49 protein-coding genes and 1 pseudogene (1 of these 50 running past the window's edge) are annotated in these 57,671 nt (G+C 71.3%); 24 read left to right on the top strand and 26 right to left on the bottom strand.

The features are described from left to right. Positions 1-79: 79 nt before the first annotated feature. Positions 80-1,462, top strand: coding sequence for an APC family permease (locus tag AB0F88_RS29455; protein ID WP_362691068.1), 1,383 nt, complete (start codon positions 80-82; stop codon positions 1,460-1,462). 92 nt (positions 1,463-1,554) lie between these two features. On the opposite strand, the gene fdhA is transcribed toward AB0F88_RS29455, so the two are convergent. The 4 genes from fdhA to AB0F88_RS29435 all read right to left on the bottom strand — a co-directional run bounded on the left by fdhA (position 1,555) and on the right by AB0F88_RS29435 (position 5,654). Beyond that, complete coding sequence (fdhA, locus tag AB0F88_RS29450) at positions 1,555-2,778, bottom strand: formaldehyde dehydrogenase, glutathione-independent (protein ID WP_362691065.1); 1,224 nt, start codon at positions 2,776-2,778, stop codon at positions 1,555-1,557. 220 nt (positions 2,779-2,998) lie between these two features. Next, entirely contained in the window at positions 2,999-4,930 is a 1,932-nt protein-coding gene (locus tag AB0F88_RS29445; RefSeq protein WP_362691062.1) for a SelB C-terminal domain-containing protein, read from the bottom strand. Beyond that, positions 4,930-5,052 (bottom strand): hypothetical protein, encoded by a 123-nt coding sequence (locus tag AB0F88_RS29440; RefSeq protein WP_362691059.1) that lies wholly within the window; start codon positions 5,050-5,052, stop codon positions 4,930-4,932. The genes AB0F88_RS29445 and AB0F88_RS29440 overlap by 1 nt, the downstream gene beginning before the upstream one ends. A 167-nt stretch (positions 5,053-5,219) precedes the next feature. Beyond that, positions 5,220-5,654, bottom strand: coding sequence for a DUF5980 family protein (locus tag AB0F88_RS29435; RefSeq protein WP_362691056.1), 435 nt, complete (start codon positions 5,652-5,654; stop codon positions 5,220-5,222). A gap of 164 nt (positions 5,655-5,818) precedes the next feature. On the opposite strand from AB0F88_RS29435, the pseudogene AB0F88_RS29430 reads away from it, so the two are divergent. Next, positions 5,819-5,926: pseudogene (locus AB0F88_RS29430) on the top strand (selenide, water dikinase SelD); the annotation flags it as partial. A 159-nt stretch (positions 5,927-6,085) separates the two neighbouring features. On the opposite strand, the gene AB0F88_RS29425 reads toward AB0F88_RS29430, so the two are convergent. From AB0F88_RS29425 to AB0F88_RS29390, 8 genes are all read right to left on the bottom strand, one after another. Beyond that, positions 6,086-6,721 (bottom strand): maleylpyruvate isomerase family mycothiol-dependent enzyme, encoded by a 636-nt coding sequence (locus AB0F88_RS29425; protein WP_362691053.1) that lies wholly within the window; start codon positions 6,719-6,721, stop codon positions 6,086-6,088. A 156-nt stretch (positions 6,722-6,877) separates the two neighbouring features. Next, positions 6,878-8,116, bottom strand: coding sequence for an RNA polymerase sigma factor (locus AB0F88_RS29420; RefSeq protein ID WP_362691051.1), 1,239 nt, complete (start codon positions 8,114-8,116; stop codon positions 6,878-6,880). Positions 8,117-8,157: 41 nt separating this feature from the next. After that, positions 8,158-8,472 carry a YciI family protein gene (locus AB0F88_RS29415; protein WP_362691217.1) on the bottom strand — a complete coding sequence of 105 codons (315 nt, stop codon included), beginning with the start codon at positions 8,470-8,472 and terminating at the stop codon, positions 8,158-8,160. Between the two features lie 101 nt (positions 8,473-8,573). Next, on the bottom strand, positions 8,574-9,719 hold the full coding sequence (gene nrfD / locus AB0F88_RS29410) for an NrfD/PsrC family molybdoenzyme membrane anchor subunit (RefSeq protein WP_362691048.1): 1,146 nt from the start codon (positions 9,717-9,719) through the stop codon (positions 8,574-8,576). 118 nt (positions 9,720-9,837) lie between these two features. Next, positions 9,838-10,620: a 4Fe-4S dicluster domain-containing protein gene (locus tag AB0F88_RS29405; protein WP_362691045.1), complete on the bottom strand. Its 783-nt coding sequence runs from the start codon at positions 10,618-10,620 to the stop codon at positions 9,838-9,840. Next, the gene (fdh, locus tag AB0F88_RS29400) at positions 10,613-13,777 is read right to left on the bottom strand and encodes a formate dehydrogenase (RefSeq protein WP_362691214.1); all 3,165 of its coding nucleotides are present in this window, start codon (positions 13,775-13,777) and stop codon (positions 10,613-10,615) included. The genes AB0F88_RS29405 and fdh overlap by 8 nt, the downstream gene beginning before the upstream one ends. 81 nt (positions 13,778-13,858) lie before the next feature. Then, entirely contained in the window at positions 13,859-14,359 is a 501-nt protein-coding gene (locus tag AB0F88_RS29395) for a flavin reductase family protein (RefSeq protein WP_362691042.1), read from the bottom strand. Positions 14,360-14,368: 9 nt separating this feature from the next. Then, the gene (locus AB0F88_RS29390; protein ID WP_362691039.1) at positions 14,369-15,592 is read right to left on the bottom strand and encodes a styrene monooxygenase/indole monooxygenase family protein; all 1,224 of its coding nucleotides are present in this window, start codon (positions 15,590-15,592) and stop codon (positions 14,369-14,371) included. 193 nt (positions 15,593-15,785) lie between these two features. Between AB0F88_RS29390 and AB0F88_RS29385 the strand changes: the two genes are divergently transcribed. The 5 genes from AB0F88_RS29385 to AB0F88_RS29365 all read left to right on the top strand — a co-directional run bounded on the left by AB0F88_RS29385 (position 15,786) and on the right by AB0F88_RS29365 (position 19,859). Next, positions 15,786-16,061, top strand: a complete 276-nt coding sequence (locus AB0F88_RS29385) for a hypothetical protein (RefSeq protein WP_362691036.1) — start codon at positions 15,786-15,788, stop codon at positions 16,059-16,061. 4 nt (positions 16,062-16,065) lie between these two features. Further along, the gene (locus tag AB0F88_RS29380) at positions 16,066-16,605 is read left to right on the top strand and encodes a S1 RNA-binding domain-containing protein (protein ID WP_362691033.1); all 540 of its coding nucleotides are present in this window, start codon (positions 16,066-16,068) and stop codon (positions 16,603-16,605) included. Between the two features lie 1,081 nt (positions 16,606-17,686). Continuing rightward, complete coding sequence (locus AB0F88_RS29375; RefSeq protein WP_362691031.1) at positions 17,687-18,184, top strand: NUDIX hydrolase; 498 nt, start codon at positions 17,687-17,689, stop codon at positions 18,182-18,184. Between the two features lie 22 nt (positions 18,185-18,206). Next, positions 18,207-19,115 (top strand): hypothetical protein, encoded by a 909-nt coding sequence (locus AB0F88_RS29370; RefSeq protein WP_362691028.1) that lies wholly within the window; start codon positions 18,207-18,209, stop codon positions 19,113-19,115. An 81-nt stretch (positions 19,116-19,196) separates the two neighbouring features. Further along, positions 19,197-19,859: a class I SAM-dependent methyltransferase gene (locus AB0F88_RS29365; protein ID WP_362691025.1), complete on the top strand. Its 663-nt coding sequence runs from the start codon at positions 19,197-19,199 to the stop codon at positions 19,857-19,859. Between the two features lie 294 nt (positions 19,860-20,153). Here AB0F88_RS29365 and AB0F88_RS29360 read toward each other — a convergent pair whose 3' ends face one another. Beyond that, positions 20,154-20,837, bottom strand: a complete 684-nt coding sequence (locus tag AB0F88_RS29360) for a transposase family protein (RefSeq protein ID WP_362691022.1) — start codon at positions 20,835-20,837, stop codon at positions 20,154-20,156. Positions 20,838-21,136: 299 nt separating this feature from the next. Between AB0F88_RS29360 and AB0F88_RS29355 the strand changes: the two genes are divergently transcribed. The 3 genes from AB0F88_RS29355 (at position 21,137) to AB0F88_RS29345 (ending at position 23,158) form a co-directional block, all read left to right on the top strand. Continuing rightward, a complete protein-coding gene (locus AB0F88_RS29355; RefSeq protein ID WP_362691019.1) occupies positions 21,137-21,637 on the top strand; it encodes a hypothetical protein in 501 nt (166 codons plus the stop codon). A 157-nt stretch (positions 21,638-21,794) separates the two neighbouring features. After that, a complete protein-coding gene (locus tag AB0F88_RS29350) occupies positions 21,795-22,124 on the top strand; it encodes a hypothetical protein (protein WP_362691016.1) in 330 nt (109 codons plus the stop codon). Positions 22,125-22,576: 452 nt separating this feature from the next. Next, on the top strand, positions 22,577-23,158 hold the full coding sequence (locus AB0F88_RS29345) for a LysE family translocator (RefSeq protein ID WP_362691013.1): 582 nt from the start codon (positions 22,577-22,579) through the stop codon (positions 23,156-23,158). A gap of 96 nt (positions 23,159-23,254) precedes the next feature. On the opposite strand, the gene AB0F88_RS29340 is transcribed toward AB0F88_RS29345, so the two are convergent. Beyond that, positions 23,255-24,220 carry a YafY family protein gene (locus AB0F88_RS29340; RefSeq protein WP_362691010.1) on the bottom strand — a complete coding sequence of 322 codons (966 nt, stop codon included), beginning with the start codon at positions 24,218-24,220 and terminating at the stop codon, positions 23,255-23,257. 295 nt (positions 24,221-24,515) lie between these two features. Here AB0F88_RS29340 and AB0F88_RS29335 point away from each other — a divergent pair, with 295 nt between their 5' ends. The 4 genes from AB0F88_RS29335 (at position 24,516) to AB0F88_RS29320 (ending at position 27,810) form a co-directional block, all read left to right on the top strand. After that, a complete protein-coding gene (locus tag AB0F88_RS29335) occupies positions 24,516-25,637 on the top strand; it encodes an epoxide hydrolase family protein (protein ID WP_362691007.1) in 1,122 nt (373 codons plus the stop codon). A 98-nt stretch (positions 25,638-25,735) separates the two neighbouring features. Next, a complete protein-coding gene (locus AB0F88_RS29330; protein WP_362691004.1) occupies positions 25,736-26,161 on the top strand; it encodes a hypothetical protein in 426 nt (141 codons plus the stop codon). Then, complete coding sequence (locus tag AB0F88_RS29325) at positions 26,161-26,760, top strand: TetR family transcriptional regulator (protein WP_362691002.1); 600 nt, start codon at positions 26,161-26,163, stop codon at positions 26,758-26,760. Before AB0F88_RS29330 ends, AB0F88_RS29325 begins: the two co-directional genes overlap by 1 nt. A gap of 114 nt (positions 26,761-26,874) precedes the next feature. Further along, positions 26,875-27,810, top strand: coding sequence for an NADP-dependent oxidoreductase (locus AB0F88_RS29320; RefSeq protein WP_362690999.1), 936 nt, complete (start codon positions 26,875-26,877; stop codon positions 27,808-27,810). 70 nt (positions 27,811-27,880) lie between these two features. Here AB0F88_RS29320 and AB0F88_RS29315 read toward each other — a convergent pair whose 3' ends face one another. Next, entirely contained in the window at positions 27,881-28,363 is a 483-nt protein-coding gene (locus AB0F88_RS29315; RefSeq protein ID WP_362690996.1) for a hypothetical protein, read from the bottom strand. A 168-nt stretch (positions 28,364-28,531) separates the two neighbouring features. Between AB0F88_RS29315 and AB0F88_RS29310 the strand changes: the two genes are divergently transcribed. After that, positions 28,532-31,690, top strand: coding sequence for a BTAD domain-containing putative transcriptional regulator (locus AB0F88_RS29310; RefSeq protein ID WP_362690993.1), 3,159 nt, complete (start codon positions 28,532-28,534; stop codon positions 31,688-31,690). A gap of 223 nt (positions 31,691-31,913) precedes the next feature. On the opposite strand, the gene AB0F88_RS29305 is transcribed toward AB0F88_RS29310, so the two are convergent. The 3 genes from AB0F88_RS29305 to AB0F88_RS29295 are packed head-to-tail and all read right to left on the bottom strand — an operon-like array spanning position 31,914 to position 33,522. Then, positions 31,914-32,867: an NAD(P)-dependent alcohol dehydrogenase gene (locus tag AB0F88_RS29305; RefSeq protein WP_362690990.1), complete on the bottom strand. Its 954-nt coding sequence runs from the start codon at positions 32,865-32,867 to the stop codon at positions 31,914-31,916. Continuing rightward, positions 32,864-33,067, bottom strand: coding sequence for a helix-turn-helix transcriptional regulator (locus AB0F88_RS29300; RefSeq protein WP_281048031.1), 204 nt, complete (start codon positions 33,065-33,067; stop codon positions 32,864-32,866). Before AB0F88_RS29300 ends, AB0F88_RS29305 begins: the two co-directional genes overlap by 4 nt. A gap of 23 nt (positions 33,068-33,090) precedes the next feature. Next, complete coding sequence (locus AB0F88_RS29295) at positions 33,091-33,522, bottom strand: hypothetical protein (protein WP_362690987.1); 432 nt, start codon at positions 33,520-33,522, stop codon at positions 33,091-33,093. Between the two features lie 196 nt (positions 33,523-33,718). On the opposite strand from AB0F88_RS29295, the gene AB0F88_RS29290 reads away from it, so the two are divergent. After that, the gene (locus tag AB0F88_RS29290; protein ID WP_362690984.1) at positions 33,719-34,513 is read left to right on the top strand and encodes a hypothetical protein; all 795 of its coding nucleotides are present in this window, start codon (positions 33,719-33,721) and stop codon (positions 34,511-34,513) included. A gap of 115 nt (positions 34,514-34,628) precedes the next feature. Here the strand turns inward: AB0F88_RS29290 and AB0F88_RS29285 are convergent, their stop codons facing one another. The 3 genes from AB0F88_RS29285 to AB0F88_RS29275 all read right to left on the bottom strand — a co-directional run bounded on the left by AB0F88_RS29285 (position 34,629) and on the right by AB0F88_RS29275 (position 37,199). Further along, positions 34,629-36,110 (bottom strand): cryptochrome/photolyase family protein, encoded by a 1,482-nt coding sequence (locus AB0F88_RS29285; protein WP_362690981.1) that lies wholly within the window; start codon positions 36,108-36,110, stop codon positions 34,629-34,631. 77 nt (positions 36,111-36,187) lie between these two features. Continuing rightward, the gene (locus AB0F88_RS29280; RefSeq protein WP_362690978.1) at positions 36,188-36,730 is read right to left on the bottom strand and encodes an anthrone oxygenase family protein; all 543 of its coding nucleotides are present in this window, start codon (positions 36,728-36,730) and stop codon (positions 36,188-36,190) included. Positions 36,731-36,800: 70 nt separating this feature from the next. Then, positions 36,801-37,199: a VOC family protein gene (locus AB0F88_RS29275; RefSeq protein WP_362690975.1), complete on the bottom strand. Its 399-nt coding sequence runs from the start codon at positions 37,197-37,199 to the stop codon at positions 36,801-36,803. A 345-nt stretch (positions 37,200-37,544) separates the two neighbouring features. On the opposite strand from AB0F88_RS29275, the gene AB0F88_RS29270 reads away from it, so the two are divergent. Next, entirely contained in the window at positions 37,545-38,198 is a 654-nt protein-coding gene (locus tag AB0F88_RS29270) for a TetR/AcrR family transcriptional regulator (protein WP_362690972.1), read from the top strand. 160 nt (positions 38,199-38,358) lie between these two features. On the opposite strand, the gene AB0F88_RS29265 is transcribed toward AB0F88_RS29270, so the two are convergent. From AB0F88_RS29265 to AB0F88_RS29250, 4 genes are all read right to left on the bottom strand, one after another. Continuing rightward, complete coding sequence (locus tag AB0F88_RS29265) at positions 38,359-39,348, bottom strand: AraC family transcriptional regulator (RefSeq protein ID WP_362690969.1); 990 nt, start codon at positions 39,346-39,348, stop codon at positions 38,359-38,361. 298 nt (positions 39,349-39,646) lie between these two features. Continuing rightward, positions 39,647-43,879 carry a caspase family protein gene (locus AB0F88_RS29260; protein WP_362690966.1) on the bottom strand — a complete coding sequence of 1,411 codons (4,233 nt, stop codon included), beginning with the start codon at positions 43,877-43,879 and terminating at the stop codon, positions 39,647-39,649. Then, positions 43,872-44,240, bottom strand: a complete 369-nt coding sequence (locus tag AB0F88_RS29255) for a hypothetical protein (RefSeq protein WP_362690963.1) — start codon at positions 44,238-44,240, stop codon at positions 43,872-43,874. The genes AB0F88_RS29260 and AB0F88_RS29255 overlap by 8 nt, the downstream gene beginning before the upstream one ends. A gap of 3 nt (positions 44,241-44,243) precedes the next feature. After that, a complete protein-coding gene (locus AB0F88_RS29250) occupies positions 44,244-47,807 on the bottom strand; it encodes a hypothetical protein (RefSeq protein WP_362691211.1) in 3,564 nt (1,187 codons plus the stop codon). A 357-nt stretch (positions 47,808-48,164) separates the two neighbouring features. Between AB0F88_RS29250 and AB0F88_RS29245 the strand changes: the two genes are divergently transcribed. Further along, complete coding sequence (locus AB0F88_RS29245) at positions 48,165-49,115, top strand: dienelactone hydrolase family protein (protein WP_362690960.1); 951 nt, start codon at positions 48,165-48,167, stop codon at positions 49,113-49,115. A gap of 187 nt (positions 49,116-49,302) precedes the next feature. Here AB0F88_RS29245 and AB0F88_RS29240 read toward each other — a convergent pair whose 3' ends face one another. Continuing rightward, complete coding sequence (locus AB0F88_RS29240; RefSeq protein ID WP_362690957.1) at positions 49,303-51,495, bottom strand: glycogen debranching N-terminal domain-containing protein; 2,193 nt, start codon at positions 51,493-51,495, stop codon at positions 49,303-49,305. 187 nt (positions 51,496-51,682) lie between these two features. On the opposite strand from AB0F88_RS29240, the gene AB0F88_RS29235 reads away from it, so the two are divergent. The 6 genes from AB0F88_RS29235 to AB0F88_RS29210 form a co-directional block, all read left to right on the top strand. After that, on the top strand, positions 51,683-52,894 hold the full coding sequence (locus AB0F88_RS29235; protein WP_362690954.1) for a LacI family DNA-binding transcriptional regulator: 1,212 nt from the start codon (positions 51,683-51,685) through the stop codon (positions 52,892-52,894). A gap of 56 nt (positions 52,895-52,950) precedes the next feature. Then, a complete protein-coding gene (locus tag AB0F88_RS29230; RefSeq protein WP_362690951.1) occupies positions 52,951-54,222 on the top strand; it encodes an extracellular solute-binding protein in 1,272 nt (423 codons plus the stop codon). 66 nt (positions 54,223-54,288) lie between these two features. Beyond that, positions 54,289-55,422: a sugar ABC transporter permease gene (locus AB0F88_RS29225; protein ID WP_362690948.1), complete on the top strand. Its 1,134-nt coding sequence runs from the start codon at positions 54,289-54,291 to the stop codon at positions 55,420-55,422. Beyond that, a complete protein-coding gene (locus AB0F88_RS29220; RefSeq protein WP_362690945.1) occupies positions 55,422-56,309 on the top strand; it encodes a carbohydrate ABC transporter permease in 888 nt (295 codons plus the stop codon). Before AB0F88_RS29225 ends, AB0F88_RS29220 begins: the two co-directional genes overlap by 1 nt. A gap of 44 nt (positions 56,310-56,353) precedes the next feature. Beyond that, positions 56,354-56,584, top strand: a complete 231-nt coding sequence (locus AB0F88_RS29215; RefSeq protein ID WP_362690942.1) for a zinc-ribbon domain-containing protein — start codon at positions 56,354-56,356, stop codon at positions 56,582-56,584. A gap of 166 nt (positions 56,585-56,750) precedes the next feature. Further along, a protein-coding gene (locus AB0F88_RS29210; protein ID WP_362690939.1) for an N-acetylmuramoyl-L-alanine amidase crosses the window boundary here: on the top strand, positions 56,751-57,671 show its 5' portion. 609 nt of this gene lie beyond the right edge of the window; the window shows 921 of its 1,530 coding nt (coding positions 1-921); it begins with the start codon at positions 56,751-56,753; its stop codon lies off the right edge, out of view.

Here is a 57,671-nt window from a genome sequence, read left to right as displayed (position 1 = left end):
ACCCCCCCATCTACCGGGGACGGATCGATCCCTCCCGCCGGACTCCGGCGGGAGGCCGACTCATCGGGAAGACCTCGCGATGCCATCCAAAGGACCGGTTCTGTGGCGTGCTCTGACACTCGGCGAGGTCGTGCTGTTCGGCCTGGCCTACATGACGCCGCTGATCGTCCTGGGCATCTTCGGCATCGTGTCCGAGACCACCGGCGGCGCGACCGCCGCCGCGTACGCGCTCGCGCTGGTGGCCATGCTGTTCACGGCCTTCGGCTACGGCAAGATGGCCGCGGTCCACCCGATCGCCGGGTCCGCCTACACCTACGTGCGGCGGACCATCGACGCGCGGGCGGGTTTCCTGGTGGGCTGGGCGGTGCTGCTCGACTACTTCTTCCTGCCCATGGTCATCTGGCTGATCGGCGCCGCCTACCTGTCGGCGCAGTTCCCCGAGGTCGCCTCGTGGGTGTGGATCGGCCTGTTCATCATCGTGACGACCGTGCTCAACGCGATGGGCATCAAGATCGCGGCCCGGGTGAATCTCCTGCTGATGACCGTCCAGATCGCGGTCCTGTTCTTCTTCGTGCTGTTGTCGATCGGCTACGTGGCCGGCTCGTCGGGGCCCGCCGCGCTGTTCGACCTGGCGCCGTTCGACAACCGGGCCACCACGGTCTCCGGCGTCGCGGCGGGGGCCGCCATCGCCGCCTACGCCCTCCTCGGCTTCGACGCCGTCACCACCCTCGCGGAGGAGACCGTCGAGCCGGAGCGGACGATCCCCCGGGCGATCATGCTCACCGCGCTCGCCGGTGGCGTGATCTTCATCGTGGTCGCGTACTTCGCACAGCTCGTGCACCCCGGCGGCCTCTTCGAGGACTCCTCCTCGGCGGCCTTCGAGATCGCCGGACTGATCGGCAGCAGCCTGTTCGGCGCGGTCTTCCTGACCGGTCTGGTCGTCGCCCAGTTCGCCTCCGGCCTCGCCGCGCAGGCCGGCACCTCGCGGCTGCTGTACGCGATGGGGCGCGACGGGGTGCTGCCCCGCAGGGTGTTCGCCTACCTCCACCCCAGATCCCGCACGCCCGTGTTCGGCCTGGTGATCACCGGTGCCGCGGGCCTGATCGCGCTGTGGCTGGACATGGCCACCTCCACGTCGTTCATCAACTTCGGCGCCTTCACCACCTTCACCTTCGTCAACTTCAGCGTCATCGCCCACTACGTCAGGGAACGCCGCGCGGGCCGGGCGCCGGGGGTGGTGCCCTACGTCCTGGTCCCGGCGATCGGGGCGGGGGTCAACCTGTGGCTGCTCAGCCGCCTCGACGCGCACGCCGTCACCCTCGGCCTGATCTGGCTCGGCCTGGGCGTGATCTATCTCGCCTACCTCACCCGCATGTTCCGGCGGCCGCCGCCTGAGATGGAGTTCGTCGAGGAGGCGCCCGTCACCGCGGGCGCCGCCGACGACCCGCGCCTGCTCTGGTAGCGCTCTGCGGCACGGCTCCCCCTCCGCCCCTCCACGCGCCCTCCGGCACGGGCTCCGGGTCAGTCCACGGGCCCTCGGGTACGGGCTCCGGGTCAGCCTGCCGTGCCGAGCACGCCGTTCGGGTCGAGCACGAACTTGGACGCGGCGCCCTGGTCGAAGTCCGCGTACCCCTGGGGCGCCTGCTCCAGCGGGATCGTCACGGCGTTGACCGCCTTGGCGATCTGCACCCTGTCGTTCAGGATCGCCTGCATCAGGTAGCGGTTGTAGCGCATCACGGGGCACTGGCCCGTGCCGAAGGCCAGCGACTTGGCCCAGCCGAGGCCGAGCCGGATGGACAGCGCCCCCCGCTGCGCCGCCTCGTCGTGGGCGCCGGGGTCGCCGGTCACGTACAGGCCGGGGATGCCGAGCGCGCCGCCCGCGCGGGTGACCTCCATGAGCGAGTTGAGCACGGTGGCGGGCTGTTCCCTGCCGGAGTCGCCACCGTGGCCGCGGGCCTCGAAGCCCACGGCGTCGACGCCGCAGTCGACCTCGGGCTCTCCGAGGATCTGCTCGATCTGGTCCCTCGGCTCGCCCCGCGACACGTCGACGGTCTCGCAGCCGAAGCTGCGGGCCTGCTCCAGGCGCTCCTTGTTCAGGTCGCCGACGATGACCACGGCCGCCCCGAGGAGGAACGCCGAGACGCCCGCGGCGAGCCCGACCGGTCCCGCGCCGGCGATGTAGACGGTCGATCCGGGCCTCACCCCGGCGGTGACGCAGCCGTGGAAGCCGGTCGGGAAGATGTCGGTGAGCATGGCCAGGTCGAGGATCTTCTCCATCGCCTGGTCCCTGTCGGGGAACTTCAGCAGGTTCCAGTCGGCGTAGGGCACCAGGACGTACTGCGCCTGCCCGCCGACCCAGCCGCCCATGTCGACGTAGCCGTACGCCCCGCCCGGCCGCTCGGGGTTGACGTTCTCGCAGATGCCGGTCTTGCCCTCCTTGCAGTTGCGGCAGCGGCCGCAGGCGATGTTGAAGGGCACCGAGACGAGGTCGCCCACCTTCGTGAACTCCACGTCCGGGCCGGTCTCGACGACCTCGCCGGTGATCTCGTGGCCGAGGACGAGCCCGAGGGGCGCGGTGGTGCGGCCACGGACCATGTGCTGGTCGCTGCCGCAGATGTTCGTCGCGACGGTCTTGACGATCGCGCCGTGCGCCACCTTGCGGCCCACGTTGGCCGGGGGCACCCCCGGCCCCTCCCTGAGCTCGAACCCGGGATAGTCGGTCTCCTGGACCTCCACCCTGCCCGGCCCCTGGTACGTGACGACCTTGTTGCTCGGCATGACGTCCTCCTGTCTCCTCGTGGTGCCCTTCCGCGCGACGCCGGCGGAGCGGGCGGTCATCGTTCGCGAGGGGACGTGAGGGGGGAGTGTGACCACCGAGTCCAAATCAAAGGCGATTTCTCACCCTTTTAACCATATACCTGCTGGTTACAGCGGTATCGGGGTGCCATACCTCTCCGGGACGCCCCGGCGAACCGGGTGATCGGCGTGGCGCCGGGGATCACCGTCCGGCACGGGCCGGGCAGTAGCGGTGGACCTCGTCGGCCCGCTCGGTGAGCCCCCTGCGGTCGAGGTGTTCCAGGAGCGGCACCGCGACCCTGCGGCTGGTGCCGAGGGCCTGCCTGGCCTGGCTGACCGTGAACGGCTGCGGCAACCGGGCGAGCAGCCGTCCCGCCAGGACGTCCGTACCGGGCAGCAGCACGACCCCGTCGGCCACCCGCAGCAGCGCCCCCGCCCGTACGGCCGCCGCCAGCTCGCGGGGCCCCAGCCCCAGCTCGGCCAGCCGGCCCGCCTCCGGCGCCAGGAAAGGGCGCGCGGACAGCTCGGCGCCGAGCCGCTCGACGGCCCGGACGACCGGCGCGGGCAGCGCCGCGGGGCCGGCGGGGCCGGCAGGGCCGGCAGGGCCGGCGGGGCCGCTCACGATCCGCCCCGCGTCGAGGGCGAGCGGCGGGCGTACGAGCGCCTCGACCAGCCGCCGCTCGGGCAGGGCGAGCTCGTGACGGGCCGCCTCCACCGGCATGCCGGGCTCCAGCGGACGCGCCGAGGCGTGGCGCCGCACCACCTCGGGTAGACGCTCCGCCAGCCTCGACCAGTGCGCCGGATCGGCGTGCCAGTCGCCGCACACCGGCCTTCCCGGGACACACCCCATGGCCGCCAGGTCGCCGGTGCGCAGCAGGAGGTGGGCCCGCAGCAGGGAGGCCGCGTCCGGCGTGGCCTCCGCCAGCTCGGCCGCCCGCTCCCGTGCCGCGCCCCGGCGGCGCAGCCCCGGCGGGCGCGGGTCGAGCACGCTCGCCCGCGCGAGGACCCGCACCTCGCCCCGGCCTCGCCCGGGATCGCGCAGCAGCAGCACGTCGCCCGCGTGCAGGGGAAGCCGTCCGGCCAGGCGCAGCCGGGCGATCCGCCCGCCGAGCGGCCGCACGGCGCACACCACCGCCGCGGAGCCGATGTGAGCGGTCAGCCGTCCCGGCAGGTCAGCGGCGTCCCAGCCCCCGGCGGGCGGTGGAAGGCCCCGCTCCCGCGATCCCCCCGCCCTGGCACGCCCGCCCGGCCGCCACGGGCCACCGCCCCCGGAATCGTCCACCCCGGCGCCGCTGGGCCGCCACGGACCCCCGCCGCCGGATCCGGCCGGGCTCAGGCGCACGTCGACCAGGTCGGTGTACGTCCACCCGCCCGGGGTGACCAGGGCCAGGCCACGCCCGGCGGCGCCCTGGCCGCGCAGGTTGAGCGCGACCCTGGCCACGCCGGTCACCGAGGTCACCGGCTCCTTCAGGCGCTCCAGCGCCCGCACCCGCGCGGGCACGCCGTCGAGGTCCAGCTCGTCCCCGGCGGTGACCGTGCCCGCGGGCAGGGTCCCGGTCACCACCGTCCCGCTGCCGCGTACGGTGAACGCCCGGTCGATCCACAGCCGCACCGGCGCCCCGGGATCGGGTACGGGCAGCGCGGCCACCAGCCGGTCCAGCGCCCGCCGCAGCTCGCCGAGGCCCTGCCCGGTGCGCCCGCTCACCGCCAGCGCCTCGGCCCCGCCCAGGCCGCCCGCCGCCAGGCGGGCCCGGGCCCGCTCGGCGGCCGGGGCGGGGTCGGCGAGATCGGCGCGGGTCACCACGAGCAGGCCGTGCCGCACCCCGAGGGCCTCCAGCGCCACCAGGTGCTCCTCCGACTGCGGCATCCACCCCCCGTCGGCCGCCACCACGAACATGACGGCGGGCGCGGGACCGACCCCGGCCAGCATGGTGGCGAGAAAGCGCTCGTGACCGGGTACGTCGACGAAGGCCAGCCGCTCCCCCGACGGCAGCCGCGTCCAGGCGTAGCCGAGCTCGATCGTCAGCCCCCGGCGCCGCTCCTCGGCCAGCCGGTCGGGCTCCATCCCGGTGAGCGCCCGCACCAGGGTGGACTTGCCGTGGTCGACATGGCCCGCCGTGGCCACGACGTGCATCAGCCGCCCGCCCGCACCACGGCGTCCTTGACGACCGCCCGCCCGAGCCGCCCGGCCGCCGCGACCAGCCGCGGGTCGGCGAGGACGGCGTCGGTGCGCGGCACCAGCCTGCGTGGATCCACTCTCCGAACATAAGCCGATGCGGACGGGAATCGAACCCGCCGGGCCGAGGACCTGGGCTTCAACGGCTCCGAACGCGCCACCGCCACGACGGGCACCCCGTCCGCCGAAACGCCGCGCGACGCCGGTCGGTGCGGTGGCGTCTCGCCGGCCCGCCGCTCGCCGACCGCTAGTAGCAGCTCTGCTTCACGTTGATGGTGACGGGGTAGGACTGGGTCTCCGTACCGTCCGAGGCCGTCACCAGCGGGGTGTACACCCCGACCGGAAGCGGCGGGATCGATATATGGACGAAGCCGTTCACCGTCGTCGAGCCGTCGTCGGGGTCGGGATAGTTGGATCCGGGGGCGATCGGTGTGCCGCCCATGCTGGTCGCACCGGGGGGCAGGTTCTGCAGTGCGATCTGGACGGTCGTCGACCAGGTTCCGACGACCGCGGCTATGAAGTACGTACCGGGGTGGCCGCCGCTCGACGTCACGCAGATCTGCTGCCGGAAGTCGCGCAGTTCCCATGTCGCGGCCGAGGCCGGTGTGGTGCCGGCCGGCGCGAGCGCCAGCCAGGCCGTCGCGCCGAGTGCCAGTCTGGCGGCACGGTGGATCGTTTTCACGGCTGCCTCCTTGGTACTTGTACTTCGGACGCTTACTTACACCGTCAATTATTGACAGTTAAAAAATCTATGGCAAGTTTCTGTTCGCTCTCGAAATTTTCGCTCTTCCAGGAGCGCATCCGCGTCGAAGCGGAAAAGGAGCAGTGGCCGGCGGACGCGGGCTCACCCCCGTGGTGGACGACGCCTGCGACCGGGGACGGGTCGCGGCGGCCGACGCCCTGTCGGACGTGTACGCGGTGGGCGGCGAGCCGCCGGTGGCGGTCAACCTGCTCGGCCGGCCCCGGGACGTGTCGCCGATGGAACCGGCCGGGGAGGTGCCGCGCGGCGGCCTGGAGGTGGCGCGGGCGGCGGGTGCGCTCCGGCCTGCCCCGGGCCGGCTCGGTCCAGGCCGAACCGGACCCGGGCCGGCCGGACCCGGTGGCGATCCGCCCCTACGCCACGAACCGGTGACTCGGCTCGCCGCGCAGCCGCCCCTCCGGCAGCTTCCGCCCGCACAGGACCAGGATGAGATCCTGCGCGGCCCCGTACATCGGCGTCCCCTCCCCGATGGACCAGTCGACGTCGTCGGCGCGCAGCTCGATCCCCCGGATGTCGACCCCGAAGAACTTCAGGCTCTTCTCCGCCTCGAAGCCTCCCAGGACGATGCGCAGCCGATCCTCGGGGACGTGCCGGTCCAGGCCCAGGGGCAGGGTGAAGTCCAGGCCGTGGATCACCTCGTGGGTCAGCGCGCCCTCGAATCCGCCCCCCGGCGGCTTCCACGCGAAGTCCGCGTTGTCCCTGATCAGCGCGGTGAGCTCGCCGGACGACAGGGCGGCCGCGTCGCGCCGGGCGCACCGGTCGGCCATCCTGGCGAAGTTGCCCCGGGACCTGAGCATCTCGATCACGAAGCGCGCGGTCGAGTAGTGGAACGGCATCGTCATGTGGGCCACGACCTCCCGTACCCGCCACCCGGCGCACAGGGTCGGCTCGTCCCACCTGCGCTCCGGCAGGCCGGCGAGCACGTCCGCCAGGTCGCGGCGTTCGGCGGCGATCGCCTTCCTGACCTCGCCCTCCGTGGCCCCCGTCATCGCCGCTCCCCCGGTCGCGTGCTCCCGGCCGCGTCGCACGACCTCGCCGCATCCATTGGTATGTCCATCGGTGTCCTCTTCTCCAGATTCCCGGGAGTTCCGGGAAGGTGCTCGCCCTACCGACGAACGGGCCCGGCGCCGACGGACACCCCGGCGCTACGAATCGGCGACCTCGGCGAGCCGGCGGCCGAGGTAGCGGCGTTCGGTGTCGGTCGCGGCCAGCTCCAGCGCCTCGCGGTAGGCGGCCGCGGCCTCGGCGGCACGGCCCAGGCGGCGCAGCAGATCGGCCCGGGTCGCCGGCAGCAGGTGGTACCCGGCCAGCGCCCCCGACTCCCGCAGCGCCTCCACCAGTTCCAGTCCCGCGGCCGGCCCCGCGGCCATCCCCACCGCCACCGCCCGGTTCAGCTCCACCACCGCGGACGGCGTGAACCGCGCGAGCTGCCCGTACAGCGCGGCGATCTGGGCCCAGTCGGTGCCGGCCGCGTCGATCGCGGTGGCGTGGCAGGCGGCGATGGCGGCCTGCACCTGGTACGGGCCCGGGTGGCCGCGCCGCAGGGCGCGGCCGAGCAGTTCCTCCCCCTCGCCGATCGCGGCGGTGTCCCACAGGGCGCGGTCCTGCTCCTCCAGGGTGACCAGGTCACCGGCCGCGTCGAGCCGGGTGGCGCTGCGGGCGTCGTGCAGCAGCATCAGCGCCAGCAGCCCCACCGCCTCGGGTTCGTCGGGCATCAGCCCCGTCAGGACGCGGGCCAGCCGGATCGCCTCGGCGCTGAGGTCGCGCCGCAGCAGGTCGGCGCCCGCCGTGGCCGAGTACCCCTCGCTGAACAGCAGGTACAGCACCCCCAGCACGGCGGGCACGCGCTCCGGCAGCAGGTGCGCGGGCGGCACCCGGTACGGGATCCCGGCGTGCCGGATCTTCTGCTTGGCCCGCAGCAGCCGCTTGGACATCGTCTGCTCACCGACCAGGAACGCCCTGGCGATCTCCGCGGTGCTCAGCCCGGCCAGGGTGCGCAGGGTGAGCGCGACCCGGGCCTCCAGGGCCAGCGCCGGATGGCAGCAGGTGAAGATCAGCCGCAGCCGGTCGTCCGGCACGCCGTCGTCCTCCCACGCCGGTTCGGGTTCGTACGACATGGCGGCCACCTCTCGCAGTTTGGCGGCGCCGACCGCCTCGCGGCGCAACCTGTCGACGGCCCGGTTGCGCGCGACCGTGGTGAGCCACGCGCCGGGCCTGCGCGGAACCCCGTCCTCGGGCCAGCGCCGCAGGGCCAGCGCGAAGGCGTCCTGCGCGCACTCCTCGGCGAGGTCCCAGTCGCCGGTGACCCGGATCAGGGTCGCCACGACCTGACCCCACTCGTCCCGGAACGCCTGGGCGACCGCCGCCTCGACCTCCGCCGTCACGCCGGCCCCCGTCGCTCCGGCCCCCGTCACTCCGCGCCCGGTCACGACGGCAGGAGCGGCCGGATCTCGATCGAGCCGTAGCCGGAGGCCGGGTGCTTCGAGGCGATCTCGATGGCCTCGTCGAGATCGGCGCACTCGATCATGCAGAATCCGCCCATCTGCTCCCTGGTCTCGGCGAACGGGCCGTCGGAGAGCAGGACCGCGTCGTCGCGCACCCGCACGGTCGTGGCGTCGGCCGGTGGCCGCAGCCCGGCGCCGCCCCGCAACACCCCGCGGCGTTCCATCTCCTCCGACCATCCGCCGCAACCGTCCATGGCGTGGGCCGCCGCGGACTCGTCACCGCAGATCAACAGCATGTACTTCACGCGTCCTCCTTCTCGGGCCCCTCGCGGGGCCGCCCCCATGGTGCCTCTTCACCGACCCGACGAACGGGAACACCGGGAAAGGACGCCGTCGCTCAGGATTTCTCGCCCGCCGGGACCCGGGCGGCCCTGCCCGCCTCCAGGCGTTCCCGCTGGGGCACCACCGTGTACTTCGGGTCGGCGGCCGAGGCCTTGCCCGCGGCCAGGACGCCGAAGCGGGTGCAGACGGCACCGGCGGTGAGGGCGAGGCCGGACAGCGCGGTGAGGGCGCCGAGGGCGCTGCCGCGCCCGGCGACCGTGGCGAGCAGGGCGCCGCCCACCGTGAGGGCGCGGGCCGCCCGCATCAGGCGGCCCGATCTGCCCAGACGGTACGGCTCGCCGACCAGGCCGAGCCGGTGCTCCATCACCGCGCCCGCGACCGTCTCGACGGCGGCGCCCAGTATCGCGGCGACGCGGGCCGGGCCCGCCTCGCGGCGCGGGGTGGCCAGCATGCCCACGGCGCCCGCCCCGGCCAGCGCGCTCCCGGCGAACAGGAACGGCAGCTCGCGGTGGGCCTCGTGCCAGGCGGGCACCGCGGTGTCGGCGACGAGCACGGCGGTGTACGTCGACATCAGCGGCCCGGTCACCACCGCCGCCAGGGCCGCCGCGTCACCGAGGGCGGCCAGAGCGCGGGCACCCCTCACCGGAAGGACGGGGATCCGCGGGCCGGAGCGGTCGGGGATCCGTGGCGAGGACCGGGCGAGGAGCCGCGGGCCGGACCCGGCGGGGAGCCGCGGGAAGGACCGGAGGGGAATCCGCGGGCCGGAGCGGTCGGGGAGCCGCGGGAAGGACCCGGCGGGGATCTGCGGGCCGGGCCGGGCGGCGGCGAGCGCGGAGGCGGCCGCGAGGGCCGTCAGGCCGCTGTGGGCGGCCAGGAGCCAGGAGCCGACGCTCATCGGCGAGGTGGGCTTGAACACGCGCAGCATGTTGAGGAACCGCTCCGGCCTGCCGAGCTCGGCGACCAGGAAACCGGCACCGGCCGCGGCACCGGCGGCCGCGGTGACCCTGGCGGTGAGCGCGAGCCGGTCATGCCCGGTGACCGTCGCCACGGCGGAGATCACCGACGCGGCACCGGACGTCCCGCCCAGGTAGAGGTAGAGCGGCATGTGGGGTTCGTGCCAGATCGGGGCCTTGATGATCGGCTGCCCGTAGTAGGAGCGGAACTCGGCCTCGGGCACCATCGCCTCCTCGCCGCGCCTCACCGCGACCACCCCCGCCCCTGTTCCCGTCCCCCCGCGCGGCCGTCGAACGGACGCGTCACCGGTATCTCCCCGCCCCCAGCGAGAAGAACCCGGCCGGGAGGGATCCCGTACCCGCGCATCACCGGCCCTTTCCCGCGCCCAGGAAGGACACCGCCACCACTCCGGCCATGGAGAGCGCCGCCCCCGCCGCCCAGCGCCACATGGCCGGCAGATCCCTGGTGGTGACCACCGGGTCGGGCGGCAGGCCGTACACCTCGGGCTCGTCGAGCAGCAGGAAGAAGGCCCCGTCCCCGCCCACGCCGTCGTCGGGGCTCGCCCCGTACAAGCGGGCCTGCGGCCTGCCCTCGCCGTGCAGCCGTTCCACCCGTTCCCCGGCGCGGGCCCGCAGCTCGTCCAGCGGCCCGAACTGGATGGAGTCGGTGGGACAGGCCTTGGCGCAGGCCGGTTCCAGCCCGCCGAGCTGGCGGTCGTAGCACATCGTGCACTTGAACGCCCGGCCGTCGCGCTCCCTGCGGTCGATCACGCCGTACGGGCAGGCGGGCACGCAGTAGCCGCAGCCGTTGCAGACGTCGGCCTGCACCACCACCGTGCCGAACTCGGTGCGGAACAGCGCCCCGGTCGGGCAGACGTCCAGGCAGGCGGCGTGCGTGCAGTGCTTGCACACGTCCGACGACATCAGCCACCCCTCGACGCCCTCCCGGCCGTCCCCGCCGCCCGGCTGCTCGATGAAGGCCACGTGACGCCAGGTGTCGGCCCCGAGGCCGCCCGTGTTGTCGTAGGAGGTGGCGCGGAAGACGAACCCGTCGTCGGGGACGTCGTTCCACTCCTTGCAGGCGACCTCGCAGGCCTTGCACCCGATGCAGATGCTCGTGTCGGTGAAGAACCCCATCCGCTCAGCCATCGCGGTACTCCTCGATCAGGTCGAGCAGCGCCCTGCCCGTGGGGCGCCTGCCGGGCCGCAGGTCGCAGGTCATGGCCTTGCTCTCCTGGATGTAGACGTTCGGGTCGAGCACGAGGGGCATCAGGTCGTTGACGGCGTCGCCGGTCACCAGGCCGCCGCTGCCCCAGCCCCAGTGGTAGGGGAGGCCGATCTGGTGGATCGTCCTGCCCTGCAGGCGCAGCGGGCGGACGCGCCCGGTCACCAGGACACGGGCCTCGATCGCGGAACGGGACGTCACGATCGTCGCCCAGCCCCCGTTGACGAGCCCCAGCTCGGCGGCGAGCTCCGTCGACACCTCGCAGAACAGCGCCGGCTGCAGCTCGGCGAGATAGGCCAGCGGCCGGCTCATGCTCCCGGCGGTGTGGTGCTCGGTGAGCCGGTAGGTCGTGAGCACGTACGGGAAGCGCGGCGAGCCCGGCGGGTTGTAGGGACTCTCGGGACGCCGGTAGGTCCGGCGCGCCGGGTTGGCCCGCTGCCCGTACAGCGTGTTGCGCACCGGCGACTCGTGCGGCTCGTAGTGGGCGGGCAGCGGCCCGTCCGCCAGGCCCGCCGGGGCGAACAGCCAGCCCTTGCCGTCGGGCTGCATGATGAACGGGTCGGTCCCGGCCAGCGCGGCCTCGGCCAGGGCGCCCTCGGGCGGCAGGTAGCCGGGCGGCTTGTCCCTCTCGAAGTCCGGCACGTCGAGACCGGTCCACTCCCCCTTCTCCCCCTTGTCGGGGTCCCACCACACGTAGGCCTTGCGCTCGCTCCACGGGCGGCCCTCGGGGTCGGCGGAGGCCCGGTTGTACAGGAGGCGCCGGTTCGCGGGCCAGGCCCAGCCCCATTCGGGCGCGACCCTGCTCTGCTCGCCCCCCGGCCTGCGCCGGGCCGCCTGGTTGACCTCGTCGGCGTGCACCCCGCAGTAGATCCAGCAGCCGCACCGGGTGGAGCCGTCGGGCCTGAGCTCGGTGTAGGCCGACAGGGCCCGCCCGTCGGGGCCGGTGCCGTTGATCTCGCGCAGCACGGCCCGCGCCGACGGTTCCGCGTGCTCGCCCTCCTCGGGGTAGTCCCAGGTCAGCTCGCGTACCGGCCGGTCGATCTCGTCGTCGGTCATCCGCCGCCTGATCCGCTTGCCCAGGTGGTAGTAGAACGACAGGTCGCTGCGGCAGTCGCCCGGCGGCTCCAGCGCCTTCTCCCGCCACTGCAGCAGCCGCTGGGTGTTGGTGAAGGTGCCGTCCTTCTCCACGTGGCTCGCGGCGGGCAGGAAGAACACCTCGGTGGCGATGTCCTCGGTGCGCGTCTCGCCGGTCTCCAGTTCGGGGCCGTCCTTCCAGAACGTGGCCGTCTCCACCAGGGTCAGGTCCCGCACCACCAGCCAGTCGAGGTTGGCCAGGCCCAGGCGCTGGGCCCGGCCGCCCGAGGAGCCGACCGCCGGGTTCTCCCCCACCACGAAGTAGCCCTTCACGGTGCCGTCGATCTGTCCCATCACCGTGGTGAAGTGGCCGTGGTCGCCGGTCAGGCGCGGCAGGTGGTCGAAGCGGAAGTCGTTCTCCTCGGTGGCGGCGTCGCCCCACCACGCCTTGAGCAGGCTCACCATGTAGCAGCGCTTCCTGCCCCAGAAGCCGGTGTCGGCGCCGGCCTTGGCCAGGTAGTCGTCGAGCCCCTCGTGCCGGTGGGCGTGCGGCATCGGCAGGTATCCCGGCAGCAGGTTGAACAGGGTGGGGATGTCGGTGGAGCCCTGGATACTGGCGTGGCCGCGCAGCGCCATGATGCCGCCGCCGGGGCGGCCGATGTTGCCCAGCAGCAGCTGCAGGATCGAGGCCGTGCGGATGTACTGCGCGCCCACGGTGTGCTGGGTCCAGCCGACCGCGTACGCCCAGGCGGTGGTGCGCTCCCTGCCCGAGTTCGCGGTGATCGCCTCGGCCAGCTCGGCGAAGCCCTCCCGGGAGATGCCGCACAGCTCCGCCACCGTCTCCGGGGTGTAGCGGGCGAAGTGCCGCCGCAGGATCTGGTAGACGCAGCGCGGGTGGCGCAGCGTCGGGTCCGTGGGCGGCCTCGACGGCGCGGCGGCGCCGCCGGAGCCGTACTGCTCGGCGCCCGCCACCTCGGCGTGCCGCGCTCCGCCCTCCAGGTGCTCACCGTGCTCGCCGCCGGCGCCGGCCGCCTCCTCCCTGCCCTCGCCGCCCGCGTACGCCCAGCTCGACGGGTCGTACGCGCGCCTCTCGGGGTCGAAGCCGGAGAACAGCCCGTCCAGGTCCTCGGTGTCCCCGAAGTCCTCGGAGATGATCGCCGAGGCGTTGGTGTAGGCCAGCACGTACTCGCGGAAGTCCAGCTCGTTGGCGAGCACGTGGTTGATCAGCGCGCCGAGCAGCACGATGTCGCTTCCCGCGCGGATCGGCAGGTGGCGGTCGGCGATCGCGCTGGTGCGGGTGAAGCGCGGGTCGATGTGGAACACCTTCGCCCCGCGCGCCCTCGCCTCGACCACCCACTGGAACCCCACCGGATGGCATTCGGCCATGTTGGAGCCCTGGATGACGATGCAGTCGGACTCGGCCAGATCCTGCTGGAAGCCCGTGGCACCGCCACGCCCGAAGCTGGCCCCCAGACCGGGGACGGTGGAGGAGTGTCAAATACGGGCCTGGTTCTCCACCTGGATCGCGCCGAGGGCGGTGTAGAGCTTCTTCATCAGGTAGTTCTCTTCGTTGTCCAGCGTCGCCCCGCCCAGGCTCGCGATGCCCATGGTGCGCCGGACCGTCCTGCCCTCGAACTCCTGCTGCCAGGTCTCCCTGCGGGTCCGCACCACCCGGTCGGCGATCATGTCCATCGCCGTCTCGAGGTCGAGCGGCTCCCAGTCGGTGCCGTGCGGCCGCCGGTAGAGGACGCGCGTCTGCCGGCCGGGATGGGTGACCAGCTGCTTGCTCGCCGACCCCTTGGGGCACAGGCGCCCGCGCGAGATGGGCGAGTCCGGGTCGCCCTCGATCTGGGTGACCCGGCCGTCCTTGACGTAGACCAGCTGGCCGCAGCCGACCGCGCAGTACGGGCAGATCGACCGCGCGACGCTGTCGGCCTCCTCGGTGCGGGGCCGCAGCGCGTCGGTGCGCGCCGAGCGCGCGGCGCCGCCCCTGGCGTCCTCTCCCATGAGCTGGCGGATGACCGGCCAGCGGAAGAGTCCTCTCCCCCGTGTCACTTTCGGGGCCTTACCCCTTCCCACCTGCTCTAATCACCTGGCGGGTTCGCAGAGCGCCATCTCGCGGTCCGGCGCGGAGAAGGCCCGGTAGTTCCCCGAGTGGAAGACCAGCGGCTCGCCCTCCTCCCGCCGGAAGTGCTCGACCTCCCCGACGAAGATCAGATGGTCGCCCCCGTCGTACGTGGCCACCGCGCGGCAGGCGAAGTGGGCGACGGTCCCGGCGAGCACCGGCACCCCGCCCGGGGCGAGACGGGTCTCCACCCCGGCGAACTTGTCGGGCAGCGGCGTGGCGAACCGCCGCGACAGGTGCTCCTGGCCCGCGGCCAGGACGTTGACCGCGAACCGCCCGGCCTCGGCGAAGGCCGGCGCGCTGGGGGCCCGCCGGGACAGGCACCACAGGACCAGCGGCGGGTCGAGCGAGACGGAGGTGAAGGAGTTGACGGTCACGCCCAGCCGGTCACCCCGCGGGGTGGCGGCGGTGACCACCGCCACCCCGGTGGCGAACTGCCCGAGGGCGTCGCGCAGGGATCTCATGACGGCCCCTCACTTCCCGGCCCGGGCCAGGTACTCGGCCGCGCCGGCCGGGTCCAGGAACCAGCCGGCGTAGTCGGACGGGTCGTCGAAGCCGTTGACGAAGCGGGAGGCCACCTCGGGCAGCCCGCCCGCGGCGCCGAGGATCTCCAGCACGTGCGGCGGCGGGGGCGCGAGGAGCGCGTTCGTCCAGGTGGTGACGTGCCGGGCGTCCAGCCAGTAGCGCTCGAAGACCCGCTCCATCCACGCCGCGTCGTACGGCCGCTCGCCGCGCTCGAGGATGTCGGACAGGTAGGAGGCCGCGCACTTGGCGGCGTTGTTGGAGCCCTGCCCGGTGATCGGGTCGTTGAGCACGACCACGTCCGCCACGCCCAGGACCTGTGCGCCCGACGGGAGCGTCGCCACCGGCCTGCGCACGACCGGGGTGAAGCGGCCGGACAGCACGCCGCCCTCGTCGGTGAGCTCGACGCCCGCGGCTCGCTCGGCCTCCCACGGCAGGAAGGTCTCCAGGATCCGCCTGCTCATGGCCAGGTGCTCGGCGGGGGTGCGGGCATCCGCCCAGCAGTCCATCGGCCCGCCGGGGACGCCCTCGAACACCATGATCTCGCAGGGGCCGGTGACGGTGAGCGCGGGGAACACGAAGTACTCGCCGACCCCGGGGATCACGTTGAAGCACACCGCGGAGTAGTCGGGCCGCGGCGCGAGGCCGTTGACGTAGGTGAGGGCGAGGGCCCGCTGCGGGGCGCGGTACGGCGAGCGCGGCGCGTCCCGCTCGAAGAGCGAGGCGATCGACCCCTTGCCCGCCGCGACCAGGACCAGGTCGTACTGGGCGGCGTAGTCCTCCAGGTCCTCCACGGTGGCGTCGTGGATGACGATCTTCCCGCCGAGCCGCTCCACCTCGGCCATCCAGGCGGGCATCTTCAACCGCTGGTCGACCGAGCGGGCGGGGGCGTCGAGCCGGGCGGCCCAGCGGATCGCCGGGTCGCCGTCGGGCCCGGCCACCGCGAACTGGATCCCGTCGATCGGCGGGCAGCCGTCCGCCCACAGGTCCAGGCCGAGGTCACGCTCGTGGCCGAGGGCGGTGCCGAACATGGCCTGGCTGGACATGACCCGGCCGCCACGGATGTCCTCCGGGGTCCGGTTGGAGACGACGGTGACGTCGTAGCCGTTCCGCAGCAGGCCGAGGGCGAGGTGCAGGCCCGCCTGACCGGCGCCGACGACGAGGATTCTGCGCATGGTGACGTGTCCTTTCGAAGAGGGTCGGAGAGCTTCGGGGAAGCCTTGAGGAGGCTTCGAGGAAGCGGGGAAACGGTCGAGCGGCGCCTGGTGAAAAGGTACGACGGCCGCCGCCGCCCGCGCCATCCGCTCAGCGCGGGTTCCATCCATCTGGCGCGGATCTCCCCGGGACCTTTCTCCGGAGTCGCCACGGATGCGCCACGGAGTCGCCCCGGAGTCGCCCCGGAGTCGCCACAAGCCCCGCCCGCGAGGCCGTCACGGGGGCGCCACGAGACCCGCCCGCGCCGTCGCCGAAACCGCCGGCCGCCACATCGGCCGCCCCGTCGCCCGCCCCGCCGACAAAATCGACCACGCCCGCCTGCTCAAGGCCCAAGGTCACACCTTGGGCCAGGTCGCGGCCAAGACCGGCATCCCCAAAATTTCCCTGCACCGCCACCTCGCCGAAGCCCCCGCCAAGGCCCGAGAGTGATGACATGCCGGACCAAGTCCTGAACGAGCGCGAGTCGGCCTTCCTCCGAACGTTGCACCAAGGCCAGACCATCACCGGAACGGTCACCGAGATCGCCGGCTTCGGAGTCACCTTCGTCGACATCGGCGGCTTCACCGCGATGATCAACATCCCCGAACTGTCCTGGCGGCCCATCCACCACCCCTGCGACGTCGTTGCCGTCGGCCAAGAGGTCACCGCTGAAATCCTCGACGTCGATATCGAGCGCGGGCGCGTGTCCCTTTCCCTCAAAGCGCTCCAGGAAGACCCACTGCTCGATCTTCGACAACAGATCGGCCGCACCGTCACCGGCCCCATCACCAAGGTCGCTCCCATCGGCGCCTTCGTCCGCGTCGAAGACGCAGCCCACGGCTTCGAGGGCCTCCTGCCCACCTCCGAACTGACCGGCGGCCCCGTAGAAACAGGCGGCATCCTCGCCGTGAAAATCATCGAAGTCGACGTCGCCCGACGCCGGATCGTCCTCGCACCCGGCGAGCATCCCACCAGATCCGAGCCTGCCGGATAGTCCTGCGAACCACCGGCCATCAAGCTCCGAAGGTCGCAATCCGGGGAGATCGCATCTGTTTCCACCTGAATAACCCCACTTATCCAGGTGGATACCAAGGGGGTGGCGAAGGCGTACGTCAATGCTCCGTTGACGCATGACACCGGTGAGGTGGCACCGAACCTTTTTCATCCTCTGGCGGCCCCCGTGTACGCGGTGGTTTTGAAGGACGGCGATGGCCTTGCGCAGGTGGCCGGCCTTTCCGGGGCTGCGGCGTGGCTTCCGGAGGATCTTCCAGCTCTCCAGTCGGGCGTTGGCGCGTTCGCCGGGTCCGCGGAACATGGCGCGAGAGCGGTTGGCCCGTTTCTGCGACGCGGGCTTGCACTTGCCCTTATACGGCGTGGCGACCGGTATACGGCGTGGCGACCGGGCCCACGGCTCCCTGATACGTCTTGTCGGCCGGGGTGATGATTCCGGCCTGCTCCAGCGCGCGCAGGATGCCCCGGATCCGGGGTCGAGCCGTCGCCGGGCCGGTCTGATCGCCTTGCGGTGCCGGCGGATCAGGCCGGCGACGTCGTTCAACGTTGAACGCGACAAATCGACGGCCCGACGGGATTGCCAGAGACCGAAGACGGAATCTCTCTGCCATAACGTCTACGAGCCCTCTTCTCCGGCAGGTGTGATGAAGGCGAACTCAGCTGTCCCTTCCTGCGCTCGTCCGGCTCCACCGAGAAGCAGCTGACGGCGGCTTCGCCCCGGCCGGGCAACGCCCGCTGGAGAGGGCATGCATGTTCCGCCCGCTTGATCGAGCCACACGGTCGACGATCACGAAAGCGCTAGTACTCATATGGGAATAAGAGGTACATATCGGCGAAAGTGTCAGCGTCGGCCTACGTTGCGACACCCACACTATGGTCATCTTGCTCTTCCCGATCGCCCGAAGTCACCGTCGAAACCATGCCAAATCAAACCTTACGGACCTGACATATTTGCGAGTTCCTCGCAGGCGTAGAACATGCATGCGTATGATGGCGATAACCAAGCGGGGCGTGACATCGCCGCCGGGTAGTCAATACAGTATCCGAATTCGCGAGGTATCCATTTGGCCAAGAACCAGCGGCCGGTAGTTTCCATAATCCCAGTTCGAAACATCGGGACCGATATTCAGATTTTGCTGCAGAGAAGGTCGAAGGAATCCGACGACACGCCCTATGACGGCTATTTGGAACTCCCGCAAGGAAAGGTCAAAGCAGGCGAGAATCTGACGGACGCCGCACAGCGGGAACTACAAGAGGAATCCGGACTCCGCATCGAACGCTTCATCGTAGGCGCAGAACATTCGGTCGTCACAGACGAAGCCGCCTCTGATTTGTTCAGCTTCAACCCGCTCATCTGTGTGTTCGATCGCGAGCAGAACCATTTGGGGATCGCCGTCGTCGTCACTGTACGGGGCGAGGCGTCGGCCACATCGGAAGCAGTCGGCCATGAATGGCACTCCATCAAAGAGCTACCCTTTATCTTGGCCAACGAGCCCGTCTTCCCGCTCAACAGGGCCATGATCGCCGAGTTTATGAAAATAGCGGACTCATTGTTTCTTTGATAGCTCCCGAGGAGCGTCTCTCATGGGTTTCCTCACCGGCGTGGAGATTAGACGGAGAATCGAGGCAGGAGACATCGAGATCCGGTCTCTGGACTCCAACGAGCAGTTCAGTATGGACTCACAGGTCACGGAAGACTGTGTCGATCTCCGCCTTGCCCCGGCCGCTCTCAGACTTCGGCCCCAGGTGAAGAGCCTCGATTACCTTAATCACGACTTTAATCTCGCGTACGAGGAGATGGAGATCCCTGCCGAGGGTTTCGATCTACAGCCTCTCCAACCGCTGATCACGCAGACTCTAGAGGCGATCTGCTTTCCCGATGATCTCATCGGCTTGGTGGTTACGCGTAGCACTTTCGCCCGTATGGGAATCATCGTCAACTGCATGGCACCGAAGTTCGCCATTGGAATCAGATGGGCGTTTCCGCTGCAGTTGGTCAACCTGTCCCGTGTCCCTGTGCGCATATACCCATACGCACCTGTAGCGCAACTCCTAATATCCGACGTCACCGGAGTGACAGTAGGATATCGAGGCAAGTTTCAGGATACATACAGCCCTACGCCTCCCAGGATCAGCGACCGGGAGCGGCGGACGTTGAGCGACTTAAATCCCGATTCAGTCAACAGAACATTTCACATCATAAACCGAGACAGTGCTGCACAGAATACCGATGTCGACGAACCCCCTTCCGGCACGCAGAGCCCTGCCCTCGCCAGCGCGAGAAAGAAGATATTTCGCCGGGTGGTCGTTGCGATCCTATGGACGTTGAGCGCACTCGGCTTCGGCGTGTGCGGGAACATTCTTTCTGATGGGCCTATTTCGTACTGGCAAGGAGTTTCATTGGTCCTGCTCGCCCTGCTCAGCGTGATAGCGTCATCGGCCGCATACTTCGCTCAGTCGTACTGGTCCAAGCAGGGCGAGATATTCGACTAGAATTCGCGCCCGGCAGGCGCCTTATCATCAGCATCCCGAACCCGAGCCTCTCCTTGCCCTTGTCCAGGAGGTGTGCGATACATGAGAGCCGAGCTCGCAGGCTTGTCCAGGAGATATTCGCAGACTTACGACGCTCTTGCCGATCAGTACGAAAAAAAGGCTGCCAAGAGCGAGCAAAACGCCAAATCCCACCTGGCGCACTTGGCGAGGTGGCTCGATCCTCTGGCTCGAGTGCTGGATGTGGGGTGCGGAGTAGGGGCCAGCCTGTCCGTCATCAACGCTTCCGGCTATTCGGGAGTGGGTATCGACGTATCACCCCGCATGGTGGATTACGCAAGACGTAGAAATCCGTCACACCAGGTGCTCTGCGGAGACGTGTTCACCGCCGGCCTCGGCGACAGGTACGACTGTCTCTACGTGCAATCGTTTGTTCACCTGTTCCCGTCCGGGGATGCTGATGCGATATTTGCCCGCTTTCACGAACTCCTGAAGCCGCAAGGATTCTTGTGTATTTCTACAACGGTATCCGCAACAGAGTCCGAAGGCTGGCGGAAGAAGGAGGATTACGAAGGAATTCATTGGCGTTATCGAAAGTCATGGACGAGAGAAGCATTTTTCAGCCTATTGCGAGGTCACGGCTTTGCGGTAGTCGATTCCTGGGACAACGTCGATGAAGTGAATAAAAGATGGATGACCCTGGTGGCCAAAAGAACTGCCCTCGACTCGCGAAATCATGACCTGTAAGCAGCGCGCCAGCAGTCAGCACATGTCTTCCAGTTGAGCTGAACAACTCCATGGATCACAGCGGCTCGAACCACTCGATTATCACCAGCAGAAACTGCACCCGCCCGATGATCAGGGCCTGGTACGGCAGCCGCCATTCATTGGCCGAGCTGGGTATATGCGGTGGCCGGGCGGGCTCGGTGGTGGAACCAGCGGGCTCGGGCTTGGTGGCGGCGTCGCCAGGCCGACCAGCGGGCGACGTGCTTTAACGACAGCGTGTGGGTGGCGGTGGCATTGAGGTGATCTCAACGACTTTCAAATGAGTCTGCCGTGCTCGAAATGGGTGAGGACGAGTGCGGCGCGGGCGATGTCGCCGATCTTGCTGGGGCTGGCGGTGATGTGCTGCAGGGTGCGCCAGCGTTGCGTGAGGAGAGCGAAGCCGCGTTCGCCCAGGCAGCGCAGTGCGCGTAGCAGCATGTTGCGGGTGCGGGCGGCGACCAGGTCGTGGACCGATCCGGGTTCGACGTCGGAGACCCACAACGGCATGCCGTCGAGGGCGAACAGCGCTTGAAGGTTGCCGCCGTGGTGGTGGGCCTTTCCCGAATACCACAGGTCGATGGGCTCGCCTTTGACGCTGGTGGTCTTCTCGCGGCAGCGGTCGGTGGCGATGACGGTGCCGTCCAAAATCAGGTGGGGCAGTTCCTGGGCCTGGGCGTGGCGCAGGCACTGGTGCAGGTCGGGTGCTTGGTCGGCCAGGATCTCGATGGCCTCGTCCAGGTAGCGGTAGGCGGTGGCGCGGGAGATGTGGTGGTCGCGGGCCAGGGCGGTGGGGTCGGTGCGGTCGCGAAACCAGCGCAGGACCAGGACGGCTTGGCCGAAGCAGGTCAGTGCCCGGGTGTCGGCGCGGGTGCCGCGCCGGCGACGTTCTGCGGCCAGGAGGGTCGCGACATGGCGAACCAGGTCCCGGGAGACGTCGAGCGTGGCACGATAGGTGATCACGTGGAGCTTTCCGGTCGAGGATCTTGTGGTGAGACCTCTTCTACCGGGGGCTCCACGCTCATTTCAGGGACATCGCGACCTATCCCGGTTCGTGCGCGTCAATGGCGCTTGGCGACTTAACACCGCAGATGCTCGGCCTGTTCTCGCTGAGATCACCTCATTGTGCCGTCTTCGTCCCGTAGGTACTTGGGCCGGTAGCGGGCGCGCATTTCAGCACAGACCGGAGGAGGGTGATGCGCTTTCCTTGGGTCATCGGCCCGACGGGGGCCGGGATCACCGAATCGAAGGACTGAATGAAAATGCGTCGTCACATCGCCGCCCTCGCCCTCACCCTCGCCGGTTTGGCCGGCATGGTGTCCCTGTCCGCTCCCGCCCAGGCCGCCGCGCCGATCAACGTGACCGTGAGCCTCGGTGGCCTGTCGGTCACCGGCACGACCGGATCCGACCTGATCACCCTGGCCGAGGGCACCGGCGCCATCAAGGTGACCGGGGCGGGCGTCACCTCCAGCGACAACGACTGCCAGCCGATCTCCGGCGGGGTCAGCTGCAAGAACGCCAGCACGATCATGGTCAACATGCGCCAGGGCGACGACATCGTCAACAACGACACCGTCAACCGGTTCACCGAGATCTTCGGCGGGCTCGGCAACGACACCCTCTGGGGCGGCAGCGGCCGCGACGTCCTCGTCGGCGGCACCGGCGACGACTTCCTGCACGGCCGTGGCGGCAACGACACGACCGACGGCGGTGCCAACATCGACACCTGCACCGGCGAGACCGAGGAGAACTGCGAGCTCTGAATCTGAGCGACCGGCCTCATGGGGAGGGACCGGTGGCGGGCCGGGCGTCCGATGGGACGCCCGGCCTCTTCGCGTCCAGCCTCACCGGCAGAGCTGCCGCTCTCGCATGCCATGCTGACCGCGACCAGGTTGAGCGAGGCGAAGAGGGAGAGCGTAGGTGGGGGCTCAGTACTACGGCGCCGACAGTGAGAACGGCGACCGCATCGACGATCCGTCCGAGGACGCGCTGTTCATGATGATCAGCGACCTGAACCACCCCGGCAACACCTTCGTCGTGATCCAGCCCGATGAGGACGCCCCCGTTTGGTTCGCCTCCGTGGCTGTGCTGGACGAAGGCGGATACGAGGTCGTCCGCCGCGACAGCACCCGAAACGAGCACGAGGTCACGACCTCGACCAGCATCAACGACATCGCCCACGACCTCACCGTCTGGATGGCCGCCCGCCACTTCCCCGGACGGCCGACCAGGCGTATCACCGACTTCTGAAGCACGCCCTGGCTCAGCCGTCGCGCGTCCCGAGCGCTCATGCCGAACAGCACGTTCGGCTGGACGTACTTGAAGGTGTATCCGGCGATGAGGGCGGCGGCGAGCTCGGCCTGGCGCTGCCCGATCGTCTTGCGGCGCCGGTCGAAGACCCCGATGCCGAAGCTGTTGAGCATCCGATCGGGAAGCCGCCCAGTTCGGAGCGTGCGCGTGCGAAGACGGTCGCGGCGTCTGCCCGCCGCGGCACGGGCCCCCATCGCCTCCATGAAGCCATGATGCTCCGCATCAGGCCTCCTTCGCGATCACTTGTCCTGGCCTTCGGGAGGATCGGTGCAGAAAGACGACATTCCCCCTTCGGGACTGGTCGCACGGCCCCGAGCGGAGGACCTACAGTGGCCGCCGTGACGAATTCGGCACAGATGGTGGCTTTCGCTGGTGTGATGACACTCGGGGCGATGTCTCCCGGACCCGACTTCGCCGTGGTCGTCCGGCGTTCCGCCGTGTCCGGCCGCGCGTACGGCATGGCGGCCGCGGCCGGGGTCTCGGTCGGGGTGTTCGTCTGGGTGCTGGCCGCGGCGAGCGGCATCGCGGCTCTGCTGGCGGCCTCGGCCGTGGCGTTCACCGTGGTCAAGGTCGTCGGGGCCGGCTACCTGCTGTATCTCGGGGTCAAGGCCTGGCACGCGGCTCTGCGCAAGGGCGGCGACCTGCGGCTGGATCTGCCCGCTCCAGGAAGGCGCGGCCCGCTGGCGGCGTTCACCGAGGGGCTGCTGACGAACATGCTCAACCCCAAGGCGGCGCTGTTCCTCATCGCGCTGGTGCCCCAGTTCGTCTCCGGCGACGCCGGGCTGGGCGACGCGCTGGTGCTGTCGCTGATCGCGGTGGCGGGGACCGTACTGTGGTTCCTCCTGGTGGCCAACATCGTGGGGGCGCTGCGCCGGCTGTTCGCCAGGCCGGTCGTACGCAAGAGTGTGGACGGGCTCACCGGAACCGCGTTGATCGCCCTCGGCGTCAACCTGGCCGTCGCCGGCCGCTCGTAGAAGGGGGGCCACCGGAACACCCGATCTTGAGAGTGTTCCGGGCGCCGTCCCGGTGACGGAGGGCCGTGCGGGACGATCACCGGGCGTGGGGGTCGCTCATCCGGCAGGTGGGCCGAGCGCGTGGCCGATGCGCGCGTGCAGCGTTCCGAAGCGCTCGACGAGCTCGGCCGGTTCGTGGACGGTGAAGTCGAAGCCGAGCAGGGTCACGTGCAGGGCGAGCCCGTCGAGGGAGTTCGAGCCGACCCACAGAGTGCAGCTGCGCTCGTCGACCGCTTCGATCACCCCTGTTTCGGCCGATACCCGTTCGGCCACCCGTGCCGCCGGGGCGTACATGGTGAACCGCGCCCGGTGGCGATATCGGCCGACGCCCACGGCCCAGGACGCGTACTCGCCGATGTCGTCGGCGGGCGGCTCGCGGGGGCTGAACCGGGGGCCGGCCGGGGTCCGGGGCCGCAGCCGGTCGACCCGGAAGGTCCGCCAGTCCGCCCGGTCGAGGTCGTAGGCCACCAGGTACCAGCGGCGCCCGGCGTGGACGAGCTTGTGCGGCTCGACCGTGCGGGCGCTCTCGGTGCCGTCATGGCCGCGGTAGTCCATGCGCAGCCGCCGGTGGTCGCGGCAGGCCGCGGCGATCGTGCTCAGTGCCTCGGGCGAGACGACCGCGCCCGGCCGGTGCTGGGCCACGATGGCCGCGTCCAGCGTCGAGACCCGATATCGCAGCCGGGGAGGCAGGATCTGTTCCAGTTTCGCCAGAACCCGTACCGACGTCTCCTCGATCCCGGCCACCGCGGCGTTGACCGCGGTGCGCAACCCCACCGCGACCGCGACGGCCTCCTCGTCGTCGAGCAGCAGCGGCGGCATGGCGGCCCCGGCTCCCAGCCGGTATCCGCCGACGTTCCCGATCGTGGCGTGCACCGGATAGCCGAGCTCGCGCAGCCGATCGACGTCACGGCGCACGGTGCGCACCGTCACCCCCAGCCGCTCGGCCAGCTGCGGACCGGTCCAGTCCCGGCGCTGCTGCAACAACGACAACAACCGGAGCAACCGGGCGGACGTTTCGAGCATGCCCCATTGTGTATCGCAACGAGGACGGTAACTGACCTCCTTGGCTGACATGCTTGCCTCAGTGACCGTCGCTGACCGGACTCGTCTCAGTGACCGCCGACCGGACTCGTCTCAGTGACCGCCGCTGACCGGAGCAGAGGCCGGCCGGCGCGGTGCAGGCGGATCCTTCGCCCGCAACACCGGCTCGTGGATCCTCGGGCGGTCCCGTGACCGGGCCCTGCGACGTGAACACGCCCAGCCAGGGCACCACCCCACGCACGCGGCCGAGCGCTTCGTGCCGACGTAGAGGAGTCGTGTGTTGAACAGCGACGTCAAGCCGTTCCAGATCCACATCCCGCAATCCGAGCTGGACGACCTGCGGCGGCGCCTGTCCTCCGTCCGCTGGCCCGGCCAGATTCCGGACGTCGGCTGGAGCCGCGGCGTGCCGCTGGATCACCTGAAGGAGCTGACCGAGTACTGGAGCACGACATACGACTGGCGCGCGACGGAGAAGCGGCTCAACCGGCACCCGCAGTTCACCACCCGGATCGACGGGCTGGACCTGCACTTCCTGCACGTCCGCTCACCCCACCCGCAGGCGTTCCCGCTGATCGTCTCGCACGGCTGGCCCGGGTCGATCGCGGAATTCCTGGACGTGATCGAGCCGCTGACCGACCCCGACGACCCGGCCGACGCCTTCCACCTCGTGATCCCCTCGCACCCGAACTTCGGGTTCACCGGGCCGGCCGAGGCGGGCTGGGACTCGCGTCGCATCGCCACCGCCTACGCCGAGCTGATGGCCCGGCTCGGCTACGACAGGTACGGGGCACAAGGCGGCGACTTCGGCGCGATCATCGCGCCGGACCTCGGACGGGTGGACCCCGAACACGTCGCCGGCGTGCACGTCAACGCGGCCACCGTCGGGTTCATCCCGCTCGGCGACGTGCCCGCGGACACGGTGCTCACCGACGCCGAGCAGGCCAGGCTCGACCGGATGAACCGGTTCCTCTCCGACGGCAACGGCTACTTCCAGATCCAGGCCACCCGCCCGCACACGCTCGGCTTCGGCCTGGCCGACTCCCCGGTCGGCCAGCTCGCCTGGATCGGCGAGAAGTTCCACGACTGGGCCCACCCCGCGGGCTCGATCGGAGCCGACCACGTCATCACCCACGCGATGATCTACTGGCTGACCAACACCGGCACGTCCTCGGCTCAGATGTACTACGAGTCCATGCACACCGGCAACTGGCCCACGCCTTCCCAGGTGCCCACCGGTGTGGCCGGCTTCGCCGAGGACATCGCGATCCGTCCCTTCGCCGAACCGTTCAACAACATCACCCGCTGGACCGAATACGACCGCGGCGGGCACTTCGCCGCGCTTGAGGTTCCCGACTTGTTCGTGGACGAGGTGCGCGCCTTCTTCCGTACCGTCCGCTGAACACCCGGCCACCAAGCCCCTCGCGCCGCTGCCGGCCTCCCGTTGACTGGAGCTCACGACCGTTTTCAGTGCCGAGGGTCCGCTCGGCCGACCTCGGCGTGCAGGATGTCGGCGGGCTTCTCCAGGCCAACCTTCTCCAGGCCAACGGATTCGGACGCCTTCACCGGGACGACCTCACCGCCGGTGAGGTCGTTTCCGCCGGGCGGCAGGTGACCGCTGAGAACGCAGGGCTCGCGGGCAACGAACTCGAAGAGGCCGCCACACTCTGGACCCGTGACGGCCGAGGTATCAAGTTACAAATTTTGACATCTGTTACCAACTCGCTTAGCGTTTCCCGTATGGAGCAGAGAACACTCGGCGCAGGCGTCCGCGCGGGGGCGGTCGGGCTCGGTTGTGCAGGCATGTCCGGCGCCGAGATGGTGCGGAAGGGCCACGTGCGCGGCATCGGGCCGTCCGGGGTCGGCGCCGAGGCCCCCGCCCCGCTCGCGCCGCCGGACAGCGAGCGAACGGGCGGCAGGCGCTGATGCCCGCCCGGACCCCGCTGGACGCGAACGCCATCCTGGCGGCCACCGAGGAGATCCTGCGCCGCCACGGACCGGACAAGGCAACCGTCGTCGACGTCGCCCGGGCACTCGGGGTCAGCCACGCCGCCGTCTACAGGCACTTCCCCTCCAAGCAGGCGCTGCGCGAGGCCGTGACCCGGCGCTGGCTCGACCGCAACCGCGACGCCCTCGCCGTCATCGCCGCCGACAGCGCGGTCCCGCCGGTGCAGCGACTGCGTACCTGGCTGCACGCCGTCCTGGCCGTGAAGCAGGCCAAGATTCGCGAGGACCCGGAGCTGTTCGCCGCCTACGGAATCCTCGCGGCCGCGCACAGCGGTGTCGCCACCGGCCACGTCGCCGACCTCCTGGGCCAGCTGGCGGCCATCGTCGCCGACGGCGCCGCCGACGGCAGCCTCCGCACCGACGACGCGGAGGCCACCGCCCGCGTGGTCTTCAACGCCACCGCCAAGTTCAACCACCTCGCCCACGCGGCCGAATGGCAGAACCCCGGCATCGGCGCCGAACTCGACGAGGTGTGCAGCCTGCTGCTCGAAGGTCTTCACGCCCCCGCATCGCCGTAGCCGAACCGGTCGAGCACACGCCGCGACTCGTCAGCGGCGCGGCCGGCCCTGCCCATCGCCACCCAGGCGGCAACGAAGGCAACGAAGGCAACGAACAAGGAGTGACGCACGGCCATGGTTCAAGCAATCGGAGTGACGCGGCCAGGCGGACCGGACGCTCTCGGCGAGTTCGACCTGGCGGCCGAACCGATCGGTCCCGGTCAGGTCAGGATCCGGGTGAGCGGCGCCACGGTGAACCCGGCCGACACGATGATCCTTTCTCGTCCGCGGCAGGATGAGGCGGACGCGGTGCGGGTGCCGGGCATGGAGGTCGCCGGCGTGATCACCGAGATCGGCCCCGCCGTCGACCGCCCGTTCGCGATCGGGGACGCCGTCATGGCCATCGTGGTGCCCTCAGGTGCGCACGGCGGCTACCGGGCGGACCTCGTCATCCCGGCACGCTCGGTCGCGAAGATCCCGGCCGGGCTCTCGGACGTTCAGGCCGCCACCATCCCGATGAACGGGCTCACCGCCCGGCTCGCACTCGACACGCTGGCGCTCCCGGCCGGCGCGACGGTCGCCGTCACCGGCGCCGCCGGCGCCGTCGGCGGGTATTTCGTCCAGCTCGCCAAGCAGGCCGGGCTGGTCGTCGTCGCCGACGCCGCCCGGCAGGACGAGACCTTCGTCCGCGAGTGCGGAGCCGACGAGATCGTGCCGCGGGGGGACGACTTCGCCACAACGGTCCGCCGCCACCACCCGGGCGGCGTCGACGGGCTCGTCGACGCCGCCGTGCTGGAGGCCGCCGTGCTCCCTGCCGTCAAGGACGGCGGCACCGTCGTCACCGTCCGCGGTTACCGGGGCGACGGGACCGGCCGGGTCCGCGTCGCCCCGATCTTCGTCCGCGACTACGTCGAGGCCGCGGCCGAGCTCGACCGGCTCGCCGAACTCGCCGGTGAAGGACGGCTCACCGTCCGCGTGGCCGGCGAACTGCCCGCCTCCCGAGCCGCCGACGCGCATCGCTCGCTCGAGCGGCGCGGCGTTCGCGGGCGGTTCGTCCTGCGGTTCGGCTGACCGATCCTCACCGCCGACGCTCCTGCCGCGCTGCCCCGCGGCGGCAGCGCGGCTCCAGCTCCGAGGGCGGTTACAGAGCGGTCATCTCAAGGCGGACCACGTACGAGTACGCCGTCTGCTCGGTCCCGGTGAGGGTGTCCGCGATGATCGTGCTGGCGCCCGTGGCGAGCCCGGCGCACGTGCTGCCGGAAGCGGTCACCGTGCCGAGCGAGTCGCCCCGTCCCCAGACCGGGCCGTCGGTCTCGCGCAGGTCGAAGACCACGTCCTGGGTGTTCAGGATGATCGAGGTCGGGTCCTCGAAGTCGCCGGGATCCCCGTCGCCACCGGCGTTCATGCCGAAGTAGTTGGCGTTGAGCCTGGGGAACAGGTTCCCGCCGACCAGGAACCGGACCTCGTCCCGGCCGTCCCGGTCGGCCACGTTGCCGGCGTCGATGTCGTACAGTTCCACGCGGCACGAGCCGGCCATGGCGGCCGCCGGGGTCGCGGCCAGCGCCACCGGCGCCACCAGACCTCCGGCCAGGGCGAGTGCGGCGATCACCTTACGAGAATGCATGCTGCTCCTCCTGGAGACGCTGACGTTTCGCGACCGTCGCGAAACGTGGCATCAGAGTCGCGGACGCAGCGTGAGCACATCGTTAGACCACAGGTCAACGGCATAGGGCACGCGGTCTCCGCGCCTTCTGACACAGCCGGGCGAAAGGCCCGCGCCTACTGTCCTCGTATGGGAGAGTCCTTCAGCCTGCTGCTGCTCGGCACGCCCGAACTGGCTGTCGGGGGAAGGCCGGTGCGGATCCGTTCCGCCAAGAGCCGGGCGCTCCTGTGCTACCTCGCCACCGCGCCGGGGGCGCGCTCGCGGGCCGAGCTCGCGGGGCTTTTGTGGGGCGAGCGCCCCGACGCCAACGCCAGGGGCAGCCTGCGGCTGGCGCTGTCGGAGCTGCGCAGGGACGTGGGCGGCTGGCTCGACATCACCCGCGACCACGTCGCCTTCCGCGCCGACGACGGTTGTTTCGTGGATTACCGGCAGCTCACCCGGGACCCGACGGTGGCGGGGGCGCTCCGGTTGTGGCGCGGGGAGTTCCTCGACGGTCTCTCCTTCGGGGACGCGCCCGCGTTCGCCGGGTGGCTGGAGTGCGAGCGGCGGCGGGCCCGGCTGGTGCTGCGCGAGCTGCTCGTACGCGCCGGGCCCGCCGCCTCCGAACACGTCGTACGGCTGGCCAGGATCGTGACGGAGCTGGACCCGTACGACGAGGAGGCCCACCGGGTGCTGATCGCCTCTCTGGCCAGGACCGGGAACCGGGCCGCGGCCCTGGCCTGCTACGAGGAGCTGCGCCTGCGGCTGGCGCGCGAGCTGGGCGTCGATCCCGCACCCGAGACCCGCGCGCTCCGCCGGGACCTCACGCCCCGGCCCGCGACCGCCCGCCGGGCCGCCCCGCCGGTCCCCGGGTCGGAGCTGGTCGGCCGCGAGTCCGACATTCGCCGCCTGCGTGCCCTGCTGTCCCGGGAACGCCTGATCACCCTGTCGGGCCCGGGCGGCATCGGCAAGACCCGCCTGGCCATCGCCGCGGCGGAGGCCGGGGACCGGGACGCCGCGTTCGTGTCTTTCGCCGGGGTACGGGCGGAGGCGGCCGTGACGACGCTCGCGCGCCGGCTCGGCGTGGACCTCTCGCCGCCGCGGCCCGCCGCCGAGCTGCTGCTCGCCGCCCTCGCCGGTCGCTCGGCGCTGCTGGTGCTCGACAATCTCGAACATCTGCCGTCCTTCGACGGGGTGATCGCGGAGATCCTGCGGCTGGCGCCGGGCCTGCGGGTGCTGGCGACCAGCCGGCGGCGGCTGGACGTGCCCGGGCAGGTGCTCGTCCCGGTGGAGGGGCTCGCCGGGCCGGCCGCCGAGGCGTTGTTCGTCGCGCGGGCGCTCAGGGCCCGGCCGGGGTTCGACCCCGAGCGCGAGGCCCCGCTGGTGGCCGCGATCTGCGCCGCGACCGGCGGGCTGCCGTTGGCGATCGAGCTGGCGGCCGGCCTGCTGCGTGCCGTGCCGTGCGCCGACCTGGCCGAACGCCTCGGCGTGGACACGGAGCTGCTCTCCACGGCCGGGCCCGCCGCACGGTCCAGGCACGCGAGCATGCGTACGGTCTTCGAGACGTCCTGGCGGCTGCTCGACCCGGCGAGGCGGGAGGCGCTGGCGGCGTTGTCGGTGTTCGGCGGCGGCGCCACCCTGCGCGCGGCCCTGGAGGTCGCCGGAACCGGCCCCGAGGTGCTGGTCCACCTGGTCGACCACAGCATGCTGCGGCTCACCTCGTCCGGCCGCTACACCCTCCACCCTGTCATCCAGCAGCTCGCCGCCGCCCGTTCGGAGGACCCGGGGGTACGCGAACGGCACGCCCGCCATTACGCCCGTCTCCTCGACCGGCACGCCACCGCGCTCCAGGACGGCTCGGACGCCGAGGTCGTCCGCGTGCTCGGCGCCGAGATGGACAACATCCGCCTGGCCTGGCGGGTGTCCGGGCAGCCGCGCTTCCTGGACCACTACTGGACGTTGTGCCTGCGACTGCGCCTGTACGAGGAGTCGGTGGCGATCGTCCGCGAACGCCTCGACCGCCCTCCGGAGGACCCGCTCCTGCGGGCCCGCCTGCTCCGGATGGCCGCGGTGAGCTCCCACCAGCTCGCCAGGGAACGCGCCGCCACCCGCCTGGCCCGCGCCGCCCTCGACACGCTCGGCGCGCCGCTCCCCACCACCCCCGCCGGCCTCGCGACCGCTCTCCTGACCGCCGCCACCCGCCAGGCCGCCCACCGCCTCCTGCCGGTCACGGCCGCCCGCCGCCTCCTCCCCGCACCCCGTACGGACGAGGCCGAGGCCGCGCAGGCGCTGACCTTGCTCGCCCGGCTCGCCTACCACCGGCAGGACCTCCCCGTGATGCTGGTGACCTCGCTGCGCCAGCTCAACGCCGCCGACCGCGGCACCGAGCCAGGCCTGCGCGCCGAGTCCTACGCGAACTTCGCCACCATCGCCCGCCTGGCCGGTCTCCACCGGATCGCCACCCGCTACGGCGGCCTCGCCGACCGGGAACTCTCCGGCGTCGGGCACCCGGACGAGGCCGTGCACCGGGCCCGGCTGGCCCGCGGGATCGACCTGCTCCACGCGGGCCGTTTCGAGGACGCCAGGCGGTCGTTCACGGAGGGACGGTCGCGGACCATCGACCCGCGGGTGGCCGAGAACTGCGCCGGCATGCTCGCCGAGACCGCGCTGTGGCAGGGCGAGTTCGCCGCGGCGGCCACCGGGTACGCGGAGACGGAGGAGCTGGCGGTCGCGCGGGTGGGCGGGGACGACATCGGCCGCCACTGGTGCCTGACCGGCCGGGCCGAAGCGCTGTTGCGCCTGGACGGGGTGCCGGCGGAGCGGATCCGGGAGCTGCTGGCGGCCGCCCGCGCCTCGCACGAGCGGCGGCGCACGCACGCGAAGGAGATCGGTCTGCGCGACAGCCCGGCGAGCCGCACGATCCAGGAGCTGCGCCTGCTCACCATCGCGGCCCGCCTGGACCCGGCGCGGGCGCCCGCGGCGCTGGCCGAGGCGCTGACGCTGGCCGAGCGGCTGCCGACGGTGCAACCCGGCATGCTGGAGTGCTGGACCGGCCTCGCCGAGCTGCTCGGGGACGCGGGGCAGGACCGGGCCGTGGCCCCCCTCCTGCTCGGGCACCTCTCCCGGTACGCCGCCCGCAACCCCGGCGCCGCCGCCCGGATCGGCTGGGCCCTCGCGTTGATCCTGACCTCCCTGGGCGGGCGAAGGCAGGCCAGGCGGGCGGCCGAGCAGGCGATGGCGACCGCCGAACGCCTGGCCGCACCGTACGACCACCGCAGAGCCGAGTCCCTGGCCCGCGCCCTCGGATGAAGGTTCCACCGTCTTCAAGGACGGATGGTGCGCACGCGGCCGTCGTCTTCACGCCGCCGGGTGCCGGCGCCCGCGTTGAGCCGAGCTCGTCCTCGCCGACGTCGGCCCGGGCCTGGTCCGCGGCGGCGTACGGCTCCCGGACGACGTCGGGGTACCGGCGAGAAACATGTCATGGGCCCGAAAGGCGTCGATCCTGTGGCACATCGATCCCGGCGCCCCGGGGTCAGTCAATCGTGATGACGAGCTTTCCCGGCGCGTTGCCCGCCGCCAGGTCCCCCACCGCGGTGGAGGCCTCCGCCAGGGGGTACGTGCGCCCGACGGCCGGTCGTATGGTCCCGGCCTCGATGAGGTCGCGCAGCGCGTCCAGGTCGGCGGTGCGGGTCAGCGCGATCTGCGCGTCCAGGCGCTGGCGCGTGAACGGGGTGGTCAGCCGGGCGGCGAGCAGCCGGCTGATCCCGCCGAACCACCGGCCGCCGCCCTCGCCGCCGACGATGGCGAGCCGGCCGCGCTCGGTGAGCAGCCCGCGCAGCAGGGGCAGCGGCCGGATGCCCGCGATGTCGATGATCAGATCGTAGGTCCCGGTGAGCGGCTCGCGCGTGTAGTCGATGACGGCCTGGGCGCCCAGCGACCGGACGAGGCCGGCCTTGGCCGTGCTGCACACGGCGGTGACGTGGGCGCCGCCGGCGACCGCGAGTTGCGTCGCGAAGCTGCCCACTCCGCCGCCGGCGCCGATGACCAGCACCTTCTCCCCGGCGGTGACCTGGCCGACGGCCCGTAACGCGGTCACCCCTGACACGGGTACGGCCGCCGCTTCGGTGAAGCTCAGGTTGGCGGGCTTGCGGGCGAGCTTGCCCGGGCGGGCGAGCGCGAACTGCGCGTACGCGCCGGTCGCCTGGCCGTACACCTCGTCGCCGGGGCGAAACGCGGTCACGTCGGCGCCGACGGACTCCACGACGCCGGCCACGTCCATGCCCGGCACGCGGTTGCGGGGCCGGCGCAGGCCGAAGCCGAGGCGGCCGACGAGCGGCAGCCCGGTCATGACGTGCCACACGCCGTAGTCGACGCCGGCCGCGTGCACCCGGATCAGCACGTCGCCGGCGCCGGGCGCCGGGACCGGGACCTCGCCGAGGCTCAGCGTGCGCGGCGGGCCGTACTCGTCCTGGACGATCGCCCTCATGAGGGGTCTCCTTCGGTGTCGGGGTACTGGAAGACGTCGTCGAGTCCGACCCGGAACACCCGGGCGATGCGGAACGCCATCTCCAGTGAGGGGGAATAGCGACCCTGTTCGATCGCGATGATGGTCTGGCGGGTGACGCCGACCCGGTCGGCCAGCTCGGCCTGGGTCATCTCGTCGTGCGCGAACCGCAGTGCCCGGATCGCGTTGGTGACCCGCGTCGGCTTCACCACGTCTGGAAGCCGCCCTTGCGGTACGCCATGATCTTGGCGAACGAGCTGAGCACCGAGGACAGCACGAACGCCAGGTAGACGGCGTTGGCGATCCAGAAGTGGCGCAGCTCGGCGATGGCCATGACCAGTGCGGCGAGCGCGCCGATGATGACGATCGACTGCCCGATGCGCTCACTGACCTGGTTGATCTCACGGTCGCGCTCGTCGGTGCGGTCGGCGCCGTGGCCGCCCGCGACGGCCATCGCGATGTGGGCCACCATCGCGGCGACGATGGCGCCACCGATGGTCCACAGCAGGGTTCCCGCGTAGGCGACGTCGGCGAGCGGACCGTCGCCGGCCCGGCCCAGGACGATCGCCACGTAGATCGCGTACGCACCGACGGAGACCACGATCATCACCCAGGCGCGCTTTTCCTCGAAGGCCATGCCCGCCCCTCATGTAAAACAAAGCTGACATCAATCAATGTAAAGCGCCCCAGACACCATGTCAAAGTTTATTTACACGGCCGGGCCCGGGCTCAGTCCCGGCACCGTCATCCAGCCGCCCGAAGAGGGGTGAGACACATCCGTGATCAAGATCGGGAAGGATTCCCCTTCCGTCCCGGACTATCGAGGAACCCCTATGAAGCGAATGATCGCGAGCGTCTCCGCGGCCACCGCCGTCGCGCTCATGACCGGGGCACCGGCCCAGGCCCAGGCCGCCCCCGCCGACCCGGTCAAGGCGTTGAAGAGCCAGTTCGTCCCGGGCAAGGGGGTGAGGTTCACCGACCGGACCACCATGATCGAAGATGGCGAGGGTAAGCCCTACCTGCAGCGCACCGGTTCCTTCCAGTTCGGCCGAGGCGGGATCGTCGCCTCCGACATCACTTCGAAGGACGCCGGCCCGGCCGACGATCGCGTCAACCCGCCCGTCCCCGCACGGACGATCCGGATCGGCACCACGAGTTACTCCCAGGGCGGCACCTACCGCGACAAGATGCCCCGGGGCAAGAGCTGGTACAAGGACCCGGACGGCATGACGGGCGACGTGGACGGCTGGTTCAGCCAGCTGGTGAACGTCGCCGAGCCGGCGACCCTCACCAGCCTGCTCAAGGGCGCCAAGAAGACCCGTACCACCTACAGCGGTACCACCACCTTCGGCAGGCTCGCCAAGGTCTCGCCCTGGTTCCGCGCCACCCTGCCGCTCCGGTCGAGCGACAAGACCGTGGTGACGTTCAGGCTCACCGTGGACAGGAACCGCCTGCCGCAGCGCCTGACCACGTCCTTTCCCGTCACCGGCATCTTCGACAGCGCCGGGTGGGAGGGCAAGACGATCAGCGTCGAGACCCGCTTCACCGGCTGGGGCGGCAGGGTCTCCATCAAGGCGCCGCCCGCGAACAAGGTGACGACCAAGCTCGAGGACAAGGACGGGCTTTGACAGCGGCCTGACGGCGGCGCCGTCGCCATGGGACGAGCCGGCCACGGTGACACCGTGGCCGGCCATGCCGGTGACCGCCGTCGCCGTGTCGCCGGCTTCGCCTGGCGGGCCGTGGTCAGGGGGGCGCGTCGCCGCGTGCGGCCTCCTGGGCGCACACCTCGTCCAGGTCGTCGAGCCGCCGCATGCCGTGCACGCCGCGGGCCGTGCGCGGGTTGGCGGCCAGCCACTCCTGGTTGCGGGCGAAGAACCACCAGTAGCCCGCGGTGAACGGGCAGGCCTCCTCGCCGGTCCGCCGCGAGGGCCGGTAGCGGCAGTGCCCGCAGAAGTCGCTCATGCGGTTGATGTACGCGCCCCCGGCCGCGTACGGTTTGGTCGCCAGCATGCCGCCGTCGGCGTGCTGCGACATGCCGACCACGTTGGGCACCATCACCCACTCGTACCCGTCGACGAAGCAGCGGTGGAACCAGTCGGTCAGCCGCGCGGGGTCGTACCCCCGCTGGAGCGCGAAGTTCCCGAGCACCATCAGCCGGACGATGTGGTGGGTGAACCCGGTGTCGTGCACCTGGGCAAGCGCCCACGACAGGCAGCGCGCCTCGACGGCGCCGGCGTCCAGCTCCTCGAACCAGGCGGGCGGCGCCACGCGGGCCGACAGCCGGTTGAGGTCGCGGTAGTCCTCGCCGAAGTACCAGTACAGGTGCCAGATGTAGTCGCGCCAGCCGATGAGCTGCCGCACGTACCCCTCGACGCTCGCGAGCGGGGCGTGGCCCGCCCGGTAGGCGGCCTCGGCGGCCCGCACGCACGTCATGGGGTCGAGCAGCCCGAGGTTGATGGCGGGCGAGAGCATGCTGTGTGCCATGAACGGGTCGCCGGCGAGCATCGCGTCCTGGTGCGGTCCGAAGGCGGGCAGCCGGTGACCGACGAAGCGCCGCAGCGCGCTGCGGGCCTCCGCGGCGGTGGCGGGGAACATGCGCGGGCCGTCGCGCCCGACGAAGGACACCTCGCCGTCGCGTTCCCACCGGTCGAGGTCGTGGCGCACCCGCTCGTCGATCTCGTCCTCCTCGGCCGTCCACGGGCCGGGCACGTCCAGCCCTCCGGCGGGCGGCGGCTCGCGGTTGTCCGCGTCGAGGTTCCACCGGCCGCCGGCGGGTTCGTCGCCGTCCATGAGCACGTCCAGGCGGCGCCGGGCGTCGCGGTAGAAGTCCTCCATGAGCAGCCGATGGCCGTCCCTGCTCTTGGCCCAGGTGGCGAACTCCTCCGCGGTGCTGGTGAACCCGCGCGAGGGCAGGACGGTCACCTCGGCGCGGCCCCGGACGAACGCGTCGGCCGCGTGGCTGGTGGGCCCGCAGACGGTGACCCGGCCGCCGGCGCGGCCGAGCGCCTCGGAAAAGGTCTCGGTCCGCAGGAACAGCGCGCGGTCGCCCAGCTCGGCCGCCCGGTGCCGCAGCGCCGAGAGCACCAGGTGCGCCTTCTGCCGGTGGTAGCGCCGCCGCCGCAGCGCCGACCTGGCCTCGACCAGCAGCACCGGCTGGTCGTCGGAGTCGAGGAAGTGGTCCCCGAGCTGATCGGCGAAGAGCCATCGCCTGCCATGTTCCCCCATGCCGCCATCTTGGCGGCTCGGCGCGCCGCTTTCCTCGCGCCTCGCTGGTCGAGCCGCGTGCGCTACCTCGGTCACGGTTACCGCGTGTCGGTCGACAGGTGGTGCCCGGGGACGGCCGGTTGTCCCCGGCCGGGGTCGGGGTGGATCTGGGCGGCGCCGTGGGCGATCAGGACCCAGGCCAGACATCCGAACGCGGCGGTGTGCAGTAGCGCGCGGACGAGGTTCCAGGTGACCCACCGGTTCTCGAAGTGCTCGCGGGCCATGGCCAGGGCGTCGCCGTCGCGCAGTGAGGTGACCTTGGCCAGTTGGTCGTTGAGCGGGACGTTGACTGCGCCGGTGATGCCGAAGGCCACCAGGTACAGCAGCAGCGCGGCGACGATCCAGGGAAGGGCGGACCGGCTGTGGTCGCGCCAGGCCAGGACGGCGGCCAGGGCCAGCAGGGGGATCGAGCCCATGAAAGGGAGTATGAACGTGGGGTTGACGATGGCCTTGTTGATGTTCTGCATCGCCTCGACCAGGGTGCGGTCGGAGGACCGGCCCAGACCGGGCATGACCGAGTAGGCGAAGCCGGCGAACAGTCCGGCCATCAGGCCGGTGGTCACGGTGGAGGCCAGGAGCACGACGGCTTGCAGAAGTTTGATGGATGCGCTCGCTTCCTGAGGCTGATGGTGAGGACCGGCGGGGCGGGGATCAGGCGTGCTCGGTTCCGGCGGGGACCGCCCATTCGACGAACTGCACGATCACACCGTTGGGGTCGGTGACCTGGAAGAGGCGCTCTCCCCAGGGCTCCTCGCGCAGCGGCATGGTGATCTCGACGCCTGCGGCGCGCAGCCGCTTCTCCTCGTCGGCGACGTCGGCGATGGTGAAGGCGAGGATAAGGCCGGTGGCGCGCTGGTCGCGCTGGTCGGCCGGCAGCACCTCGGTGCCGCGTGCGAGCAGGACGACGTCCACTGCCGCGTCGTCACGCGACATAGAGGCGAATCCGTCGGCGGCAGCCTGCTCGACGTAGCCGAGGTGGGTGGTGAAGAACCGCTGGGACGCGGCAAGGTCGTCGACGGTGAGCGAGACGGTTGACGCGGTGATCTGCAAGGGGGTGCTCCTTGTTGGTCGGGGTTTGTCGTCGGCCGGTCGGCGAGGCGATCGGACGTGGTCGTCGGCGCGGCGGCGAGAGCGGGTCGGTGGCCGCCGCGGCGCGGCGGGTTACGGGCGGGCGATCGCTGTCACCGCGGCGCGAGGAGGAGTTCGGGGCGGCGGCCCCCTCCGATCAGGACCTTTGCGATCCGAGGTTGATGGCGAGGATGTCGGCTGAGGTGCTATGGGTTCGGGTATGGGCGCTCTCTTTCGCTCATCGACGCAAACTTACGATGGACGTAAACTTACTTCAGTAGCACTCTGGATGTCAACATAAAAATGCCACGAGGGTAAGATTGCGTCATGGCCACCGATACCGCATCGTCTGCCCAGCTCACTGGCTTGCGCGACTCCAAGAAGCAGGAGACGAGGCAGCTCATCTCCGACCACGCCACCCGCCTGTTCATCGCCCAGGGCTTCGAACAGACCACCATCGCCGAGATCGCCACCGCTGCCCGGGTCGCCAAGAAGACCGTCACCAACTACTTCCCCCGCAAGGAAGACCTGGCTCTGGACCACCAGGACGCCTTCATCGCCTCCCTGGCCCACACCGTGACCAACCGTCGGCCCAGCGAGTCCGCCCTGGCGGCACTACGCCGCGCTTTCGCCGACGCCACGGCGGCCGCAGATCCGGTCGCCGGGTTCTCCGGCCACGCCTTCGCCCGCATGATCGCCGACAGCCCCACCCTCTCGGCCTGCCTGCGCGGCCTGCACGACCGGCGCGAACACGCCCTGACCCAGGCTCTCGCCGCAGCGGTCGGCGCACCACAAGACGACATCACCGTCCGCACCGCCGCCGGACTGCTCGGCACCGTCCACCGCATCCTGTTCCAGCGCATCCAGGACCTCACCCTGGCCGGCCGCCCCGACGACGAGATCGCCGAGATCGTCGATGCGGAGGCATCCCTCGCCTTCGAACTGCTCGAACCCTCCCTCGGCCACTACGCCATCGTCTGAACACCCCGGCTCCGCGGAAGGTGCTCACGTGTCCAGGCCGCGATCTACGCGTACCGGTCAGGGCAGGTGTCCCCGGACGCGTGACGCACCGGATGGCCACCTGGAGTCCGCTCCCCAGCGGAGGCGGGTGCGGGCGGTGCGGGCGGTCGGCCGGGTGCGGTCAGTTGCCGCGCAGCGTCTGCGACGGCGCCTGGCCGTACCGCGCGCGGTAGAGGGCGGCGAAGCGCCCCTGGTGCGGGAAGCCCCACTGGGCCGCCACGTTCGTCACGGTGCACCTGGCCGGATCTCCGGCCGCCAGCTCGTCGTGCACCCTGCCCAGGCGCACGTCCCTGAGATAGGTCATCGGGGTCAGGCCGAGATGGCGGCGGAAACCCTCCTGGAGCGAGCGGCCGCTGACCGCCACGGCGCGCGCGACGTCGTCGGTCGTGAGCGACAGGTGGGCGTGGTCGTCGATGTACCGCATCGCCCGGCGCACCACCTTGGGCAGGGCGGGCGGCCGGGGGGCGGTCAGCCGTTCCAGGTAGTTGGACGGCTGCCCGGTGAGCAGGGAGGAGAGCATGGCGTTCTCCAGGTGGGCGATCGCCAGCGGCTGCGCGGCGAGCCCGTCGCCGTGCTCGGCCTCCATGACGATCAGGTCGGCCATCGACTTCCAGGCCCGCGCCCAGCCGGCGGTCATGTCCATGCCCAGGTCGAAGACGATCGGGCGGTCGAGCCGCTCCCCGAGCATCCGCTCCAGGGCGTCCTCGACGACCGGCCGGTCGAATTTGACGATCAGCTGGGGGCAGCCGGCTCCCCAGCGCATGTCGAGATACTCCGACGGCGACGGCAGGGACGCCAGGCCGGGCGTCGACACGATCTCCTGGCCGCCGCACCGGATCAGGCTGCGCCCGGCCAGCGGGATCTGCACCAGGAAGAAGGACTCGAGCTCCCCGGGCTCGATGCGGACGTCCGTCCCGTAGTCCAGGTAGTTCACCCGCACGGTGCCCAGCTGGACCGAGTTGAGCCGCGCGGCCAGCCCGGAGACGTCACCGGTGAGCTCCAGCCGGTGGGGGCAGAACACCCGGCCCACCAGCTCGCGGGTCTCGTCGAGGTCCGCAGTGTCGAAGACCGGCCTGTTACCTAACGGGAGCGGCCCTCGCGTCTCGCCCATCGACACTCCAACCCTCTGTGCCCGTACGTGTCCGCACGTGCCGTCGCATGCGTACGGCGACGCGAGGTCGCGCACAGCCGGTTCCCACATGGTCTACCGGCCGGACCCGGTCGACTATGGAGAAATACGCAAAGACTTCGGGAGACGGTGTCCGATAGTGGACAGCCCTCGCGGGCGAGGCGCGACGGCGGGCTCCCTGGCGCGACGGGTCCGCGTGAGCCATCGCGGATCACCACGGGAAGGGCCCCGTTCACCGCCTCACGGGGTTCCCTCCCGTCATGCGTGGTCCGATGCGGAATCAGGCGCACGGGTCGAGGGGGGTCGTGTCGCCGCCGTATCGCCGCCATTCGGCGGGCGTCGGGCCGCCGCTGATCGCGCACGCCGCCGCGAGCGGGTCGCGGATCGCCCGGACCAGTTCCGCGATGTCCCACATGACGGTACGGCTGGTGTTGTCCTGAGTGAGCAGCGCATCGCCGCCCGGGTGGAACTCGACGGGCGAGACCGGCAGCCCGTGCCCGGTGAGCACGGTGATCTGACGGGGTGATTCCGGGGTGGTGATGTCCCACAGGATCGTCGTCTCGTCGAAGCCGGCCGTGGCCACCAGGGGGGCCGTCCGGGAGAACGCGGCCGTGTACACCGACGACGTGTGCTGTTCCATCGAGGCCAGCCAGACCGGGTCGGAGGGGACGGTGATCCGCCACAACCCGGCTGTCCCGTCGTCGGAGGCCGTGACCAGAAGGGCGCCGTCCGGGCTGAAGACCACGTCGTAGACCTCTCCGGTGTGCCGCCGCGGCAGGACGGCCCGCCGTCGGGGCGCGGCGGGGTCGCTGACGTCCCACACCTCCACCTGACCGGCGAATCCGGCCAGGGCGAGCAGGGTTCCGTCGGGGCTGAAGGCGGCCTCCCGGTTGTACTCGCGCGGGATGCGGGCGAGCCGGCGCGGGTTCTCCCCCACCTGCCAGAGGATGGTGTCGTGGCCGTCCTTGTTGGTGGTGACGGCCACCCGGCCGTCGGGGCTGAGTGCGAGCGAGTACACCGGCTGCTCGGTGAACAGCGTCCCCAGCAGCACGGGGTCACGCGGATCGTCCAGGTTCCACACGTAGGCGGCCGTCGTCGGGGCGTTGCCCGAGTTCACGCCGATGAGCGCGCGACGGCCGTCATGGCTGACCGCCGGTGCTCCGAGCACGCCACTGGGCAATACGAAGCTGCCGAGCCGGACCGGCGTGAGGGGGTCGGAGGTGTCCCACACGGTCACGCCGTTGGCGTCCTGCCGTCCGCCGAGCCCGATGCGGCCGTCACCGCTGAAGGCGTTGATCCCGGTGTTAGCGGTGGGCGAGGGTCCGAACGGGCCGTGCGCGATCGGGCGGGCGGCGGGACGCAGGTCCCAGATGACGGTGGTGCGGTCGAGGCTGCCGGTGGCGATCCGGGTGCCCGCCGCGTCGACCGCGACGCCGGTCAGGCCTCGTGCGTGTCCGGTCAGCCGGTCGAGCCACACCGGTTCGGCCGGTTCGGAGACGTCCCACATCACGGCGGTCCCGTCGTCCGCGGCGCTGAGCATGGTCCGCCCGTCGGGGGTGAACGTGACGCCCCGGACAGCCGAGGTGTGCCCCTTCAACGTCCTGACTTCGACCGGCCGGTCCGGATCGGTGACGTCCCACAGGACCGCGCCGGCGTCCTCCCGGCCGACCGCGAGCAACCGGCCCCGGGGTGCGAAGGCGGCCGTCCACGTGTCGCCCGTGGCGGTGCCGAGCGGAGCACGCGGCACGATGTCCGCGGGGTCGCGCACGTCCAGGAGCCGCGTCGCCTGGTTGGTGGCCACGGCGAGCAGGGCCCCGTCCGGGGAGAGGGCCAGGGCGTGTACGGGGCCTGCCGCCTCGTAAGAGGCGATCTGCCGGGGTTCGCCGGACAGATCCCAGATGATCACCCGGTGGTCCCACGAGCCGGTGGCCAGCCAGCGCCCGCCGGGGCCGAAGACGGCGCCGCGCACGTTGGCGTAACGCGGCGGGTGTGAGCCGTGCGGCTGGGACAGATGGATCCGGCGGGGGGCATGCAGGTCGCGGATGTCCCACAACGTCAGCCAGCCGAACCAGTGGCCGAGCGCGAGCAGCCGCCCGTCGGCGCTCATGGCGACCGCCGAGACGCCGCCCATATGCGACCCGGCGTCAGGCGACGGGTCGGGCACGGAACCCAGGCGGGCGGGTGCGGCCGGGTCGGAGACGTCCCAGAAGGTGACCGTGGCACCCGCCGCCGTGGCGATGACGCCGGGCGACCGCGGGTGGTAGGTGGTGAACACGGGGAACTCGGGGTGGGTGATCGATCCGGCGTACCGGTTCTCGGCGAGGGAACGGACCAGACCGGCTCTGGCTTCCGGTTGCCCGGCGTCGAGCGCGTAGGCCGCCGCGCCCAGCCGCAGTGACAACCCGGCCCGGACCTGGCGTTGCTCCTCGGCGGAGAACAGCAAGGCGCGCTGACCGGCGGCCTCGCGCTGCACGACCTCACCCCGCCACGAGAGCACCGCGACCAGGAGCATGGCCAGCACGACCGCACCGGCCGAGGCCAGCCGCACCAGCCGCCGCCGCGACCGCCGGGTGCTCGCCGTGAGGAAGGCCGAGGCCGTCGCGCTGAGCTGGTCACGGTTCCGGCGGCCCCAGTCGACGGCCTCGTGCAGCCTGGCCCCCTCGTAGAGGTGGTCGGGCGGACGGTGAGCCTTCTCCCAGTCACTCGCGGCGCCCTCCAGGCTCTGCCGCAGGACGAGCTCCTCCCGACTCTCGGAGATCCACTTCTTCAGCAGATCCCAATCGTTGATGAGGGCGTCGTGGATGAGTTCCGCCATGCCCTCGTTGATCACGACGAGCCGGGCCGCGACCAGATGTTCCAGCACCCGCTGCCGTGGCCCCGGACCGGCGGGCAGCAGCCCCGCCAGCGGAACCGGCCGCCGGTGGGCGCGGAACTCCTCCACCCGCACCAGGCTGACGATCAGGCTGCGGGCGATCTCCGCCCCCTCGGAGCCCAGGCCGTCGATGGTCTCGCCGGCGGTTTTGGTGAGGGCGCCGGCGATTCCACCGCCGGCCTCGTACCCGGCCAGGGTCAGGGTGCGGTTCTCCCGGTGGGTCCAGGTCGACAGCAGCGCGGTGGCCAGCAGCGGCAGACCGGTACCCGAGGTGACCTGGCCGATCTCCCGGACGATCCGGTCCGCCAGCCCTTCGGCCACGGCCAGCCCGACCCGGGCGGCAGGCGCGGTGATGGCCTCGCGCAGGTCTTCGCCGGCCATCGGGGCGACGATCACCGGGTGTCCCATCGCGGGCACCAGCCCCGGGTAGGGCGCGCACCGGTCGAAGTAGTCGCCGCGCAGCGCGACCACGACCCGCAGCCCGGCCAGCGCCGATACGAATGCGGTCCGGTCGCGCTCCGACTCGCAGACGGTGAACAGTTCCTCGAACTGGTCGACGATCAGGACGTGATCCGGTCGCAGCACCTGCCTGACGGCGTCGAGCCGCGCGAGCGGGTCGGCGCCCGGCGTGATGGTTCGCGATCCGCCCTGCAGCGCCGCCGCCAGACCGGCGTTGAGCAGCGAGGACTTGCCCGACCCCGACGGACCTGTGACCATGATCATCTCGCCGGTGCCGAGGTTCTCGACCCGGCCGAGCAGGATCGCCCTCAGTTTCGAGCGACCGAAGAAGAGGTCGGCGTCGGCGGCCGAGAACGGAGCCAGGCCCGGATAGGGGCTGGCGTGCCCGTCCTCGGCCGGAGGCGGGAGCGGGGGGCCGGGCGGCACGGCCGGGTAGGCGGGGTTGATCACCACCGGGCGGGTGTCGAGGTGCCCGGCGACCTTCCGTTCCGGCACCGGCACCGGCGGGTTACGTTCCCGCATCCGCCTGGCCAGCCAGCCGAACACGTCGTCCACGCCGAGCCGCCGGGGTGCGCGCTCCTCGCCCTCGGTGAGCAGCCGGATCAGCTCGCCGGTGAACGTGGTGTGCCGGTTACCGGGTGGCGCCCAGGCCGCCACGTCGTGGCCCACCGCCGCCATCACGAAGTGCCCCTGTCGCCCCGCCAGGACGTCCACGACCTGCCCGGCCCGTACGTCGGCGCGGCCCGCGTAGCAGCAGTCGAGCACGACCAGCACCAGAGTGGCGCGGCACTGGGCGAGGATGTCGCGCACCGCGTCATAGGGCAGCGTCTGGAAGCTCGCCACCTGCGGCACCAGGTCAGCGGTGGCGTGGGTGGCCAGGTGCAGCCGGTTGTCCGCGTCCACCAGCCCGTGCCCGACGTAGTGCAGCACCGCCACGTCGGTGGCCTCCCCGGCGAGCACCCGCAGCGCGTCGGCGAACTCGCGCGGCCCGGCCGGATCGACCAGTGATCGCAGGTTCTCCGGCGGCAACCCCGCCTGTTCGGTCAGGCAGCGCCCGAGATCGGCGACGGTGCTCGCGACCGCGCCGACCTCCGGCAGTTTCGAGCCGGGCTCGTACGTGCCCGACCCGGCCACCAGCACCCGGACCCCGCTCCCCGACAGCAGGGTCGCGTCCTCAGTCACCCTCGGCGGGTTCCAGCAGCTCCGCCATCCGCGCCGTCACCTCCCGCAGCTCGTCCACCCGCAGGGACCGCACCCCCTTGGCGGTCACCTCGATCTCCTGCTCCCCGTTGCGGATCCGGACGGTGACCTCGACCTTGCGGGTGTTCAACCAGGCGATGACCACCCCGGCCGCGGTCGCCGCCGCACCGCCGGAACCGAGCACGAGTTGCAGCAGGTCGACGGACCCGCCCAGCTCGTGCTCGGCCGGGGGCCTGGCCGCCAGGTGCACGTTTCCCCGCAACCCGGCCTCCTCGACCAGCCAGGCACGCAGGTTCCGCAGCTGGTCGGAGTCCGACCCGGGCATTTCCACGATCACGGTCACGGTTCATCCCTCGCCGTCGGTCCAAGCCGGTCCAAGTGCCCGCAGCGTGCCGGTGCCCCGGCCGCCGAGCATGTCGTCGTACTGCGATTCGTAGCCGACGAGCCCTGCGGCGTCCACCGTGAACGGGGCCGCCGCCGAACTCGCGAAGGCCAGGTACGTATGTCCTCCGGGAAAGAGGCGCAGCGGCTGGGCCACCCGGGTCTCCCGCCAGCCCGCCCCGGCGACGCCGAAGTGGGTGTAGGTCACCGCCGTCGCGTCGACCGTGACCGCCAGGCCGGTCGCGGCCACCGTCGCCGTGCCCGTTCCCGTGAGCCGCTCCGACCATTCGGCGTCCACCTCGATCAGGCCGTCGCCGGTGACCCGGAACCGCGGGCTGGGTGTGGTCACCCCGGCGGCGATGTAGGCGTAGGAGCCGGGGAACAGGCGCAGGGTCCGGGGTTGCCGGGCGTCGTGGTGGCCCGCCGCGGTGATGCCGAAACTGGCGTAGGACAGGCCGGTGCCGTCAACGGTGATCGCGTGGCCGTGCGCGGTCAGCCGGTCGGTACCGTCTCCGGTGACCATGCCCTCGTAGGCGGGGTCGTAGTCGATCAGCCCGCCGCCGGTGACCTGGAACGGCACGCTGGTGACGCCGGCGGCGACGTAGCTGTGCCGACCGGGGAAGAGCCGCAGCGTCCGCACCTGGCGGGCGTCCCACCAGCCCGTCCCCGACACGCCGAGGTTGGCGTAGGACAGGCCGGTGCCGTCGAAACCCACCGCGTGTCCGCGCGCCGTCAGCGTCGCGGTGCCCCGGCCGCCCAGCAGTCCCGGATCGTCGTAGTCGACCGTGCCCGCGGCCGTCACCCGGAAGCCCGCCCCCGCTCCCCCGACCGGAGCCAGGTACGTGTACTCGCCCGGCAGCAGCGACAGGGTCTTGGCGGCCCGGCCCCCGTGCCAGCCGTGTCCGGAGACGCCGAAGTCGGTATACGACAACCCGGTCGGGTCGATCGTGATCGGATGGGTCACCGTCGGCGCCACGACCGGGGTGGTGCGCACGGCCTCGTTGTTGCCGCTCACCGGGTCGGGTCCGGAGATGTCGTCCACCGAGACCCGGGTGGTGAGCGCGGCGGTGGTTCCCGGGTTCACCCGGATCGTGACGCCGACCTCCCGGGAGGCTCCCGGGAGCACCGTGCCGATCCGGCAGGTGACGGTGCGGCCCGAGACTGGGCACGCCGGGTTCGTGCCGGCCGGGGTGACCGTCGCGGGCAGCGTGCCGGTGAGCACTACCGACATCGCCGGGTTACGGCCGTGGTTGGTGACGGTGGCCGTGTAGACCAGGCGGGTGCCCGAGATGACCGGATCGTGGTCGGCGGCGAGCGTCACCCCGAGATCGGTGGTGGTCTCCGCCTGCCGCACGGTCGCGATCTCCTCACGGGTCGGTGAGAGTTCCGGTTCGGACGACCCGGCTTCGCCGATGAAGTGCCGGAACGGCAACGAGATGTGGGCCCAGTCGTCGTGACCGTGCAGCAGGTCCTGGTCGGATGTGTTGGAGGCGCAGTCGCGCGGCAGGCCGTTGACGCTGTCGGCCGTATTGATGTTGACGAACGGCATCAGCGGCGTGTTGAACGGATCCCAGTCGGTGGGCCGGTCGAGCCGGTTCCCGCCCTTGCGGCCGGTGGAGTCGACGAACTCGAACCGGTTGTCGTGGTCGGTGGGATCCAGGACGGCCGTCTCGCTGAGCATGGCCTCGTTCAGGGTCGGCAGCCTGGCCTGGCCCCGGGCCGGGCCGTTCAGGCTGAGGCGTGGCGGCGAGAAGTCGATGATGGAGCGGCCGGTCACCCGGGAGATGCCCGCGCTGTGGTCATAGTTCATGACGCTGACGTAGTTGGGCTTGCAGTTCACCGGCACGTTGCCGCCGTGGTCGAGGTTCAGGTTGTGGCCCAGTTCGTGCATGATCGTGGCCGGTTCGCCGTCGTGAATGATCATTTCGTTGCCGCCGTGCTGGCCTTTGCCTCCGGAGGCGCAGCCGGCGGGTGCCGCCGACTGGATCCCGTAGTGGAACACCTGGCGACGGGTGAGGTGGAAACCGGTGTTCCGGACGTCCGCGAAGTCGTCGTCGAGGCCGCAGGCGCCGACCGAGGGGAACACCTGGCCGCCGCGCCGGTCGTCCGGGTGGAGCGGATCGCCGACCAGGCAGTCCTCGTCGTTCGCGTCGGCGCGCCCGTCTCCGTCGTCGTCCGCGCCGTTGCCGCACGTGGCCGGTATCGGCGGGTCTTCCACGTGGGCGTCGAGACTGACGCAGTCGGGATCGGCCCCGTCGGCGAAGCCGTCTCCGCCGTTGTCCCCGCCGTCGGCGCAGGTGTAGTCGGGCACGCCCTCACTCGCCGTCGGATCGACCCGGCCGCCCGCGTCGACGTGCAGGGTGATGCCGGGCCGGCCGTCGGGGTTCGGCGGGGCGGCGATACCGGGGATGCCCCGGCGGTTGGGGAGCTCATCGGCCAGACCGCCCGCGTCCGCGGGAGCCGCGTCGAAGGCCCCTCTCACGGCGCTGATCCCGGCATGGGTCGGTGCCTGGCCCTCCTGCCAGTCGAGTTCGAGGAAGATGTCCTTGTGCCGGGGGTCGGCGCCCATCTCGGGGAGGTTGACGTCGACCCGGTGGTCCGGGTCGTCGCCGTCGTACCCGTGGATCTCCCAGTGGTCCTTCAGCCCGTCTCCGTCGGCGTCGGCATCCGACGTGCTGCGGGCCTGGTTGGTGTTCCAGACGCGGTTGGCGTTGATGTCGAAGCGGTTGAGGACCTGGTCGCCGGTGGGCGGTGACGCGAAGTAGGTCCGCCCGGAGTCCGCGTCGAGGATGACCAGCCCGGCCAGGTCCCAGTTGTCGGCGTCGATCTCGTAGTTGTTGTCCCGTGAGATGTGCTCCAGCTCGAAGCCCTGCGCCAGGTCGCGCCGGGGCACGCAGGGCGTGAGGGTGCCGGTCCACTCGAAGGTGGCGTTTCCGTGGTCGCCGGTGCCGCCCCGGTGGAACGGGTTGAGGTCGGGTTCGCCGTCGCCGTCGGAGTCATCGAAGACGACGGGACGCCCGGCCAGGCGGATGATCTCGGTGGAGTCGTCGCGAATTCCATCCTCGAAACCGGTGCTGACGGCGAACGTCAACCGGCAGATCGCGGCCGTGGCCTTTTCCTCGACGGGATTCGCCGAATTGGAATTCCAGGTCTGGAACTGGTTTTTGTAGAAACGGTGCAGCCGCCTTCCCGGGTGGCCCGCCCGGAAGAACACGTGACCGGTGTCGGCGTCCGCGACGGCGAACGTCCGCAGGTCCCAGTTGTCGGCCCCTTCGGCCTCGGTGACGTGCCGGATCGTGAAGCCGCCCGCCAGCGCCGAACGCGGCAGGCAGGAGGGCAACCGGCCCGTCCACGTGTGCTCGGCGTACGGGGTGTCCCCCGTTTCGCCTGGCCCGTCGATGACGAAATCCTGTCCGGCCAGGCTGATGATCTCCGTGGAGTCGTCCCGGAGACCGTCCTTTCCAGTGCCGATGGTGAACTCCACCGAGCAGATCTCGGACGGGTCGACGGCGTGGGCCGCGCGGGGCACGATCAACAAAGGAAGACATAAAGCGATAACGGCCATAAGCCGGGCACGCAGGGCCATCAGGGAGCTCCTCAGCGGGCGGTCAATCACCCTACTTTCGCAAAACTCCGCGATATTAGGAGCCTTTTGTTGACAGTGCGGACCGAATAGCGATTTTTGTCACCACCGCGTGGTGATGAACGACCCCGGCGCGAGCCCCGGACGGCGTCGACGCTCGGGCTCCGGAACGTCACGGACAGATCAGCGCTTCGTGGTGCACCGGGGCCGGTCGCACGAACCCGAGTGGAGGGCCCTCCGTCGGGCGACGACATGTGGCCCGGCTTTGCCGTGGCTTTCATCCGCCGGTCCTACCGTGTGCTGGTGACGTCTTTTCACCGGTACCTCGCGGAGGAGGTCGCGGTCGACCACGCGGCGGGGCTCGTCCCCCGGCGCGAGGCGCTGCACCGCCTGACCCTTCTCGGGCTGGCGGCACCCGCCGCCGGCGCGCTGCTCGCGGCCTGGGAAACCGGCGGGGAGAACGCGACCGCGTCGGCCGCTACGGGATCCGGCACGGCGACGGTGACAGCGGTGACGGCGACGGCGACCACCGTGCCACCGGACGGCGCCCCGCCTGCGGGGCCCTCGCCCCTGCCGACCGAGGAGATCATCTTTTCCGGCGCCGAGACCGGCGTCACCCTCAGGGGTACCTGGGCGGCGCCCGCGCAGCCGCGGGGCGCGGTGCTGGTCATCCACGAGAACCGCGGGCTCACCGATCACATCCGGTCGGTCGCCGGGCGCCTGGCGGCCGACGGCTACTGCGCGCTCGCCGTCGACCTGCTCTCCCGCGAGGGCGGGACCGCCTCCTTCGAGGACCCGGCGCAGGCCACCGCGGCGCTGGGCGCCATCTCCCCCGAGCGCCTCGCCTCGGACATGAAGGCCGCCCTGGGCGAGCTGGAGCGGGGCGCCCCCGGCAAGAGGCTCGGCGTCACCGGTTTCTGCTTCGGCGGCGCCATGACCTGGCTGCTGCTCGCCTCGGACGAGCCGCGCCTGTCGGCGGCCGTCCCGTTCTACGGCCCGCTTCCCGACGACGCCGACCTCTCCGGGTCCAGGGCCGCCGTCCTCGCGATCTACGCCGAGCGGGACGACCGGGTCAACGCCACCCGCGACGAGGCCAAGACCGCCCTGGAGAGGGCGGGCCTGGAACACGAGCTCGTGACGTTTCCCGGCGTCGACCACGCCTTCTTCAACGACACCGGCCCGCGGTACGACGCCGGTGCCGCCGCCGAGGCGTACCGGCGCGTCCTGGACTGGTTCGGCCGTCACCTGGCCTGAGCGCCCCCGTGGCTCACTGGCCTGAGCGCCCCCGTGGCTCACGCGCCCGCGTACCCCCGCGTCCCCGTACCCCGGCCCCGCCCGTACCCCGGCCCCGTCCCCCTCGGCCGGCGGACGGCACGACGGGCCAGGCGCCGGGGAGGGACAGGACGGCGGGCGAGGCGGGGACGGGACGGCGGGGCTCAGCTCACGTCGAGGCCCGCTCGGTGGAGATTCCCCCGGGCAGGCCGGTCACCACGACCTCTCCCTCCCGGTCGACGGCCGCGCTCACCTCCGCTCCGGCGACCCGCAGGCCGCGGGCGGAGACCGCGCCCAGGGGGGCGCCGGCGAGCGGGCGAAGCAGCAACCGGCCCCCGGGCACGTCGGGGTAGAGGCCGAGTGCCGCGTGCACGATGGTCACCGCGGCGGCGGCGGACCAGGCCTGCGGGCGGCAGGCGGCGGGGTAGGGCACGGGGCGTCCGAGCGCCGAGCGGTCGTCGCCGCCGAACAGCTCCGGCAGCCGGTAGCCGAACGTCTCGCCCGCCGCGAGCAGCCCCTCGGCCAGGGTCGCCGCGTGCGTGGCGAATCCGGCGCGGGCCAGCCCGGCGACCACGATCGCCGTGTCGTGCGCCCAGATCGACCCGCAGTGGTAGGACAGCGGGCTGAAGCCGCCCGCGTTCGCCGACATCGTCCGCAGGCCGAAGCCACCGGCCATCTCCGGGGAGACGAGGAGGTCGGCGATCTGAGCCTCCTCGGGCCCGGTGAGCAGGCCGGTGCCGAGGAGGTGCCCGATGTTGCTGGTCAGCGCGTCGACCGGGCGCTTGTCCCGGTCCAGGGCCAGGGCGGGGAACCTCCCGCTCGGCCCGTCCACCCAGAAGCGGGCCCGGAAGCGCTCGGCCAGCGCCGCGGCGTGCTCGCGCCAGCGGGCCGCGCCGGGACGGCCGAACGCCTCCAGCAGGTCGGCGCCCTGCCGGGCCGCCTGGTGGGCGTAGCCCTGCACCTCGACCAGGGCGATCGGCGGCTGGGCCTGGCGGCCGTCGTGGAAGCGCAGCGCGTCGCCGGAGTCCTTCCAGCCCTGATTGGCCAGGCCCCGGCCGCTGGTGTCGACGTACTCGATGAAACCGTCCCCGTCGGGGTCGGCGGGCCCGCCGAGCCAGCCGAGGGCGGCCTGCAGGTGGGGCAGCAGCGCGGCGATCTCCTCGGCGGGGGCGCCCCAGCGCCAGGCGTCGTGCAGCAGGCCGATCCACAGCGGCGTGGCGTCGATCGTGCCGTAGTAGGCGGCGGGCAGGTACAGGCCGTTGCCCTCGACCGCGAAATCGTGCCGGCGCAGCTCGTGCATGATCTTCCCGGGGGCCTCGCCGGAGCCGGGGTCGATCTTGGTTCCCTGCCTGCGGGCCAGCACCCGCAGGGTGCCCATCGCCAGTTCCGTGCCGAGCGGCAGCAGCATGCGGGCGGCCCAGATGCTGTCGCGGCCGAAGAGGGTGAGGAACCAGGGCACTCCCGCGCCGAGGAAGGTGTCACCGGGGGCGGCGGTCTCGGCCAGCCGCAGCGAGCGCAGGTCGTCCATGGACTGCTCGAAGAGCCTGCTCAGCCGGTGGTCGCCGGCGACGACCCGGGGTTCCCCCTCCCCCACCGCCCACTCGGCGGGGCGGCCGGGCGCGGTCACCACGGCCTGCGGGTCGTGCACCTCGACCCTCCAGGACAGGGTGACCCGGCCGCGGGGCGCCAGCTCGACCGGCCAGCGCAGGAAACCCGTGCGCGCGTACCCGGTGGACACAGCGGACACAGCGGACCCAGCGGACCCAGCGGACCCGGTGGACCCGGTGAACTCGGCCCGCGCGCCCGTACCGGTCGCCGTGACCCGCACTCCGCCGGAGTGCCAGGAGATCTCACCGGGCGCGGTGCGCTCCGGCGCGGCCTCCGCGGTGTCGCCGCCCGACTTGACCACCTCGATGGGGGCGAAGTCGCAGCCCAGCTCCAGGCTCACGACGGCGGTGACGGGAACGGTCGCGCTGGAGACGATCTCGACACGCTCTTCCATGCCGCCCGGTACGACCTGCCGGAACCGCTCGATCCGTACAGTGGGATCGGGGACGGGATCACCCAGCCATCGGGCCAGCGTGACGAACCTGGTGGCGCCCGGCCCCTGCGGCGCGTGGCCGACGGCCTCGGGCTCGCGGCCGTCGATCGTCAGGGTGGCCTGCGACAGGGCGCGGGAGTCCGCGTGGAACACGCCCTGGACACCGGCCGGGCGGATCTGCCCGTCCTCGCCGCTCAGCGCGACGGTCGGCGCCAGCACGGTGCTGACGAGGTCGTGCAGCAAGGGCTGGAGGCGGTGGGCAGCGGCGGGACCGGCCGCCGTGACCGCCTGAAGGGTGGGGGATGAGGCGTCGTCGAGCACGACTTGCTCCCTGAGATCGTGTCGAGCCGGTGACGCCTTGACAGACGACGGCCGGGGGGTGCACATTGCGGAACACTCTCTTTACTTGAACGATCCAACCATTACGCTCCGTTTACTTGAACGATCCAATCATGCCTCATACCCCTTTGAACGTTCAAACCCCAGAAAGGTATATATGGCTACAAAGGTGACGATCACTGACGTCGCGCGCCGTGCCGGGGTGTCGCGTCAGACGGTGTCGAACGTGCTCAACAGCCCCGAACTGGTCCGCGAGGAGACTCGCGACCGGGTGCGGGAGGCCATCGAGACGCTCGGCTACCGGGCCAGCCAGGCCGCGCGGCAGATGCGTACCGGCCGCTCGCGACTGATCGCCACGCGCATCGAGCCCGACCGGGACGGGATCAACGGCTCGGTGCTGGACCGGTTCCTGCACGGGCTCACCGCCTCGGCGGCCCGCGCCGGATACCGGATCCTGCTGTACGCGGCGGGCGACGAGCGTTCGGAGATCGACACCTTCGACGACCTGGTCGGCAGCCACGAGCCGGACGCCTTCGTGCTCACCAGCACCTACCACGGCGACGGCCGCCCCGCGTGGCTGCGCGAGCGGCGGCTGCCGTTCGTCACGTTCGGGCGGCCCTGGGGGAACACCGGAAACGCCGGGGACCCGGGTGACGCCTCCGGCGATCCGGGGTACCCCTGGGTCGACGTGGACGGCGCGGCGGGCACCGCGGCGGCCACCCGCCACCTGCTCGACGCGGGTCACCGGCGGATCGGGTTCCTCGGCTGGCCGCCGGGCTCCGGCGTGGGCGACGACCGCAGGTCCGGCTGGGCCAGGACCCTCGCCGCCGCCGGGGTCGACCCGGCGGGCCTGGACCAGGCCACGGACGACGGGGTGGCCGACGGCGAGAAGGCGGCCCGCGACCTGCTGCGCGCCGAGCAGCCGATCACCGCGCTGGTCTGCGCCAGCGACTCGCTCGCCCTCGGCGCGCTGCACGCCGTCCGTTCCCTGACGGCCTCGGGACAGCTGACCGCCTCCGGGCGCCTGACGGCCGAGGGACGTCTCACGGTCGGGGGGCGGGCCGGTGGCGAGGAGGGGCTCCCGGTCCGCGTGATCGGTTTCGACGACACGCCGGTGGCGAAGGCGGTGGGGCTCAGCAGCGTCAGCCAGCCGCTGGCCGCGGCCGCGGCCGGCTGTGTCGGCCTGCTCACCCGGCTGTTCGACCCGCCCTCCCCCGGTGACCGCGGTGACTCCGGTGGATCCGACGGGTCCGGTGGATCCGACGGGTCCGGTGGGTCCGGTGGGTCCGGTGGACCCGGCGACCCGTACGACCCCGAGGCCGGTGGGCCTCGCACGCACGTCCTGCTCCAGCCGTCCCTGGTCCTGCGGCAGTCGTCATGACCGCATGATCACCTGACTCTCCTTCAGACCACCCCCCAGAAGATTGGAAGACCACGATGAAACAGCCGACCAAGCAGCACAGCCTCCGTACCGCGGCGCTCGCCGCGCTCGCCGCGGGCACCCTGGCGACCTCGGCCGCCTGCGGCAGCGGTTTCGACGACTCCGCCGGCCAGAGCGCCGCCCCGCAGAGCAGCGGGCCCGCCAAGCTGCAGGTTCTCATCGGCTCCTCGGGCGACGCGGAGACGAACGCGCTGCGCGCCGCCGCCCAGACGTGGTCGGCGTCCTCGGGCAGCACCGCGACGATCACCCCCGCCCAGGACCTGACCCAGCAGCTCGGCCAGGCGTTCGCCGGAAGCAACCCGCCGGACGTGTTCTACGTCGACGCAGCGCGCTTCGCCGACTACGCGAGCGTCGGGGCGCTGGAGCCGTACGCGGACAAGATCTCCGACTCCGCCGACTTCTACCCCGGCCTGCGCGAGACGTTCACCCACAACGGCACCTTCTACTGCGCGCCCAAGGACTTCTCCACCCTGGCGCTGATCGTCAACGACGACCTGTGGAAGAAGGCCGGGCTCACCGACGCCGACGTGCCGACCACCTGGGAGCAGCTCACCTCGGTCTCCAGGACGCTCAAGGAGAAGGTGCCGGACGTCACCCCGCTGGTCATCGGCGACACCCGCGACCGGGTCGGCGCGTTCATGGTGGAAGCCGGCGGCTGGATCGTGAGCCCCGACGGCAAGAAGGCCACCGCGGACACCCCCGAGAACGTCGCGGGCCTGAGCTACGTGCAGGGCCTGCTGAAGGACAAGCTCGCCCAGTTCCCCAAGCAGGTGGACGCGGGCTGGGGCGGAGAGGCGTTCGGCAAGGCCAAGGCCGTGATGACCATCGAGGGCAACTGGATCAAGGGCGCGATGAAGGCCGACTACCCGGACGTCGAGTACAGCGCCCACGAGCTGCCGGCCGGTCCCAAGGGCAAGGGCACCCTGTCCTTCACCACCTGCTGGGGCATCGCCGCCAAGAGCAAGTACAAGGAGCAGGCGATCGCCTTCGTCGAGGCGATGACCAAGGCCGACCAGCAGATGGCCTTCGCCAAGGCCTTCGGCGTGATGCCCTCGCGCCAGTCGGCCAAGGACGCCTTCACCCAGGCCTTCCCCGAGGACGCGCCGTTCGTCGACAGCGCCGAGTACGCCCAGGGGCCGGTCAACGCCGCCAAGATGGACAGCGTGCTCGCCGACTTCGACACCGCGATCCAGCAGCTGCCCGCCGGTGACCCCAAGAAGATCCTGGCGAACCTGCAGAAGAACACCCAGGCCGCGCTCGGCAACTGAGTCAGCCCGGTGCGCGGCCCCCGGAACGTTCCGGGGGCCGCGCACCGGACGTGAGGGAGACTTGACGTGGCCGAGACAACGACCGCACCGCGGCGTCCCGCGCGCCGCCTTGGCGACAGGGCCAGGGAGAACATCGCGGGCTGGCTCTTCGTGGCGCCGGTGGTGGTGATCCTCACCCTGTTCCTGCTGCTGCCGATCGGGATGGCGCTGTGGGTGAGCCTCACCGACTGGAACGGCCAGGGCAGCCCGTTCCGGGCGCAGGTGCCGTTCGTCGGCGTGGACAACTACACCGAGCTGTTCACCAAGGACAACCTGGCCCGCCTGAACTTCATGACGAGCCTGCGCAACAACTTCTACTACGTGCTGGTCGTGGTGCCCGCCCAGACGATCCTGGCACTCGGCCTGGCGCTGATCGTCAACCGCCGGATGCTGAAGGGCAAGACCTTCTTCCGCACCGCCTTCTTCTTCCCCTCGGTGACCAGCTCGGTGGCGATCAGCGTCCTGTTCCTGTTCATCTTCAGCAACTCCGGCGCGGTCAACCAGCTGCTCGCGTTCGTCGGCGTCGACGGGCCACCGTGGTTCTCCGACGCGCGGGGCGTGCTGCACGTGCTGCTGGGCTCCGTCGGCCTGGTCGACCCGGAGGCGCCCCCCGCGGCGCTGACCGCCGGCGGCCCGTTCGGGCTGTCGTGGTGGGACTGGCTGTCGGGCCCCAGCGTGGCCATGTGCACGATCATCATCCTGGTCGTCTGGACCACCTCGGGCACGTTCATGCTCATGTTCCTCGCCGCGCTCCAGGACATCCCGGTGACCCTGGAGGAGGCGAGCATGCTGGACGGCGCCGGCTCCCGCCAGCGCCTGCGCTACGTGACGCTGCCGATGCTCAAACCGACCCTGTTCCTCGTCCTCACGCTCGGCCTGATCGCCACCTGGCAGGTCTTCGACCAGGTGTACGTGATGAGCCAGGGCAAACCCGCGAAGACCACGCTGACCCCGGCCTTCCTGTCGTACCAGACGGCCTTCAAGGAGCTGGACTACGGCTCCGGCGCCGCCATCTCGTTCGTCCTGTTCGTGCTCATCGTGGTACTGGCGGCGTTCCAGCGGTGGGTCATGCGCGACAGGGACGCCAAGGGCGGCGGCACCGCGAGGCGCCGCGCCCCGCGCCCCGCGTCACGCCCCGCGTCACGCCAGAGGAGGGCATGATGTCCGCGGTCAAGACCCGTTCCGCCCCCGCCCGCCCGGAGGGGGCGGGCGGGGGGATCCGCTCGCTGGTCTCCACCTTCGGCGGGTACGCCGTCCTGGTCTTCTTCTCGCTGGTCTTCCTCTACCCGTTCGTCATCCAGGTCGCCAACGCGTTCAAGACCGAGCCCGACGCCGCGGCCAACCCGCTCTCGCCGATCCCCGACCCGGTGACGATGGCCGGTTTCGAGCGCGTGTTCGCCGACACCGGCATGCCGCTGTGGCTGGGCAACTCGCTGCTGGTGACCGTCGTCATCACCGTCGGCCGGGTGTTCCTCGACTCCCTGGCCGGGTACGCGCTCGCCCGGCTGCGCTTCCGGGGACGCAGGGCGCTCTTCACCGGGATCGTCGCGATCATGGCGGTCCCGGGGGTGGTGTTGTTCATCCCGAAGTTCCTGGTGCTGAACCAGCTCGGCATCTATGACAGCTACACCGCGCTGATCCTGCCGATCATCGCGGACGCGGCCGGGGTGTTCATCATGAAGCAGTTCTTCGAGTCGATCCCGGTGAGCGTGGAGGAGGCGGCGCGGATCGACGGGGCGGGCCGGTTCCGCACCTTCTGGTCGGTGGTGCTGCCGATGGGACGCCCCGCCGTCATCACCCTGACGATCATCTCCTTCCAGAGCAGCTGGAACGAGTTCCCGCACACCCTGGTGGCCGTCCAGGACCCCAGCCTCTTCACCCTGCCGCGCGGCCTGGCCGACCTGGTCAGCGGCTCCCTCGGGCTCGGCAGCCAGTATCCGCTGAAGCTCGGCGCGGCGGTGCTCGCGACCATCCCGGTCGCGATCATCTTCGTGATCTTCCAGCGCTACTTCATCCGCGGCGCCAACGAGGGCGCGGACAAGGGTTGACGAAGCGCGATGAGTAGCGCGTCCGTACCGGGTAGGTCTGGGGAATGCTCATCTTCGGTTTGCGTACCGTGGCCCGTCAGCTCGGGGTCGTGACCCTGATCTGCCGCAACTGCGGCAACACGGCGGCGCAGGTGCTGTCGCGACGGGTCACCAAGTTCAGCCTGTTCTTCATCCCGCTGTTCCCGGTACGGACGAGATACGGAATGCAGTGCACCTTCTGCGCGGCCTCGTACACGATCTCCAAGGACGAGGCGACCCGGCTGGCGGTCCACTGAGACCCCCGCCCACCTGCGCACATAACGGACTATCAGATTAAAGGGGGAATGTGTCTGAAACAAACAAAGAAGTGTTAATTATTTACACTTGTCGCGTTTCTGCTTTACGGTGCCGAATCAGCCGGTGTCCGGATGGGACCCGGACCCCGATTCCCGAGGAGGCTCCGTGCAGAACGCACGGCCGCGCTCGCACCGCCGGTCAGCCGCGATCCTGTCCGCCGTTCTCGCCGCCCTGCTCCTCGTGCCCGCCCAGGCGGCGGGCGCCCGGTCGGCGGGCCCCCTGGCGGACGCCTTCGCTCGCGCCTCCGCCGCGTACGACGTGCCGCGCGACCTGCTCGTGGCACTCGCGTACGCGGAGACGCACCTCGACGGGCACGACGGCGAGCCGAGCGCGAGCGGCGGGTACGGGATCATGCACCTGGTCAGCAACCCCGTCGTGCGCGCGCTGGAAAGCGCGGCCCAGCTGACCGGCCGGCCGGCGGCGACGCTGAAGCAGGACGACGCGGCCAACATCCTCGGCGGCGCCGCGGTGCTGCGCTCCCACGCAGACGCGCTCGGCCTCGACGCCACCGCCAGGAAGGACGCCGGGCGGTGGTACCCGGCCGTGGCCAGGTACGGCAACGCCTCCAGCTCCGAGACGGCCAGGCTGTACGCCGACACCGTCTACGACCTCCTCGGCAAGGGCGTCCGGGCCACCACCGCGGACGGCGAGGTCGTCACCGTCACGCCCGTGGAACTGCAGACCGACCGCGGCGTCTACGAGGGCGTGCGGGAACTGGCCGCCAAGGCCCCGAGCCCGGACTACCCGGCCGCGAGCTGGGTGGCCGCCCACGCCGGCAACCGGACCGCCGCGAGCAGGCCGAGAAGCTCCAAGATCGACCGGATCGTCGTCCACGTCACCCAGGGGGCGTACGCGGGCACGCTCTCCTGGTTCCAGAACCCCGCCGCGAAGGTCTCCGCGCACTACGTCGTCCGTTCCTCCGACGGCGACGTCACCCAGATGGTCCGCGACAAGGACGTCGCCTGGCACGCGGGGAACCGGTCCTACAACACCAGGTCGATCGGGATCGAGCACGAGGGGTTCGTC

Origin of the sequence: Streptosporangium sp. NPDC023963, from assembly GCF_040639135.1 — a bacterium.
Taxonomy (GTDB): Bacteria; Actinomycetota; Actinomycetes; order Streptosporangiales; family Streptosporangiaceae; genus Streptosporangium.
The sequence above is the reverse complement of the archived record's forward strand: the minus strand, read 5'-3'. Positions and strand labels throughout refer to the sequence as shown.

Coding starts and splice junctions, on each gene's coding strand:
- AB0F88_RS29405 (WP_362691045.1), bottom strand. CDS start 10,620: ATGGCTGAGCGGATGGGGTTCTTCACCGACACGAGCATCTGCATCGGG.
- AB0F88_RS29345 (WP_362691013.1), top strand. CDS start 22,577: ATGTCTCCCGGACCCGACTTCGCCGTGGTCGTCCGGCGTTCCGCCGTG.
- AB0F88_RS29370 (WP_362691028.1), top strand. CDS start 18,207: ATGGGTTTCCTCACCGGCGTGGAGATTAGACGGAGAATCGAGGCAGGA.
- AB0F88_RS29290 (WP_362690984.1), top strand. CDS start 33,719: ATGAAGCGAATGATCGCGAGCGTCTCCGCGGCCACCGCCGTCGCGCTC.
- AB0F88_RS29325 (WP_362691002.1), top strand. CDS start 26,161: ATGCCCGCCCGGACCCCGCTGGACGCGAACGCCATCCTGGCGGCCACC.
- fdhA (WP_362691065.1), bottom strand. CDS start 2,778: ATGCCGAGCAACAAGGTCGTCACGTACCAGGGGCCGGGCAGGGTGGAG.
- AB0F88_RS29455 (WP_362691068.1), top strand. CDS start 80: ATGCCATCCAAAGGACCGGTTCTGTGGCGTGCTCTGACACTCGGCGAG.
- AB0F88_RS29270 (WP_362690972.1), top strand. CDS start 37,545: ATGGCCACCGATACCGCATCGTCTGCCCAGCTCACTGGCTTGCGCGAC.
- AB0F88_RS29385 (WP_362691036.1), top strand. CDS start 15,786: ATGCGCCACGGAGTCGCCCCGGAGTCGCCCCGGAGTCGCCACAAGCCC.
- AB0F88_RS29285 (WP_362690981.1), bottom strand. CDS start 36,110: ATGGGGGAACATGGCAGGCGATGGCTCTTCGCCGATCAGCTCGGGGAC.
- AB0F88_RS29355 (WP_362691019.1), top strand. CDS start 21,137: ATGCGTCGTCACATCGCCGCCCTCGCCCTCACCCTCGCCGGTTTGGCC.
- AB0F88_RS29295 (WP_362690987.1), bottom strand. CDS start 33,522: ATGGCCTTCGAGGAAAAGCGCGCCTGGGTGATGATCGTGGTCTCCGTC.
- AB0F88_RS29390 (WP_362691039.1), bottom strand. CDS start 15,592: ATGCGCAGAATCCTCGTCGTCGGCGCCGGTCAGGCGGGCCTGCACCTC.
- AB0F88_RS29445 (WP_362691062.1), bottom strand. CDS start 4,930: ATGCACGTCGTGGCCACGGCGGGCCATGTCGACCACGGCAAGTCCACC.
- AB0F88_RS29310 (WP_362690993.1), top strand. CDS start 28,532: ATGGGAGAGTCCTTCAGCCTGCTGCTGCTCGGCACGCCCGAACTGGCT.
- AB0F88_RS29315 (WP_362690996.1), bottom strand. CDS start 28,363: ATGCATTCTCGTAAGGTGATCGCCGCACTCGCCCTGGCCGGAGGTCTG.
- AB0F88_RS29365 (WP_362691025.1), top strand. CDS start 19,197: ATGAGAGCCGAGCTCGCAGGCTTGTCCAGGAGATATTCGCAGACTTAC.
- AB0F88_RS29215 (WP_362690942.1), top strand. CDS start 56,354: ATGCTCATCTTCGGTTTGCGTACCGTGGCCCGTCAGCTCGGGGTCGTG.
- AB0F88_RS29265 (WP_362690969.1), bottom strand. CDS start 39,348: ATGGGCGAGACGCGAGGGCCGCTCCCGTTAGGTAACAGGCCGGTCTTC.
- AB0F88_RS29380 (WP_362691033.1), top strand. CDS start 16,066: ATGCCGGACCAAGTCCTGAACGAGCGCGAGTCGGCCTTCCTCCGAACG.
- AB0F88_RS29305 (WP_362690990.1), bottom strand. CDS start 32,867: ATGAGGGCGATCGTCCAGGACGAGTACGGCCCGCCGCGCACGCTGAGC.
- AB0F88_RS29415 (WP_362691217.1), bottom strand. CDS start 8,472: ATGCTGTTGATCTGCGGTGACGAGTCCGCGGCGGCCCACGCCATGGAC.
- AB0F88_RS29230 (WP_362690951.1), top strand. CDS start 52,951: ATGAAACAGCCGACCAAGCAGCACAGCCTCCGTACCGCGGCGCTCGCC.
- AB0F88_RS29320 (WP_362690999.1), top strand. CDS start 26,875: ATGGTTCAAGCAATCGGAGTGACGCGGCCAGGCGGACCGGACGCTCTC.
- AB0F88_RS29220 (WP_362690945.1), top strand. CDS start 55,422: ATGTCCGCGGTCAAGACCCGTTCCGCCCCCGCCCGCCCGGAGGGGGCG.
- AB0F88_RS29425 (WP_362691053.1), bottom strand. CDS start 6,721: ATGACGGGGGCCACGGAGGGCGAGGTCAGGAAGGCGATCGCCGCCGAA.
- AB0F88_RS29340 (WP_362691010.1), bottom strand. CDS start 24,220: ATGCTCGAAACGTCCGCCCGGTTGCTCCGGTTGTTGTCGTTGTTGCAG.
- AB0F88_RS29395 (WP_362691042.1), bottom strand. CDS start 14,359: ATGAGATCCCTGCGCGACGCCCTCGGGCAGTTCGCCACCGGGGTGGCG.